We start from the raw sequence: 57,671 nt of genomic DNA, 5'->3' as shown, positions 1-57,671 counted from the left end.
CGAACACGCGGTGCTGCTCGGCGGCGGAGAGCCGACCGTACAGGGGGAGGACCTCGGTGGGACGGGCGTCCTTCGCGTACATGCCGCGGATGGCATCCATCGCGTCGCGGATTTCGGCCTCACCGGGAAGGAAGACGAGCACGTCGCCGTCGGCCTCGCGGTCGAGTTCGCGCAGCGCCGCCATCAGCGCGTCGACGTCGTCACCGTCGGTGGGCGTTTCGACTCGGCCCTTCGGGTCTCGCGCGGCGGTCGGGGTGTCCTTCGGGTCTCGCGCGGAGGTCGGGGTGTCGGGGACGTGCGGGCGGTAGCGGATCTCGACCGGGTAGGTGCGCCCGGAGACCTCGACGATCGGGGCGGGTGTACCCGCGGAATCCGCGAAGTGCTTCGCGAAGCTCTCCGGATCGATCGTCGCCGACGTGATGATGAGCTTCAGGTCGGGGCGCTCGGGCAGGACGCGCGCGAGGTAGCCGAGCAGGAAGTCGATGTTCAGCGAGCGCTCGTGGGCCTCATCGATGATGATCGTGTCGTAGCGACGCAGCAGGCGGTCGCGGTGGATCTCATTGAGGAGGATGCCGTCGGTGACGAGCGCGATCTGGGTGTCCTCCGACACCTGATCGGTGAAACGCACCTTGTAGCCGACGGCGCCGCCGAGCGGCACGTGCAGCTCCTCGGCGATGCGCTCGGCGATCGTGCGTGCCGCGATGCGGCGCGGCTGGGTGTGCGCGATCTTCGTGCGCCCGAGCTCCAAGCAGATCTTCGGCAGCTGCGTCGTCTTGCCCGATCCGGTCGCACCAGCCACGATCACGACCTGATGGCCCGCGATGGCGCGCACGATCTCCTCGCGTGCCGCGCTGACAGGCAGCTCCGGCGGATAGGAGATCACGGGGACGACGGGAGGCATAGCCCTCCATCGTATTGCGTGCGCGTCAGCGCGCGGCGGCGCCCGCGGCGTCGACGGCGGTCTCGGGCGCCGAGCGGAACCCCGACACCTCGACGATGGCATCGAAGTAGGCGAGGAGGGCGTTCGGGATGTCTCCGAGCGGGGTGGAGAGCACGACAAGGCTCAGCTTCTTGGAATCCGGCACGGGGTACCAGTAGTGCGCGACCAGTCGCCGTCTCGTGAACGTCGCACCGTCCTCGACCTCGACGGACTCGTCCACGCGATGCGTGCGGACCACCTCGCCATCCGTGAACGGACGACGAACGGCGGTGCCGGCCATCTCGGGCGCGATGGTCGGCAGAGCCTCTTCGAGCACCGACAGCACGCGCTGCGGGTTCGTCCCGATGGACGGGCTCATGTGGAACCGATCGTCATCGAACAGCGTCAGCATCGCCGACATCGGCTCGTTCGGAGACAGTTCGGTCTGGAGCAGGAGGAGCCGACCCTGGGCGTCACGGGCGGCGCGCGCCGCATCGACGAGGTCGTCGCGCATCCGGCGACGCGGTGTCGCGTTCTGGTCGGCGGTGCCGAGCGTGCCGCGTGCGATATCGGTGGCCGAGGCCCGCGCGTTCTCGTCGCTGTCCAGCGCCACCGGCCACCAGGTGCCGATGAGGCGGAACACGAGCTCCGGGGCGGCGTCCGGGCTCACAGCTTCTCGAGGTCTACGCGGGCGAGGGTGACGCCGCCGTCGTACAGCGCCGTCACGTCGCTCGGGAGCCCCGCGACCGCCGTGGAGAGGTCGACGATCTTCTCCTCGTCGGCGGCATCGCGCGCGATCACGGTCACGGTCTCGATGCTCGCCGACGTGGTGTCGCGGATCGCGACGAAGATCGCCACGAGGCGGTCGGTCGTGACCGGCTCATCGGCGGCGACCAGCACGCTCACCGACAGGGTCTTCGCCATGCCGGAGGTGCTCACGGTACCCAGCGGGTCCTCCACCCCCGGGTCGGCCGCCGAGATGGCGGAGTAGACGCTCTGCAGATCCACGTCGGTTCCTTCCTGTGATGCGCTGGACGCGGCGGGCCCGCCGCCTCCGGTGCACGCGGTGAGTGCGGTCACGGCCAACACCGCAGCGGCGGCCGCGATGACGAGTCGAGACGATCCGAGCATCATTTCTCCTGCCAGGAGTAGTAGGTCGTGTCATAACCGTACGTGTCGTCGTCGCCGATGAAGTACGCGTTGAGGTCGTCCTGCGTGGCGGGCGGCACCCGATCGATCTGGCTCTGCAGCGTCGAGTTGTAGGCGGCGGCGTTGTGGATGCCGCCGACTCCCTGAAACGCCAGGGGAGACGGGCTGTTGATGGTGGTCCAGTTCGGCCGCTGCTGCGCATATCCGCCGCGGCCGAGGGAGATCACCGAGTCGAGTCGCGGCACCAGGTCGCCGTCGTGCTGCACCGAGACGACGGTCGTCGAGGACGGGATGGGCATGCTGTCGATCGGCGCGCCGGCGACCACGACCGCATCCCAGTTGTAGTCGGAGTTGTAGGCCGCGAGGTGGCCCGCCATGATCCCGCCTTGGCTGAAGCCGACGAGCATCACCGGATCGTCCGGTCCGACCCCGGCCTGCTGCATCGCCTGCAGGACCGCGCGCTCGTACTGCGAGCGCAGGGAGGGGGTGAGCATGAGGGCCAGGTTGCTGTCGAGGTCGTTGACCGCGCCCTGGTCGCCGTTTAACCGGGACAGCCACTCCTGCGTGCTGGGCAGCGCGACTCGCCACCGTACGACGCCGTCGGCGTCGACGACCTTCGTGACCTTGATGACGGTCTCGTCGGCGCTGTCTTCGGTGTGGTGACCGAGGGAGTCGACGTAGCCCGCATCCTTGATGGCGTGCGCGAGGTCGGTCGGCTCGCCCTGCGAGCCTCGCTTCTCCCGGCGGGTGCGGTCGTACTCGCTCACCTGGGGGGTGGGCTTGAGCACGTCCGACAGGATGCTCGCGAGCAGGAACCCCGCCAGGAGGCCGACCACCAGCGCAGCGATCAGCGGGCCGATCACGGGGATGAGCGACAGCAGCGCGTACACGAGGGCGAGGATCAGGACCGTGCCCACCAGGGCGAGCACGGTCGAGACGAGCCGCTGGAGCTCGTCCCACAGATCCTGAAGGAAGTCGCCGACCCACGTCGCCAGGTCGGCGAAGAACGAGCCGAGGCCCTCGAAGAAGCTGCCGACGCGATCGAGCCAGCTCTCGTTGGTGGCGTCGATCGCACTGTCGATGAGCGACATTGCACGCTGGGCCGCGGCCTCCATGTCGCGGCGCGCCTGCTCGTGAGCCTCGCGTGCCGCCGACGCGGCGTCGTCGTAGCGGCGGGCGGCAGCACGCGCCTCGGCGAGCTGACGCTCGGCCGCTTCGATGTTTCCGGCGGGGGCCGTCGACTGCTCGAGGATGCGGAGCTGACGGTCGTACGCGGACACCTGCGTGTCGGCGCTGCCGGCGTGTCGCTCGGCGTAGGCCTCGCTCGCGTCGGCGTCGTCGGCCTTGCGGTGGGCCTCACGCAGGGCGGCCGCGTACTCCACGAGCGCGTTCGCCGTGCCCGCGTAGCGTCCATACGCGGCGCTGAGATCGCCGGCCACCTGTCCGCTGCGCTCGCGGATCGCATCGAGCGAGCGGGCCGTGCTGGCGTACGCGAGCGCACGCAGGTCGTCGGCGGCGCGTTCGATACGGCTCGCCGACGAGACGTACGTCGATGCCCGCTCGGCGAGGGCCTCGGGCTTTCCGGGGAGCGCCATCAGTTGTCTCCCGTCGCCGGCGGGGTCGGGGCGGGCCCGGGCGATGGACTGGGACTGGGACTCGGGGTCGGAGCGGATGCCGGCGGCACCGTGCTCTTGTCGACCTCGGAGTCAAGGTCGTTCGCGGCGGCGTGATCGCCCTTCGCCGACTGCTCGAGAGAGGCCGCGAGCTCGGTGTCGAGGTCCTCGAAGGTATCGACGACGGCGCGCAGGTAGTCGGCGATGAAGGTGAGGTTCTCCTCGAGTTTGCCCCGGGCGATGTCCCACTTGCCGCCGAAGTCGCGCACCTTTCCTGCCAGTGCGTCGTGGCCGGTGTATCCCGCCGTCTCGTCGGCGATGCGCTCGGATGCCGAGAAGTCTCCCGCGATCCGCTCGGCGCTCGACGCGCTCGCCAGCACCTCACCGACATCGATCTTCAGGTCGCTCATGTGTCCGCCTCCCTGCCCGACAACCTAAGCGAACCCTCCGACGGCGCGCGATGGGCAGAACAACCCATGCCGGTGGATGCCGCGGCATCCACCCGCACCGTCGCCGGCCCCGCCTACGCTGGAGACATGACGATCCCCCTCCTCACCCTCAACGACGGACACACCATCCCGCAGCTCGGCTTCGGCGTCTTCAAGGTCGATCCCGCGCAGACCGAGCGCATCGTCAGTGACGCCCTCGAAGCCGGCTACCGCCACATCGACACCGCGGCCATCTACGGCAACGAGGAAGGCGTCGGACGTGCCATCGCCGCCAGCGGCATCGCGCGGGACGAGCTGTTCATCACGACGAAGCTCTGGAACGACCGCCAGGCCGGAGACGAGCCCTTCGCGGCGATCGACGAGAGTCTCGCGAAGCTGGGCCTGGACGCCGTCGACCTGTACCTCGTGCACTGGCCCGCGCCGGCCAACGGCAACTACGTGAATGCGTGGGAGAAGATGGTGCAGATCCGCGAGGCCGGCAAAGCCCGCAGCATCGGTGTCTCCAACCACCTGCCGTCGCACCTGTCCGAGATCATCGCCGCAACCGGCGTCACGCCGGCCGTCGATCAGATCGAACTGCACCCGGCCTACCAGCAGCCGGACGTCACCTCATTCGCGAAGGAGCACGGCATCCTGATCGAGGCGTGGGGTCCGCTCGGACAGGGCAAGTACCCGCTCTTCGACGAGGCGCCCGTCGCCGCGGCGGCCGCGACCCACGGCAAGACTCCCGCGCAGGTGGTCCTCCGCTGGCACATCCAGCAGGGCCACATCATCTTCCCGAAGTCGAACAACCCCGAGCGCATCCGAGAGAACCTCGACCTGTTCGACTTCGAGCTGAGCGCCGACGAGCAGTCGGCGATCACCGCGCTCGAGCGCGGGGGTCGTGTCTCCGCGCACCCCGACGAGGTCAACTGACCCACGGGCACCCGTGCGCCGCGCTCACTCGCTGAGCCGGCGGTAGCGCTCCAGGCGCCGTCGCCCCGCGACGTCTGCGCGCGCGGCGGAGGCTGAGGCGAGCGCGTGCAGCGCGGTTTCGGCCTCGGTCGCGTCGAGGTCGACGCCGATGGCGACGAGTTCGCCGATCTCGGGCGGTGACGGCAGTGCGGACACGTGGATCGACCAGCCGACGACGTCGACGAGATAGCCGTGATCGCGGCCGGCGCCTTGCACGCGCACCCGCCCCTTGAGGCGATACGCCCCGCGGGGCGGGTGCTCGAGCAGATCGACGAGCGCCGAGGGCGACACCGGCGCGCGCAGCGGCACGGAGGCGGAGCGTGCGTGCTCATGCGCGTGGTGGCCGGGGCCGTGGTGGGCCTCGCGAGTGATGCGCGCGAGCGGCAGCTCGTCGATCGGGTCGTCGCGATCGGCCACGTCGAACACGAGGGCCGGGTCGATCGCTCCGGCGCGCGCCGTGGTCAGGTGTGCGCGGGGATTGCGTGAGCGCACACGCCCGGCGATCCGCGCGATCGTCGATGCCCGCTCGGATGCCGGCAGCAGATCGGTCTTGCCGATCACCACGAGCGACGCGGTCGCGTAGCGCGCAGGCACATCGTCGCCGGAGTCGATCGTCGTGAAGTGGTTCGGGGCGTCGATCACGTCCACCACGCCGCCCGGGCGTACGCGGGCGACGCCGCTGAAGCGGATCAGCCGGGCGAGCGCGGCGGGCTCTGCGACGCCGCTGGCCTCCACGACGATGGCGTCCAGGCGCAGCCGCGGATGGGCCAGCCGGCCCAGCGCATCGTCGAGTCCGCCCGCGTCCGGCAGGCAGCAGACGCAGCCACCGGAGATCGCGGCCGCCTCATCGACCTGACCGGTCACGAGGGCGGCATCCACGTTGAGGGCGCCGAAGTCGTTCACGACAACGCCGAGGCGAGCGCCGGGCGTGCGCAGCAGGTGGTTGACGAGGCTCGTCTTCCCCGCGCCGAGGTGGCCTGTCACGGCGACGACGGGAACGCGGCCTGCCGCGGTGCCGGCGGGTTCGCGTGTGTGCGGCATCCGTCCTCCCGCACACACCCTATCGAGAATCGTTCTCGATAGGTGCTAGACCCACCCTTGCATCCAGTTGTGCAGGCGGTAGAAGTCGTAGGGCACCTGCGTCGCAGACCACAGCGGGTACCAGAACGCCGACAGCACGACCGCCGCGACGAGGAAGACGATCACGACCCGCTGCCCGGCCAGCCGACGCTCGTGCAGCGCGTGCGCCGCTCCGGTGATCTCTCGCAGTGCGAACGTGAGCGCCAGCAACAGGAACGGCCAGATCACGATCGTGTAGAACTGGAACACCGTGCGCTCGGGGTACATCAGCCACGGCAGCCAGGTGGCTGCGATGCCGACCAGCACCACCGCGTAGCGCCAATCGCGAGCGACGGCGAAGCGGTAGACCAGGTACAGCGCGGCGATGACCGAGGCGTACCACAGCAGGGGGTTCGGCATGCTGTACAGCACCTGCAGGCAGCCGTTGTCGCCGCTGCAGCCGTTCTTGCCGTCAGGGCTGGAGAACGCGTACATGGACGTCGGACGCCAGAGGAACGGCCACGCCCACGCCGCACTGGAGTAGCTGTGCGGGGAGGACATGCCCGCCATCGAGGCGTAGATGGTCTCGTGGTACTTCCACAGACTCTGCAGGGGAAGCGGCACCCAGGAGAAGAACCCCGTGGCGGGGCTGATCTCGGCGACCTTGCGGTCGTAGCCGCCGTCACTGAACAGCCATCCGGCCCACGACCCGAGGTACACGACGAAAGCGACCGGCACGAGCAGCACGAAGGAGGCGAGCCCCTGCCGCACGGCATCCATCGGCCAGAAGGTGACGCCGAGTCGTCGACGTTCGAGTGCATCGGTGACGACCAGGTAGAGCCCGATGGCCGCGAGGACCCATACCCCCGACCACTTCACCGCCGTCGCCGCACCCGCGGCGGCGCCGGCCGCAATGACCCACGGTCGGTTCCAGAGCACGGCTCCCCAGGCGAGGGGGGCGTCGTCGACCCGGCGGGCGACGATCGCAGCGGCGAGGCGGTCCAGATGGCGTCGACGGTCGAGAAGAGCGAACCAGAAGGCCAGCAGAATGAAGAAGGCCAGGAACACGTCGAGCAGGCCGACGCGGCTCATGACGATGCCGAGGCCGTCGATCGCGAGCAGGAACGAGGCCACGGTCGCGAACACCGTCGAGTTCGTCAGCGTCTTAGCGACGAGGAAGAGCAGCAGCACGAGGGCCGTACCGAACAGTGCCGCCATCGCGCGCCACCCGAAGGAGCTGTCGGGTCCGAACAGCCACATGCCGAATCCGATGAGGTACTTCCCGAGCGGGGGATGGACGACGAAGCTCGGATCGGTCGTGAAGATGTTCGGCTCACCCGCCGCGAATCGCGCATCGGCGCCGTCGGGCCAGCTCGCCGCATAACCGAGATTCCACTGACTCCAGGCGTCCTTCACGTAGTAGGTCTCGTCGAAGACCAGCACGTGCGGATGCCCGAGATTCCAGAAGCGCAGGATGCCGGCGAGCAGCGTCACCAGCAGGGGAGCGAGCCATCCGTACAGCCGCTGGAGTCGCGGCTCGGCCGCGACGCGTTCGCGCCAACGGTCGTAGACCGACCGGCGCACGGGCGACAGCAGCGGCGGGATCGGCTCGGCGGTGGTCGACACGGCCACCAGCCTAAGCTGAAGCGGTGATCATCCTCGGCGCGACTCCGATCGGAAATCTGGGCGACGCCTCGGCGCGGTTGGTCGCTGCGCTCGAGCAGGCCACCGTCATCGCCGCCGAGGACACCCGCACGACCCAGCGACTGCTCCAGGCGCTCGGCATCGCCAACCGGCCTCGTCTGGTCGCGCTGCACGACCACAACGAGAAGCAGCGTGTGGCCGAGCTCGTCGCCCGCGCGCGGGAGGAGGACCTCCTCGTGCTGAGCGATGCGGGCATGCCCACGGTCAGCGACCCCGGGTACGGTCTCGTCGCCGAGGCCGTCGCGCAGGGCGTCGCCGTCACCGCTCTGCCGGGACCCAGCGCCGTGGTCACCGCACTGGCCGTCGCCGGGTTGCCGACCGATCGCTTCACCTTCGAAGGGTTCCTGCCGCGCAAGGCCGGAGATCGTGCGCGCGCTCTCGCGCTCGTGGCGAGCGAGCCGCGCACGATGGTCTTCTTCGAAGCGCCCTCGCGTCTGGCCGAGACCCTCCACGCCATGGCCGCCGCCTTCGGCGCCGACCGGCCCGCGGCCGTCTGCCGGGAACTCACGAAGCTGCACGAGGAGGTCGTCCGCGACGGCCTGGCGGCTCTCGCCGAGTGGGCGCAGGCCGGGGTCCGCGGGGAGATCGTCGTCGTGGTTGGCGGCGCGCCGGCCCGAGAGGTGTCGGCCGAGGATGCCGTCGCGCAGGTGCAGGCCCTCGTGGCCGACGGCATCCGCCTGAAGGATGCGAGCGCCGAGGTTGCGGCAGCGACCGGCCTGTCCAGCCGCGATCTCTATCAGGCGGTGCTCGCCTCGCGGTGATGCCCGCTCAGACGGCGGGACCGCCCAACTGCGCGAAGGCCTCCGGCGTTGCGACGGACCGCTCCGCACGCGCGGGCGGAGCGGTGACGCCCGGCAGCGTCCAGACGGCGAAGCTCGCTCCTCTGCCGTGCAGGCGCACCGCGCCGTCGTCGGCGAGAAGTTCGACCGTTCCTGCCGCATAGCGCGAGGTTGCCGCCGTCGCCGCGCCGACCAGGGCCATGTCAAGACGGATCTCGACGTCGGTACGAGCGGCGAGGACCAGCACCGCCTCGTCCGCGTTCTCGCGGATGAACACGATCGCGTCGTCGTCGGCGTGCAACCATCGCAGGCCGCCGGTCGAGAGCGCCGCGTGCGCGCGGCGAAGGCCGATGAGCTCACGGTAGAGGCCGATGCGGGCGGCGATCTCGGGTTCGCCGACGCGGTCCCAGGGGAGAGGGGTGCGGCTCATCTCACCGTCCACGGCCTCGAGTCCGAACTCGTCGCCGGCGTAGACGACGGGGATGCCGGGCAGCGTCATCGACAGACCGACGGCGAGCGGGATCATCTCCTCCGCGGCGTAGGTGGCGAACCGGGCGGTGTCGTGGGTGTCGAGGGCCGACATCGTCCCGCGCTGCACACGCCACGGAATCTGACTGGTGAAGAGCCGGAGCTGGCGCACGAACTGCTGCGCGGTGTACCGCGGCATCCCGGTGGGCAGTCCGAAGAACCACATCTCATCGCTGACGCGGCCGTCGAAGCCGCGGTGAGGGATGCGTCGGGGCTCCGCGAGCCACGACCACACGCCGCGCGTGAACGCCGGGTAGGTCATGCCGCCGTGCCAGGCATCTCCCTGCAGGTCGCTGGCGGCATCGTTCGTCGACTCGGCGAGCAGGAGCGTGTCGGACGAGACCTCGATCATCGTCCGGCGCACCGTTTGGCGCACGACGGCATTGAGGTCTTCGGCACCGAGACGGCCGGTCATATTGGCGACGTCGATGCGCCACCCGTCGATCCCGTACGGCTCCGCGAGCCAGCGCGCGACGACGGAGTCGGGTCCCTCGATGAACCGACGCCGCAGTTCGGCGCTGTTCCAGTCGAACTTCGGCAGCGTCGCCGCATCCAGCCACGTCTCGTAGGTGGTGTGGGCCGCATCGTGGAAGTAGTAGAAGTCGGCTTCCGCCGCGTCGGGCCGGCCGTACGCGTTGCGGAACCACTCATGGGCGACGCCGGAATGGTTGGTGGTGAGATCGCCGATCACGCGGATGCCGCGCGCGTGCGCTGCCTCGATGAGACGTCGGTAGGCCTCGTCGCCGCCGAGGAGTGCATCGACGTGATCGAAGCTGGCGGCGTCGTATCGGTGATTCGACTCCGCGGGGAAGATCGGCGTGTGGTACAGCGCGTTCACACCCAGATCGACGAGGTGGTCCAGCCGGTCCACGACGCCGTCGAGGTCTCCGCCGTAGAGCTGCCGGCTGCGACCCGGGTGGGAGGGATCCAGCGGGTCATCCCAGGCTGCGGGGATCGCCCACTGCGGAAGCGGGCGGTCGGCTGCGGCATCCGATCGCGCGAAACGATCGGGGAAGATCTGGTACAGCACGGTGTCGGCCATCCACGGCGGCGGCGGGTTGCCGGCGACGAGGGCGAAATCCTGCGCGTCGAGGACGTCGACGTCGCTGAGCCCGCCCTGGTTGAGGATCTGCACCGTCGCGTCGCTGCGGACGAGATGGAAGCGGTAGCCGTGGCGCGGATTGGCGACGACGATCCGCGCCGACCACCATTGCCACCCGTCCCGTTCGCCGTCGCACTCGGCCTCCACCCACGCCGGCTCGTGGTCGGGGTTGCTGCGCACCACGACCCGGTCGACTCCGCCGTAGGCGCGGGGCACGCGGAGGCGGACGGTCACCTCGTCGCCGAGAGCCGGATCGGGGTGCGAGACGTACAACGGCGAGCCGTCGTGGTGCGGGCAGGTGGGATCGATCATGGGAACCTCCGTGGAACGCCGACAACACGTCGGCACTGGTGCGACGTGGTTGCACGGACATCCGTGGCAGAGCCCTCTGATTGTGTGGTGTGCGGCGCGGGCCGCATCGTGCGCTACTTGACCGAGCCGGCCGTGAGGCCGCCGACGATGAAGCGCTGGAGGCCCAGGAACAGTGCCATCGGCAGGATCGCCGCGAGCACGGCGCCGGCAGCGAACACGCTCCAGTTGCGCGCCGTCTCCTGCGAGACGAACTGGTACAGCCCCACCGCCAGCGTCTGCTTGTCGGGATCGACGAGGACGACGGACGCGATGAGGAAGTCGTTCATGGTGCCGATGAACGACAACAGGCCGATCACAGCCAGCACGGGGGCGACCAGGCGCAGGATGATGGTGAAGAAGATGCGAGCGTGCCCGGCGCCGTCGATCTTCGCCGCCTCGTCGATCGAGGCCGGCACGGTGTTGAAGAAGCCGTACATGAGGAACGTGTTCACGCCCAGCGCGCCGCCGAGATAGACCATGATCAACCCGATCTGGGAGTTCAGACCCAGTGCCGGGAAGATGTCGCCGATCGCCGACATCAGCAGGAAGATGGCCACCACGGCGAGCAGCTGAGGGAACATCTGCACGAGCAGCAGCGTCAGCAGTCCGAAACGGCGGCCGGTGAAGCGCATGCGCGAGAAGGCGTAGGCGGCGAGCGCGCAGAGCACGACGGTGAAGAACGACGTCGTCAGCCCGATGAACACCGAATTGACGAACCAGTTGCCGTACGGGCGCAGCGGGTCTTGGAACAGGGCGATGTAACTGCCGATGTCGACCGTGGCGAACAGGCTGTTGGCCGTCAGCAGCGTCCCGCCCGGGTTGAGCGAGGCCGAGAGCACGTAGACGAGCGGGAACGCCGAGAAGACGAGCATCGCGAGGCCGACGAGGTGGCGCCAGCCGGTCTCGCGGAACCACCGGCCGAACCGGCGACGCGTCTCGTGGGCGACGGTCGGGCTCGGCGGGGTCGCTGCCGCGCCGGTGACGGGGAGGGTCTCAGCAGTGGTCATGTCAGTTCAGCTCCTCGAGCACCTTGGTCTGGCGGAAGCTGAGGTAGGAGATGACCGCCACCAGCACGAAGATGATGATCGAGAACGCGCTGGCCAGGCCGTAGTCGCGTTCGGCTCCCACGAAGGCCACCTTGTAGACCATCGAGATCAGAATGTCGCTCGCGCCGACGTTGATCGACGCGTCGGCGAAGCGCGGGCCGCCGCCGGTGAGCATGTAGATCAGATTGAAGTTGTTGAAGTTGAACGCGAACGAGGAGATCAGCAGCGGCGCCACCGACACCAGCAGCAACGGGAACTTGATGTGGCGGAAGATCTGCCATACACCGGCGCCGTCGACACGCCCCGCTTCCTGGATGTCGTCGGGGATCGCCTGGATGGCACCCGTCGTGACGAGGAACATGTAGGGGAAGCCGAGCCAGAGGTTCACGACGAGAATCGACACCTTCGCCAGCAGGGGATCCTGCAGCCAGGGGATCGACGCCCCTCCGAGGATGGACTGGTTGATGAAGCCGAAGTCCTGGTTGAACATTCCCTGCCAGACCAGCGCCGACAGGAACGCAGGGAAGGCGTAGGGCAGGATCATGATGACCCGGTAGTACTTCTTGCTCTTCATCCGCGGATCGTTGAAGACGATCGCGAGGAACAGGCCGAGGGCGAAGGTCGTCGCCACCGACAGGATGGCGAACACGAACGTCCAGACGAGCACGGCGAGGAAGGGCCCACGGATCGACTCGGTGGAAAACGCCCGGACGAAGTTGTCGACGCCGACCCAGACCTGCCATCCCGTGGCGAGGGTCTGCCCGTCGGCGGAGGCGAAGGAGCCGTTGCCGTTGTCCGTGTAGACGACGCCCGTCTGCGTGTTCGTCATGGTGCCTGCGGCGGCATCCCACACGAGCGTGGAGACGTACTGGTAGGCCGTCGAGCCGTCGCGGGTTTGGAGCGTGCCGTCGTTGGGATCGGTGGAGAAGGGCACCGCCATCGACGAGATCGTCGCCTGGTTGGCCACGAGCTGAGCGAAGTTCAACGTGGTGTACCCGGGAAGCGTCGCCGCGCGGCCGCCCGTGAACTCGGCATCCGACGCCGCCTCGAGCGGCTGGTCGGCGCTGCCGATCTCGGCGGTGCCGTCGGGAGTGGTCACGAGGAAGAAGAGGGCGCCGTCCTTCTCGAGGACCGACATGGGATAGGCGGCCGAGTCCTCGACGCGCTGCTGGTTCTGGATGAGCAGCGCGTTGACGGCGTCGTCCTTCGTCGACACGTGTCCCGAGCCGTAGTTCGTGAACGCGATGTAGATGCAGTACAGCACCACGAAGATCTGGAAGACGAAGAGGAAGACCAGGCCCGGCGTCAGGTACTTGGCAGGCAGAAGGCCCGGCTTCAGGTAGACGACGTTGATCGCGAGGATGCCGAGGGCAACGACCGCTGCGATGACGACGCTGTCCTTGGTCAGCAGGACGAGGATCGCATAGACGGCCATCGCGTCGATGACGCCCAGGCACACGATCTTGACCAGCCAGACCTTCCACCCGGCGCCTGCGGCTTCCGCCCAGGCCTCGGCGCGTCGGCGGCGCCGTGCCGCGGCGCGGTCTTCGGGCGCGCGCGTAGGCGGCGCGGCGATCGTGGGGCCAGTCATCTTCGACTCCTGTCGGAACGTGGGGGGATCGGGGTGCGGAGGGGTGAGCGTGAGCCCACCCCTCCGCACGGGGTCAACCGAGCTTGGCGGCGATCGAGTCGGCCATCTGGGTCCACTGCGCGGCAGGGTCGCCGCCGCCCTTGATCAGGGCGGCCTCCGTCTTGCCCCAGTCGTCCCACACCGAGCCCATCTGCGGGATCGACGGCATCGGCACCGCGTTCGCGCCGACCTTGGCGAAGCCGGCGACGATCGGGTCGGACTTGGCGGCGTCGAACGCGGCGGTCAGTGCCGGGGGACGCCCACCGGCCTTGAAGAGAGCCGTCTGCACGTCGGCGGTGGCGATGTAGTTCACGAGGAACTCGTTCGCGATCAGCGCGTTGGCGCTCTTGGCGCTCACGAAGAACGTCTGCACGCCGGCGAAGGGCTGTGCGTCACCGCCGCCCGCCGTCGGAATCGCGTCGACCGCGACGTCGATGCCGGCCTTCTGGGCGTCGGCGACGTTCCACGGGCCGGTGAGGAAGTACGGCGACTTGCCGGCGTTGAAGGCTTCCTTGGCCAGGTCGCCGGAGAGGTTGAGGTTCAGCACCTTGGTGCCGGTGTCTCCCTGCGCGGTGAGCCACGCGGCGAACTTCTGTCCGCCCTCGTCGCCGATCGACAGCTTGCTCGCGTCGTACGAGCCATCGGCATTGCGCCCGAAGACCGAGGTACCGAAGGAGGTCTGGAACGGGTACAGGTGGTACGGGTCGGACGCCTGCGGGTCCAGGCCCACGACGAACGGGTACTCCGTGCCGGCGGCGCGGCCCTTCGCGATCATGTCGTCGTAGGTGGCCGGGGTGGAGTCGGCCAGCGCGGTGTTGCGCAGCACGGCGATGTTCTCGATGGCGTACGGAAGGCCGTAGGTCTTGCCGTCGTAGGTGACCGCCTCGATGGCGACCTTCTCGAAGTCGGCCGCCTTGTCGCCCAGTTCGACCGGCGCCACGATTCCGTCCTTGACGAACGCGCCGATCCAGTCGTGCCCGCCGATCGTGATGTCGGGTCCCTTGCCCGTAGGCACCTGTGCGGTGAACTCGTCGCGGATCTTGCCGTAGTCCTTGACGACGAGGTTGACCTTGACGCCCTTCTCCTGCTCGAACTTCTTCGCCACATCCTCGAGCGCTCGAGCACGGTCGGCGTCGACCCACACGGTCAGCTCGCCGCTGGTGGCGGCCTGTGCGTCGCCGCTGGTCGTCGGTTGTGCGGTCGTGCTGCCGGAGCAGCCGGCGAGCGCCAGGATGCCGGACGCCACGAGCAGTCCGAGGGCGACGGCGCCCTTCTTCTTCACCTTCATCGGTGTGCCTCTCTCTGGGATCACAGGGGGAGAGGGGCCGTAGCTCGGCTGCTCCGCCGCCCTGTCGTGATGTCGCACCGGGTGCGAACCCCTCCATTGTGCGGTCGAAAAGTGCGCGATCACGGGTTCGTTATGGAACTGTGACCGGTTACAGTCCCCGGACTGTGATCGGTTACAGTGAAGGGTGCGGTTGTGGCCGTGTTCGTTGTAGACACCGGTAGAGTCGGCTCTCGTGACACCCAGCGATGTGCCGAAGAAGCCGACCATCCGCGACGTCGCCGCCGCGGCCGGCGTCTCGTACGGAACGGTCTCGCGCGTGCTCAACGGAGGGCACTGGGTGTCGCCGGAAGCCCGCGCCGCCGTCGATGCCGCGATCGTCTCGACGGGCTACACGACCAATCAGGCTGCGCGCAGCCTCGCGACCGGAAAAACCGGCTCGCTCGCCTTCCTTCTCACCGAGTCCCAGCACGTCCTGCTGTCGGATCCGAACATGGCGCTGCTGCTGCGAGGGGCGACCGATGCGGTCTCCGAGCGTGGGATGACCCTCGTGCTCCTGATCGCCGACACCGAGCGCGAACAGGCCAACGCGGCCCGATATGTGCGCGCCGGCCACGTCGACGGCGTCCTGCTCGTCTCCTCTCACGAATCCGATGATCTGCTCGGCTCGTTGGTGAACGCGGGCGTGCCGACCGTGTGCTCCGGCATCCCGCTGTGGCAAGGGCGCACCGTTGCGCACGTCGCCATCGACGAGGTGGGCTCGGCACGCACGATGACGCGGCACCTCATGGATGGCGGGCACCGCCGCATCGCGCTGATCACCGGACCGCTCGACACCCCCAGCGGCCGTTTCCGCCTCGACGGCTTTCGCGACGAACTCGGCGACCGCTTCGACGAGGTCCTCGTCGAAGCGGTGCCGTTCACCCGTGAGGCGGGCGCGGAGGCGATGGCTCGACTTCTCGCGCGCGCGCCCGACGTCGATGCGGTGTTCGCGGCAAGCGACCTGCTCGCCGTCGGTGCCGCTCAGACGCTCGCTGCGCAGGGGCGACGCATTCCTCAGGACGTCGCGCTCGCCGGTTTCGACGACTCGGGGCTCGCCGAGGCGCACACGCCGCCGCTGACCACCATCCGCCAGCCCTGGGCCCAGATCAGCGCCACGATGGTCGAGATGGTGCTGGAGGCGATCGCCGGCGGCCATCCGGATGCCGTCGTGCTGCCCACCACGCTCGTCGTTCGCGAAAGCGCCTGAGAACCTCGCCGACGCACCGACGGCTCGTCGTCACACGCGGGAGCCGGCGGCCCGGCCCGAACTAGACTCGTCGGGTGACATCTGGTCAGTCCTTCTACATCACGACGCCGATCTACTACCCGAGCGATCTGCCGCACATCGGGCACGGGTACACGACGGTCGCCGTCGACACGCTCGCGCGCTGGCACCGCCAGGCGGGCGATGACACGTGGATGCTCACGGGTACCGACGAGCACGGACAGAAGATGCTCCGCGCCGCGGCCGCGAACGGAGTGACTCCGCAGGAGTGGGTCGACAAGCTCGTCACCGAGTCGTGGTTCCCGTTGCTGAAGACCCTCGACGTCGCCAACGATGACTTCATCCGCACGACGCAGCCGCGCCACGAGGAGCGCGTGCAGCAGTTCGTGAAGGCGCTCTACGACCGCGGCTACATCTACGCCGGCGAGTACGAGGCGCTGTACTGCGTGGGCTGTGAGGAGTTCAAGCCGGAGGCGGAGATCGTCGACGGCACCGGTGCGTTCGAGGGGCTCAAGGTCTGCGCGATCCACTCGAAGCCGTTGGAGCTGCTGCAGGAGAAGAACTACTTCTTCAAGCTCAGCGAGTTCCAGGACCGCCTGCTCGAGCTCTACAAGACCGAGCCCGACTTCGTCCGGCCCGAGTCGGCGCGCAACGAGGTCGTCTCGTTCGTGCGTTCGGGGCTGAAGGATCTGTCGATCTCGCGCTCGGCGTTCGACTGGGGCATCACCGTGCCGTGGGACCCGTCACACGTGATCTACGTATGGGTGGATGCGCTGCTGAACTATGCGACCGCGGTGGGCTACGGCACCGATCCCGTGCAGTTCGAGCGACGGTGGCCGGCCTTCCACGTCGTGGGCAAGGACATCCTCCGCTTCCACGCGGTGATCTGGCCCGCGATGCTGATGGCTGCCGGTCTCGACGTGCCCCGCGGTGTCTTCGCGCACGGCTGGCTGTTGGTCGGCGGTGAGAAGATGTCGAAGTCGAAGCTCACCGGCATCGCCCCGACCGAGATCACCGATGTGTTCGGTTCGGACGCCTACCGCTTCTACTTCCTGTCGGCGATCGCGTTCGGCCAGGACGGCTCGTTCTCGTGGGAGGACCTCTCGGCGCGCTACCAGGCGGAGCTCGCGAACGGATTCGGCAACCTCGCGTCGCGGACGACGGCGATGATCGAGCGCTACTTCGAGGGGATCGTGCCCCCGGCATCCACGTACACCGAGGGTGACCTCGAGATCCAGCGGATCGTCGCGGATGCCGCGGTGAACGCCGATGCGGCGATGGAGCGCTTCCGTCCGGACGAGGCCATCGCGGCGATCTGGACCATCGTCGACGCGCTCAACGGCTACATCACCGAGAACGCCCCGTGGGCGCTGGCGAAGGATGATGCACAGCGTGCCCGTCTTGCGACGGTGCTCTACACTGCGGCGGAGGGTCTGCGTGCGCTCGCGGTGCTGCTGAGCCCCGTGATGCCGATCGCCACCGAGAGGCTGTGGGTCGCGCTCGGGCACGTGGGGCGTCTGCAGGATCAGTCGCTGCGCGAGGCCGGGAGCTGGGGAGTCCTTGTGCCCGGCACCAGCGTCAACGGCCTCGAGCCGCTGTTCCCCCGGATCGAGCAGCCCTGACCCGTCCCACCCGTCCCCTCCATCGTGTCCCACTTGCGGGGCGGCATGTCCCCAAAGGTGCTTTGCGCAAGTGCTCTATTCGACAGAGAGTGGGACACGGAGGCGCGGGGGGAACAGCGCGCCGGATCGAAGAGGAGAGGGGATGCCGGTGAGCGACGCCGTTGATCCGTCGACGTACGTCCGCGTGCGCGAGAAGAGCTCACGCGACGTGTCATATCCGCCGGCGCCCGAGCCGCTGCCGGTCGCCGTCTACGACAATCACACGCATCTCGAGATCGAGGACGGCGAGGGTCTCCCGCTCGACGAGCAGATGCGTCGGGCCGCAGAGGTGAACGTCATCGGTGCCGTCCAGGCGGGCGGCGACATCGCGTCGAGCCGGTGGTCGGCGTGGGCCGCGGCATCCCACCCGCGCGTCCTCGCGGCGGTGGCGATACATCCCAACGAAGCACCCGCGTATGCCGAGCAGGGCATGCTCGGCGAGGCCATCGCCGTGATCGACGAACTCGCCGCGCAGCCGCGCGTGCGGGCGATCGGTGAGACGGGGTTGGACTTCTTCCGCACCGACGAGACGGGCCGTCCAGCGCAGTTCGAGAGCTTCGAGGCGCACATCGCGTTGGCGAAGAAGCACGGCATCGCGATGCAGATCCACGACCGCGACGCCCACGACGCCGTTCTGGAAACCCTCGATCGGGTCGGGGCTCCCGAGCGCACGGTGTTCCACTGCTTCTCCGGCGACGCCGACATGGCGCGCATCGCCGCCGACCGCGGCTATTGGCTGAGCTTCGCGGGCAACATCACGTTCAAGAACGCGCAGAACCTGCGCGACGCGCTCGCGGTGACGCCGCGCGAGCGCATCCTCGTCGAGACGGATGCCCCGTTCCTGACGCCCACTCCGTTCCGCGGCCGGCCGAATGCGCCGTACCTCGTCCCCGTGACGGTGCGCTTCATGGCCGAGGAGCTGGGGCTCGATCTCGACGAGTTCTGCGCGCAGGTGGCATCCAACACCCTCGCCGTCTACGGCGCCTTCGAGGACTGACGGTGTCGGGCGAAGAGCTCTGGGATCTCACCGACGAGAGCGGCGCGCCGCTCGGGATCACTCATCGTCGTGCCGACCCGGTGCCCGCGGGAGCCTTCCACGTCGTGGCATCCGTGTGCGTCGAGCTCAGCGACGGGTCGGTGCTCATGACGCGCCGTGCGGAGACGAAGGACTGGCCGCTCGCGTGGGAGCTTCCGGCCGGCAGCGCCCTCGCAGGTGAGACGAGCGTCGAAGCCGCGTCGCGTGAGCTCGCCGAGGAGACCGGTCTGCGGGTCGCGCCCGAGGATCTCGTTCTCGTCGGGAGGGTCGTCGAGGAATCCGCCCTCTTCGATCTCTACGCCGCCCGGATCGCCGACGACGACGATCTCGACCTCGATCCGCTCGAGGTGTGCGAGAGCGAATGGGTGAGTGTCGAGGAGCTCTTCCGCCGTGCGGCGCGCCGCGAGATGGCAGGCCCCTGGGCGGACCGCCTCGACGAGCTCGGTCGCGACCTCGTGCAGCGCATCGAGGAGCGGCGGATCCACCGCACCCGCTGAGGCGTCGGATGCTGACGCGTCGGATGCTGACGCGTCGGATGCTGAGGAGATGACGGATCTCGAGGATTCCTGGGCCGGAACTCGTCCTCAGGAAGGTGCGTTCTCCTCAGGAAGCTGCGCGTCGTCGAGCACGGGCCGTGCCGCGGCGATCGATGAGATCGAGCGCCAGACGAGGAGGAGCGTCAACGCCGATCCGCCGAACGCGAACCACCAGGGCGCCGTGAGGCCCCAGGTCTGAGCGATCACGCCGCCGAGCGCCTGACCGATGACGAGCCCCGCGAAGACGCCGACCATGTTCACCGACGCGATGCGGCCCTGCAGCGTCAACGGCACGAGGCGCTGGCGGACGGTGGTCGAGATCGTCGCCCAGACGAACGCGTACACGCCGAAGCCGAACATGATCACGAACGCGATCGCGGGCACCGTCGTCACCGCGAAGGCGAGGTGCATGATCACTTCGAGCGTCAGACACACCCGCATGAGCGTCGCGAACGAGACGCGCCTCTCGAGCGCGCCGAAGATCCCGACACCGACGAGCCCACCCAGAGCCGATGCCGTCGTCAGCGCTCCGTAGCCGACCGGACCCATGCCGAGATGGTCGGTGGCGTACAGCACGAGAATGCCCCAGGGCGCCGCCCACGTGATGTTGAAGACCAGGATGATCATGACCAGCGTGCGCACGGGCGGGTTCGCCCGCAGCCACCGCAGACCCTCGCGGATCGGCTGCGCCGGCCGCTCGGCATCCGCCGCGTCGCGATCCGGGATCGGCGTGCGGGCGATGCGTGCGATGAGCACGATGGCCAGTGTCACGCAGATGATCTGGGTGACGAACGGCCAGAACGATCCCACCGCGAACAGGAACGCGCCCAGCGGCGGACCGGCGAGTTGGTTCGCCACCAGATAGCCGGCCTGAAGTCTGGCATTGCCGAGACCGAGATCCGCGGGACGCACGAGCATGGGCAGCAGCGTGCTGCCGGCCGTGTCGGCGAACACCTCCGCCGTTCCGTACAGGAACGCGGCCACCAGCACGATCCACACGCTCACGGCGCCGGTCACGAGGAACACGATCAGGCCGGTGACGACGAGGGCGCGCAGGGCGTTCGCGACGATGACGAGCCGGCGGCGGTCGTGATGGTCGGCCACAGACCCCGCGAACAGGCCGAAGAGCAGCCATGGCAGGTACTGCATCATGGCACCGCCGGCTACGAGGATCGGCGAACTCGTGAGCGAGGCGATGAGCAACGGGGATGCCGACAGGGCGATCCCGTCGCCGAGGTTGCTCGTCCAGGACGAGCTCAGCAACCAGCGGAAGTCACGCCCGAGGCGGCGGGGAGCGATGATCTCGCCGACGGAACGGGGACGGTCGGCGACGGGCACCACGCCATCGTAGGCGGCGCGGGGCGAGCAGGGGGGCGGGGCGGGGTGGGCTCAGCGGGTGGTCGAGCCGCGTACCAGCTCGTAGGGCAGCTCGATCGCGCGCGGCGCCTCGCCGGCATCGAGCGCGGCGAACATCACCTCGGGGGCTTTCTCCGGGTGCAGGCACAGGTGGGTGATTCCCAGGCGGGCGTTCATCTCGCAGTCGATCGTGCACAGCACCAGCAGTTGCAGATCGCGCGGCATGACGGTATCGATCTGCTCGAGATGCAGATAGATCTCGGGCCCTTCCTCGCAGTAGGCGAAGACGGCGTCGACGTCGGTGTCCAGCAGCTCGTGCAGGGCGGGCACGAGCCGTCGGCGCCCGGCATCCAGCCGCGCCACGAGCGGCGTGCGGCCGTTCACGGCGATCCAGGCGAGGTAGGCGCTCTCGCCGAGCTGGTCGCGCGGCACCTCGCTCTCGTCGACGAGGAAGCCGATGCGCTGCGCTCCGGCCTCCGCGAGGTGCGCGAGTCCGGCCCGGACCGCCGCGGCGTAACCGGTGCGGATCGTCAGCACGCCGCCGGGGACGGTGAGGTCGTTCGCCGCGACGGGGATGCCGGCGGCCACCGCGTCGCGCAGGATCGTGCGATCGTCGGCCGGATCCGGAAAGTAGAGCGCGTCGATCTGGGCGCCCGCCAGCAGGTCGGGACGGCTGTCGGGCAGCACGGTCACGGTGAATCCGCGCTCGGCTCCGGCCTGCACCAGCGCGTCGAGCTGGCGTGCCCGCTGCAGCGCCCGCCGACCGTCCTGCAGCGAGTTGGCCGCCATCACGAAGCCGATCGACATCGTGCGGCCGCTGCGCAGTGCGCTCGCATGCTTGTTCGGGGCGTAGCCGAGCTCAGCAGCGACCGCCTTGATGCGCTCGCGCGTCTCCGCGCTGAGGTTGCCGCGACCGTTCAGGGCTTGGCTGATCGCCGCCGTCGACACTCCCGCCCGCGCGGCGACGTCGCGGAGCGTGACGCGCGTCATCCGCGGTCGCCGTCCTCGTCGCCGTCGGCGGGCGGAAAGACGATGTCCACCGCACTCGTCCACTGCGAACCCGAACCTGCGGCGGCGAGGGTGTGGCCCTGCGAGATCAGACCGTGCAGCAGCGCACCGGAGAAGTGGCGGAGAGCGGCTTCGGTCTCGGCTCCCGCGCCGCGGGAACGTGCGCGTTCGATCTCGCGGTCGAGCACGGCGTGCACATGCGCGCGCATCTGGACGACCGCGGGGGCCACCTCGTGCACGCGGCGCGCCATCGCATGACGCTGCGCGGCGGTCTGCACGATGAGGCGGGCCTCGCCGATGGTCGCGAACTCGTCGATCGGCGCGTGGACGCGGATGGTGTCGAGGTCGAGCAGTTCGATGTCGGGGAACGAGCGCAGCCCCGGATCCACGTTGCGCGGCATCCCGAGGTCGATGATCAGCTGCGGCGTCGACACCGCAGCACGGGCCGCACCGTGGCTCTCGAGATCGAGGGCGAAGGTGTCGGTGGTCGTCGTGCAGGTGACGATGACGTCCGCGCGGGCGGCCTCGGCGGCGAACGCGTCGGCCGAAACGGTCGTCAGGTGCTCGCGCTTCGCGAAGCGGTCGCGCCCCGATCGCGAGTGCACGCGGATGTCGACGGCGCCGACGTCGCGCAGCGCCGCCAGGGATGCCGCGGCGTAGCGCCCGGTGCCGACGAGGAGGACCCGCGCCTCCTCCCACGACCCGAGGCGCGAGCCGGCGAGCTCGACCGCAAGGCGGACCAGGGAGCGCCCCGACTCGCCGAGCTTTGTCGAGTTCTTGACCGCGCGGGACGTCTCCGTGGCGCGCTGGAACAGGTGCTCGAGGGGAGCGGTGGTCACGCCTTCCCGGCGTGCGGCATCGAGCGCGCGCCGCACCTGCCCGGCGATCTCGTCCTCGCCGACGGCGACGGAATCGAGCCCCGACGCGACCGAGAACAGATGGCGCGCCACGTGGTTGCCGTGCGCGAACTCGACGGTCTCGCGGACGTCGCGGAAGGGCAGCGCCGACAGCTCTGCGAGGCGCTCCATCGCGGCATCCATCGCCGGCAGGGGCGAGGCGTCGTCGGGATTGTCGGCCAGATCGAAATAGGCCTCGAAGCGATTGCAGGTGGCCAGGACCACGGCTCCGCGAATGCTCTCGTGCGCCGCCGTCAGGTCGGTTGCGACGGTGTCCCCGACCACCGATAGCCGCTCCAGCGCTTCGAGAGGCGTGGTGCGCTGATGGGCGGAGAGGCAGACGAGCACGCGGGTCCAGTCGTGAGTCGAACGGAAGGGAACGAGGTTAGTATAACGATTAACGCCCACTCGAGTCCGTCCCACGGGAGCATCATCATCGCCTCTGCCACCGCCGCCGCTCATCCCCTGACCGCGCACGGCACCTCCGCCTCACGGCTGGTCCGCGCCCTCCGCGGCGATCGTCCGGAGATCACCCCCGTCTGGTTCATGCGGCAGGCCGGGCGCTCGCTTCCCGAGTACCGGGCGCTGCGTGCCACCGGGACGATGCTCGACGCCTGTCTGAGCCCGGAGCTGGCCAGCGAGATCACGATGCAGCCGGTGCGCCGGCACGGAGTGGATGCCGCGGTGTTCTTCAGCGACATCATCGTTCCGCTCCACCTCGTCGGGGTGGAGGTCGAGATCGCCGCCGGCCGCGGCCCGGTCTTCCGCAACCCCGTGCGCACCGCCGGCGAGATCGCCGCGCTCGTGCGGATCGATCCGGCACTCGTGGAGGAGCGCGGCGAGGCGGTCGTCGAGGCCGTCCAGCGCACGGTCGCCATGCTGGCGGAGGAGGGCGAGCAGCGCGGCGAGCCGCTGCCGCTCATCGGTTTCGCCGGCGCCCCGTTCACCCTCGCCGCCTATCTCGTGGAAGGCGGCCCGTCGAAAGACCACCTCGGCGCCCGCAGCCTCATCCACTCCGACCCCGCGGCCTGGGCCGACCTCACGGCCTGGCTCGCGGAGGTGACCGGGCGCTTCCTCGCCCTGCAGGTGCGTGCCGGCGCGAGCGCCGCGCAGCTGTTCGACTCGTGGGCCGGAGCGCTCGCTCCCGCCGACTACCGGCGCGCCGTGCTGCCGGCATCCGCGGCCGCCCTGGAGCCCGTTCGCGCGCTGCGCGGCGAAGGTCTCGATGTGCCCCTGATCCACTTCGTCGTCGGCACCGGCGAGATCCTCGCCGACATGGCGTCGATCGGCGTCGATGCGATCGGCGTCGACTATCGCGTCGACCTCGATGACGCCGTGACCCGCATCGGCCGCGATCTCACGGTGCAGGGCAACCTCGATCCCGCGCTGCTGTTCGCCCCCGAGGATGTGCGTCGCCGGGCGGCCCACGCCGCCCTCGCCTCGGGGCTGGCGGCGCGAGCACATGTCTTCAACCTCGGCCACGGTGTGCCGATGAACACCGACCCCACCGTGCTCACCGACCTGGTGCGCACCGTTCACGACTGGCGCGCACCCGCGGAGTCCGCGCGGTGACCACCTCTCGTACGAGCGCGCCGGCAGCCGCGACCGGCGCCGATGTCGTCGTCGTCGGCGCCGGTATGGGCGGGCTCGTCGTGGCACACGAGCTGGCGCGTGCCGGACGTGACGTGGTCGTGGTCGACGCGGCGGAAGAGGTGGGCGGGCTGCTGCGCCGCGGCACGCTCGCGGGGGTCGACATCGATCTCGGCGCGGAGTCGTTCGCGACGCGTACCGATGCGGTGGCCGCTCTCGTCGCGGATGCCGGGCTCCCGCTCGAGCTGGTCGCGCCGCGCCCCCAGGGAGCCTGGCTCGCCGTCGCGACGGATGACGGCGTGCGCCGCGCTCGCCTGCCGCGGCGGACCGTTCTCGGCATCCCCGCCGATCCCGATGCCGACGACGTCGTCGCGATCATCGGCGCCGACGGCGCCGCCCGCGCGCGCGATGAGCGACGGGTGCCCACCATCGCCGACGCCGAGCCGTCGCTGTACGACCTGGTCGCCGAACGTCTCGGTGTCCGCGTCGCCGATCGGCTTGTCGACACGCTCTGCCGGAGCGTCTACTCGCGACCCGCCGCCGAGGCCCGCTTGTCGCAGCTGCACCCCGGTCTGTGGCGCGAGTTCGTTTCCCGCGGCTCGCTTCTCGAGGCCGCGGACGCGATCGCGACCGGGCAGCGCGCCGGCGCCGCCGTCGGCGGCATCGCAGGGGGCATGTGGCGCCTTCCGACGGCGCTCGCTGAGGCCGCGGAGGCCCACGGTGCGAAGATCCGCACCGGGGTCGCGGTGCGTGCTGTGCGCTCGGATGTCGAGACGGTCACCGTCGAGACGACGAGCGGATCTCTGTCCGCTCGCTCAACGACCGGGAGCGCCCCCCGGTCGTTGAGCGAGGAGCGCAGCGACGAGTCGAAACGCGCATCCGCGCCGACGGCGGCGGCGGTCCGCCTCGTCGCGGCGGCCATCGCCCCCCCCGCCCTCGCCGCCGAACCCGTCGGCTCGGGCGTGATCGTCGACGCCGCGCTGCCGACGGCGGCCAAGGCCCTCACGCACATCACCGCCAAGTGGGACTGGGCGCGCGCCGCGACGCCAGACGGCATCCACCTCGTGCGGCTCTCCGCTCGCGACGCCGCCGCCGGTACGCTGGCCACGGCCGACGAGGTCGCCCGCGAGGTGTCGATCCTCACCGGCGTCGACGTGGCCGCGGCCGATGTCGTCGACCTGGTCGTGCAGGAGTGGACGGATGCCGTCGTCGGCGCCGCCGCGCCCGACGACCTGCCCGCGGGCATCCACCTGGCCGGGGCCGCCGCCGCCGGTACCGGCCTCGCCTCCGTCATCCCGCACGCCCGCGACCTCGCCGCCCGTCTCGACCGCGCGCTCGCGGCATCCCTCCCGTCGTCCTCCCTCCACACCCACCCGGTTTCCTAGGAGCACCGCATGACCGAACAGATCCCGCTCGGATACACCCTCTTCGCCGTCCTGGCCGGCCCCCGTCCGCGGGTGGCGCCCGACGCCGCGGCGATCGCCGAGCTGTCCGCCGCCGTCGACGCGGTCACGGCCGGCGGCGTCAGCGTGCGCGGCCTGTACGACGTCACCGGCATGCGGGGCGAAGCCGATCTCATGATCTGGCTGCACACGACGCCGGGCGCGGTCGATGACCCTGCCGTGCTCCAGAAGGCGCTGCGGGCCCTGCGCCGCACCGGCGTGCTGCAGGCGTACACGGCCGTCTGGACCGCGATGGGGGTGCACCGTGAGGCCGAGTTCAACAAGCGTCACGTGCCCGGGTACCTGCGCGGGGAGAGCGCGCGCGGCTGGCTGTGCCTGTACCCGTTCGTGCGCAGCTACGAGTGGTACCTGCTGCCCGAGGAGGAGCGCGCCGGCATGCTCGCCGAGCACGGCCGCAAGGGCGCCCGCTTCACGGAGGTCGTCGCCAACACCGTCTCGACCTTCGGACTCAGCGACTACGAGTGGCTGCTGCCGCTGGAGAGCGACGACCCGATCCACCTCGTCGACATGATGCGCGATCTGCGCGCCACGGACGCCCGGCGCCACGTGCGCGAGGAGGTCCCGTTCTACACGGGACGGCGCCTCGAGCTCGACGAGCTGGCGGAGGTGCTGAGCTGATGGCCGAGAACATCGCTCCCCGCTCCGCCGAGTTCCGTCCCAAGCCGCCCCGTGCGAGCGCCGCTCCCGTCTGCGGCGACGGATGCCGCGTGCCGGCCGCCACGGCGGCGACGTGCGCCGGCGATCCGCACGTCACCGTCCCCGTCGCCTACGACGGCGTGCTGCTGCTCGGCTTCGGCGGCCCCGAGGGTCAGGACGACGTGATCCCGTTCCTGCGCAACGTCACGGCGGGCCGCGGCATCCCCGACGAGCGCCTCGAAGAGGTGGCGCACCACTACCGTCACTTCGGCGGGATCTCGCCCATCAACGAGCACAACCGGGAGCTGAAGGCGGCACTGGATGCCGAGCTCGCCGTCCGAGGGATCGACCTGCCGGTGTACTGGGGAAACCGCAACTGGATGCCCTACGTCGCCGACGCACTGCAGGACGCCCACGACGCCGGGCACACGCGCCTGCTCGCGATCGCGACGAGCGCCTACAGCTCGTACTCGTCGTGCCGTCAGTATCGCGAGGACCTCGCCGACGCCGTGGAGGCCACCGGGCTCAGCGGCGCCGTCGAGATCGACAAGGTGCGTCAGTTCTTCGACCACCCGGGCTTCGTCACGCCCTTCGCCGAGGGCGTCGCCGACGGCCTCGCGCGCCTGCACGAAGGCGGGTTGGTCGACGACGAGATCGAGATCCTGTTCTCGACCCACTCGATACCCAACAGTGACGCCGACCGTTCCGGTCCGCCCGAGCGCGGCTTCGGCGCCGGAGGCGCGTACGTGGCACAGCACACGGCCGTCGCCGAGACGATCATGTCGCGACTGGGCTCCTCGTGCGCCTGGCAGCTCGTCTTCCAGAGCCGCTCCGGCCCGCCGCAGGTGCCGTGGCTCGAGCCCGACATCAACGACGCGATGGCCGAGCTGCCCGCCCGTGGTCGCAAGGCCGTGCTCATCGTGCCGCTCGGCTTCGTCAGCGACCACATGGAGGTGCTCTGGGACCTCGACACGGAGGCGATGGAGACGGCCGACGAGCTCGGTCTCACGGCGATCCGCACCCCGACTCCGGCGACGCACCCGGCGTACGTCGCGGGACTGGTCGACCTCATGGTCGAGCGGCTGAACGGCACCGCCGCGGCCGACCGCGCGCACGAGACGGACCTCGGACCCTGGTACGACGTGTGCCGTCCCGGATGCTGCGAGAACAAGCGACTCGGCTTCCAGCCGGCACTCGCGGGGATCGCGCCGTGACGGTGACCGACGCCGCCGCACCCGCGCCGCTGCGACTCGGAACCCGAGCGAGTCTGCTGGCCACCACGCAGTCCGGCCACGTCGCCGACGCCCTGCGGGCGGCGACCGGCCGCGAGGTGGAGCTCGTGCCGATCACGACCGCGGGCGACGTGCTCACCGGGCCCCTCGCGCAGCTCGGCGGGACCGGCGTGTTCGTCGCGGCGCTGCGTGAAGCGCTGCTGCGTGACGAGTGCGATCTCGTCGTGCACTCGATGAAGGACCTTCCCACGGCCGACGTCGCGGGCCTCGCGATCGGAGCCGTCCCGCCGCGGGCTCCCGTGGCTGACGTGCTGTGCGCGCGCGATGGCCTCACGCTCGAGGCGCTGCCGCACGGCGCCGTCGTCGGCAGCGGGTCGCCGCGCCGGGTCGCCCAGCTCCTGCGTCGCCGCCCCGACCTGCAGGTGCGCGGCATCCGCGGCAACGTCGACACGCGACTGCGCAAGGTCGACGAGGGGGAGTACGACGCGATCGTGCTCGCCGAGGCGGGTCTGACCCGCATCGGCCGCACCGACCGGATCACCGACCGCTTCGACGCCGACAGCTGGCCCACCTCTGCCGGCCAGGGAGCTCTCGCGGTCGAGGTGCGCGCGGATTCCCCGGTCGCCGCCGAGATCGCCGCCATTACCGATGCGGATGCCGAGATCACCGCACTCTGGGAGCGCGCCGTACTGCGGCTGCTGGAGGCCGGGTGCGCCGCGCCGGTCGGCATCTCCGCCCGGCGCGCGCCGGACGCCGTCACGCTGATCGCGGAGGTCTACGCCCTCGACGGTGCGCGCACCGTCCGCGTCGCGCACTCCGCGGACCCTGCCGACCTCACGACGGCGGACGGACGCGACGCGGCCGCGGCCGTCGTCGTCGCCGCCTTGATGGAGGCCGGGGCCGCCGACCTCGCCGACCTCGGTCCACGCCCCGAGGGAGAGCCCCGGTGACGGCCCTCGCCGGCGCCCGCGTCCTCGTACCGCGCGGCGGCGCATGGGGCGAGCGCGTGGCCGGCGAGCTCTCGCGTCGTGGCGCCCACCCCGTGATCGCGCCGCTCATCCGCACCGCCCCGCCGCGCGACACCACCGCGCGCGACGCCGCCTTCCGGCGGCTTGCCGACGGCGATTACGAGTGGCTGTTCGTGACGAGCGCCGCCAGTGTCGAGCAGATCGCCGTGTTCCTGTCGGCGAGTGAACGCACGGTGCCGACGTCGCTGCGAATCGCGGCGGTCGGTCAGGCCACGGCGCGCGCCGTCACCGAGCTGGGGGCGAACGTCGACTTCATCCCGCTGGGGCGCTCGTCGGCCCACGCGATGATCGCGCAGTGGTGCGCGGCGCACACGGCGACCTCGACCGGGCGCTGCCTCGTGGTGCGCTCCGACCTCGCCGGAGCTGTCGTCAGCGACGAGCTGGAGCTGCGCGGCTTCGCCGTCGACGTGTGCATCGGCTACCGCACGGTCGGCATCGATCTCGCCCCCGACGTGGCGGCCGATCTCGCCGCCGGCCGCTTCGCGATCGTGCTGCTGACCTCGCTGAGCGTCGGACGCGAGCTGCGCCGACAGGTCGGAGCGCTGCCGGCATCCACCCTCGTCGCCTCGATCGGTCCGGGCACCACCCGCGACGCGGAGCGCCTCGGCTTCGTCGTCGGTCACACCGCGCGTACACAGAGCATCGACGCACTCATCGCCGAGCTCGACACCCTTCCCCGACTCCAGGAGGTCACCCGATGACCGCGTTCCCCGTCCGCCGCCTGCGCCGCCTGCGCCGGAGCCCGGCCCTGCGACGCCTCGTCGCCGAGACCGACCTGAGCCCGCGCCGGCTCGTCCTGCCGGTGTTCGTGAAGGAGGACATCGCCGAGGCGCAGCCGATTGCGAGCATGCCCAGGGTTCACCAATACCCCCTCGCCCAGCTCGCGGCCGTGGTCGATGTGGCCGCGGAGGCCGGCATCGGCGGCATCATGCTGTTCGGTGTTCCCGCCGTGCGCGACGCCGTCGGCAGCGGCGCGACCGATCCCGACGGCATCCTCAATCGCGCGATCGCCGTGGCGGCCGCGGCGGCGAAGGGGCGACTGACGGTGCAGGCGGACCTCTGCCTCGACGAGTTCACCGACCACGGCCACTGCGGCGTGCTCGCCGCCGACGGATCGGTCGACAACGACGCGACCCTCGAGGTGTACGCGCGGATGGCGCTCGCCCAGGCCGAGGCCGGCGCCGACATCCTCGGCCTGTCGGGCATGATGGACGGCCAGGTCGCCGCGTGCCGTGCGGCGCTGGATGCCGCGGGGCGCAGCGACGTCGTGATCCTCGCCTACTCCGCCAAGTACGCCTCGGCGTTCTACGGTCCGTTCCGCGACGCCGTCGAGTCGACCCTCACCGGCGACCGTCGCACCTACCAGCTCGACGCCGCCAACGGCCGCGAGGGCGTGCAGGAGGCCCTCGCCGACATCGACGAGGGCGCCGACATCGTCATGGTCAAGCCCGCGGGCCCGTATCTCGATGTGCTCGCCGAGGTCGCCGCCGTGTCGTCCGTGCCGGTCTGGGCCTACCAGGTGTCGGGGGAGTACGCGATGATCGAGCACGCCGCCGCCGCCGGTGTCATCGACCGTGAGCGTGCGATCGGGGAGAGCATCCTCGGCATCCGCCGCGCCGGCGCCGAGGCGATTCTGACGTATTGGGCGATCGAGGTCGCCGGCTGGCTCCGAGAGGGACGCGCACTCGCATGACCGACACCAACGACGCCCTGTTCAGCCGTGCCCGCGCGGTCATCCCCGGTGGCGTGGATTCGCCCGTGCGCGCGTACGGCTCCGTCGGCGGCACGCCGCGCTTCCTCGTCGAGGCCGCGGGCGCGTATGTGACGGATGCCGAGGGCCGCCGCTACGTCGACCTCGTCGCCAGCTGGGGCCCGGCGCTGCTCGGCCACGCCCATCCGGAGGTCGTCGCCGCCGTCCAGGCCGCCGCCGCGCGCGGACTGTCGTTCGGAGCGCCGACCCCGGCCGAGGCGGAGCTCGTGGAGGAGATCGTGCGACGGGTGCCGGCCGTGCAGAAGGCGCGGCTGGTGTCCACGGGCACCGAGGCGACCATGACCGCCATCCGCCTGGCGCGCGGCGCCACCGGCCGCGACCTCCTCGTCAAGTTCGCGGGCCACTACCACGGTCACTCCGACGGTCTGCTGGCCGCCGCCGGGTCGGGGCTGGCGACCTTCGCATTGCCGGGCTCTGCCGGCGTGCCGGAGGCCGTCGCGGCGCAGACGTTGGTCGTCCCGTACAACGACCGTGCCGCGCTGGAGGAGGTCTTCGCCGCCCACTCCGGCCGCATCGCCGCCGTGATCACCGAGGCGGCGGCGGCGAACATGGGCGTTGTCGCCCCGGCATCCGGGTTCTCCACGTTCGTCGCCGAGCTCTGCCGCCGCGAGGGCGCCCTGCTGATCAGCGACGAGGTGCTCACCGGGTTCCGCGCCGCCCCGGGCGGCTACGCCCAGGTGCTCGCGGATGCGGGTGAGACGGTCGTCCCCGACCTCGTCACCTTCGGCAAGGTCATCGGCGGCGGGCTGCCGGTCGCCGCGGTGGGCGGCCGCGCCGACGTCATGGACATGCTCGCCCCGCTGGGGCCGGTGTACCAGGCCGGCACGCTGAGCGGAAACCCCGTCGCGGTCGCCGCGGGGCTCGCGACGCTTCGTCTGGCCGATGCCTCCGCGTACGCCCGGCTGGCAGCGGCGGCCGACGCGGTCGCCGACGCGGCGACGGCGGCGCTGACTGCGGCCGGGGTGCCCCACGTGCTGCAGCGGGCGGGAACCCTGTTCAGCGTCTTCTTCGGCGCCGAGGTGGTCGGCGGTGTGTCGGACTACGCGACGGCGCAGCGTCAGGACACGGCCGCCTACGGCCGCTTCTTCCACGCGATGCTGGACGCCGGCGTCTCGCTGCCGCCGTCGGCGTTCGAGGCGTGGTTCCTCACCGCCGCGCACGACGATGCCGCGGTGGCGCAGATCGTCGACGCCCTGCCCGCGGCCGCCCGCGCCGCGGCATCCGCCTGATCGCGCGCTTCGGTTGGCGCGTGCGCCGAGAACGCCGCGCGCGTTCCCGGTGCGCGCGCCAGGTGAATGCCGGCGTCGTGCGCGCAGCGATGTCGGTGGCCCGGGCTAGCGTCGGGGCATGAACACCGACGAGCTGTTTCTGCGTTCCGACGCGGCCCTGCGCGACGTGATCGACCGGATCGGTCCGGCCGATCTCACCCGGTCGGCACCCGCCGAGTGGACCTCCACGGCGAACCCCACGTTCCGTGACATCCTGCAGGCGCACACGTACGACGAGGCGTGGGTTCCCGACGTCCTGCGCGGACGTGCGGCGGCCGACGGCGACGACCTGCGCGGCGTCGATCTGCTGGGCGACGATCCGATCGGCGCCTACGACGCGCGCAACGATGCCGCGACCGCCGCCGTGCGCGCCGGCGGCTACGCCGACACGTTCCGGTTCAGCTACGGCGACTATTCGGCCGCCGAAGGGTTCGCGCACCTGGCCACGTATCGGGCATTCCAGGCGTGGCAGATCGCGAAGCATCTCGGCATCCCGTTCCACCTGTCACCCGAGCTGATCGCCGATCTCGAGGAACACGTCGTGGCGTTCGCGGACGAGTGGCGCCAGTGGGGCGTGTTCCCTCCCGCTATCGAGGCACCGGCCGATGCCGACGACGAGACGCGTCTGCTCTGCGCCGTCGGCTACTGGATCCCGTAGGGGGCGATCGCGGCGTCCCTCGAGCCGGCGGCCCCGCCGGATAGGCTGGAGCGCATGCCCGTGACCCTGCTCGGAGCCGCCGAGATCCGCGCGCTCGCCGCCGACCTCGACGTGACACCGACGAAGAAGCTCGGTCAGAACTTCGTCGTCGATGCCAACACCGTGCGAAAGATCGTGCACGTCGCGGAGGTGACGGCCGCCGACCGGGTCGTCGAGGTGGGCCCCGGGCTGGGCTCTCTCACACTCGCGATTCTGGAGACCGGCGCTGCGGTCACCGCCGTGGAGATCGATCATCGCCTCGCCGAGCGTCTGCCGGCCACGGCCGCGTCGCACGGCGTCGCCGCCGGTGCGCTGACGGTCGTGGATGCCGACGCCCTTCGCGTCACCGCGCTTCCGGGTGATCCGAACGTGCTCGTCGCCAACCTGCCGTACAACGTCAGCGTGCCGGTGCTGCTGCACTTCATGGAGACCTTTCCGGGCCTTGAGCGCGGTGTCGTGATGGTGCAGGCGGAGGTGGGGGAGCGGCTCGCCGCTCCGCCGGGATCCAAGGTCTACGGAGCGCCCAGCGTCAAGGCCGCCTGGTACGGCCCGTGGCGGCTGGCCGGCACCGTCTCTCGGCAGGTCTTCTGGCCGGTGCCCAACGTCGACAGCGTGCTCGTCGGGTTCCGTCGCGACCTCGAGCCGCGCGGCGACGAGGCGCTTCGTCGCGCGACGTTCCAGGTGGTGGATGCCGCATTCCAGCAGCGCCGCAAGATGCTGCGGCAGGCGCTGGCACCGGTGCTCGGCGGATCGTCGAGCACCGCGTCGGCGGTGTTGGAGGCTGCAGGCGTCGACCCGACGGCGCGTGGCGAGCAGCTCACGATCGCGGACTTCGTCGCGATCGCCCGCACGCTTCGGTAAGCGCCGGTGCGCGCGCCGCGCCTCGCCGTGACCCGCTGACCGTCGGTCGGCGACATGTCGCGTCCTGTTCACCGCGCGGTCACGAAACATGCTTGTAACATTGCGCCCATGCGTATGGCCGAGCATCCTGCTCCCGAACGGGTCCTGCTCCATCTCAGCGACACCCATCTGCGCGCCGCCGGCTCGCGCATCTGGGACCGCGTCTCGGGGGAAGAACACCTCGCTCGTGCGTTGTCCGGAATCGAAGCGTCGGGCGTGCGTCCCGACGCGATCGTGGTGACGGGTGACCTCGTCGACCTCGGCGAACGTGCCGCCTATGCCACGCTGCGCGCGATGGTGGAACCCGTGGCCGCACGCCTCGAGGCGCCGGTGGTGTGGGTGATGGGAAACCACGACGATCGCGCCGCGTTCCGCAGCGAGCTCTGGGACGACGAGGATGCGGACCTTCGCCCCGTCGATCGCGTCGACGAGTTCGACGGCCTGCGCATCGTCACGCTGGACACCTCCGTGCCGGGGCATCACTACGGCGAGATCAGCGACGCGCAGCTGGCCTGGCTCGCCACCGTGCTCGTCACGCCCGCGCCGCTGGGCACGATCCTCGCCATGCATCACCCGCCCGTGCCGAGCGTGCTCGCGCTCGCGGCGAGCGTGGAGCTGCGCGATCAGGCGCGGCTCGCCCGTGTGGTGCGCGGCACCGACGTCCGCGCGATCATCGCCGGGCATCTTCACTACTCGACGTTCGCGACGTTTGCCGGCATCCCCGTCTCGGTCGCCTCATCGACCTGCTACGCGCAGGATCTCACCGTGCCGGTCGGCGGCACCCGTCCGCAGGACGGCGCGCAGTCCTACAACCTCGTCCACGTGTACGACGACACCGTCGTCCACTCCGTGGTCCCGGTCGACGTATCGCGCGTCATGGAGTACACCGACCCCGAGGCGGCTCAGCGACTCCTCGCGGACGCGGGGATCACCGGCGTCGGCGTGCAGCGGCCGTCGGCGCCGCCGACACGCCCGGTGTCCGTGCTGCACTGACCGGCGTCTCCCACGGGGCACGCACCGGGAACATCCGCTCGAGCGTCTCGCGGAGCATCCGCACGCGCAGCTCCTCCGGCACCTCCGTCTCGCCGCCGTCGTTCAGGCAGAACATGTCGGCGTCGCGGCGTTGCTCCAAACGGCGCATCTTCTTCAGTGACGAGGCCATCGTGGTCTGCACGTACTGCACGCGCGGCTCGTTCGTCGCGATCGCGCGTCCGGTCATCAGTGCGTAGTAGTGATAGAGGCTGTTGGTCACCGAGACGTCGGTCGCGCTGCGGAAGCGGGATGCCGCCGTGCGCGCGATGTCGTCGGCGAACTCGCGCTCCACCTCCGCGGCCACGCTTCGCCGCATCGGGGCCGCGCAGTGCTCGAGGTCGCGCAGGATCACCCGCCCGAAGCGCTCCCGCAGGAGCTCTCGATTGACGCGCAGCGCGTTGTCGTGGCCGGATCGTTCCGTGCGTGTGGGGCCGGCCCCGATGCGGACGTCGCACTCGACGAACTTGGTGAGACCGCCCGCGGTGAAGAACATCTCCGCCGTCACGGGGCGGCCGAAGAACATGTCGTCGTTCGAGTAGAGGAAGTGCTCGGCCAGCCCGTCGATGCGGTGCAGTTGCGCCTCGACGGCGTGGGAGTTGTGCGTGGGGAGTACGGACGGGTCGGCGAAGAACTCCTCGCTGCGCACGACCGTCACCCGCGGGTGCTCCGCCAGCCAGGCGGGATGCGGCGAGTCGGTGGCGATGAAGATGCGTCGCACCCAGGGTGCGTACATGTGGACGCTGCGCAGCGCATACCGCAGCTCGTCGACGTGACGGTAGCGGGCGGGCCCGTCGTCGCCCTTGCCGACGACGTACTCCTCTTGCTGCGCGGCGCGCTGTCGCTGGAACTCGCTGGCCGATCCGTCGACCCAGGAGAAGACCATGTCGATGTCGACGCTGACCTGGTGGGGGCGTGCGTCGAACATGCCCACCACGGTGCGCCACGACCTGCCGTAGCGCCAGACCGTCGTGGGAACGAGGTCGGATGCCGGGAAGACCCGCCGCGTGAGCGCGTTCGGTCGTGGCGTGTGGACCAGCTCGCTGGCCGTCCGCCACGTCTCCAGACGCACCCCCTGCGCGCTGCCGTAGCGCAGTGATCCGCTCTGCGTGATCCGCGGGCGAAACAGCCGCAGAGCCCACACGGCGTCGGCGTCGGGGAGGGGTAGATCGACGGCGAGGCGGGCGGGACCGCCCGGCGTCTTCGCGTACAGCGGCTCTTGCGCTCCGGCGGCGGCGAGGGCGCGCAGGGCCGCGCGTCCCTCCGCGGCATCGACCACGATCACCACGGCGCCGTGGTCGTCTTGGGCGAGCAGCGGATCGATGCCGGCGGCGACCAGGGCGTCGGCGACCAGTCCGATGTCCGCGATGCGCGCCATCTCGGGCGTGAGGTCGTCGTGGACGACGTGGAGGATGCCGTCCACCCAGCGCAGGTCGTCGCGGGCGAGCAGGCTCGACCAGGGATGCGGGTGCGGCGAGAGTGCCTCCAGTGCTGCCATTACGCGGACCGCCCTTCATCGTCGGAGAGCCTCAGCGTACGTTGCCGGCGTTTCCCGCGCGTTTCGGGAGCGACAGGCCCGGTGAGCGGTCGCGGTCGATAGCCTGGACGGGTGACCGACACCTCCGAGCGTTTCCCCGCCTCGCGCGGCGGCGACCTGCACCGTCCGTACGCCGCGGCATCCGACCGCTACTCCGCCTCCACGTTTCGTCAGGTGGGCTCGAGCGGGCTGTATCTGCCGGCGATCTCGCTGGGGCTGTGGTGGAACTTCGGCGACAACGTGCCCTTCGACAACCAGCGCGCGCTGCTGCGCCACGCCTTCGACCGCGGCATCACCCATTTCGATCTCGCGAACAACTACGGTCCGCCCTACGGCAGCGCCGAGACGAACTTCGGGCGCATGATGCGAGAGGACTTCCGGCCCTACCGGGACGAGCTGATCATCTCGTCGAAGGCCGGGTACGACATGTGGGACGGGCCCTACGGCCAGTGGGGTTCGCGCAAGTACCTGCTCGCCAGCGCCGAGCAGTCGCTGACGCGCATGTCGCTCGACTACGTCGACATCTTCTACTCACACCGCTTCGATCCGGTCACCCCGATCGAGGAGACGGTCGCGGCGCTGGACACTCTCGTGCGTCAGGGCAAGGCGCTCTACGTCGGCATCTCGTCGTACGAGCCCGAGCAGACGGCGAAGGCGGCTGCGGTGGCGCGTGAGCTCGGCACACCGCTGATCATCCATCAGCCGTCCTACTCGATCCTCGGGCGATGGATCGAAGACGGCTTGACCGGCGTGCTCCGGGAGGAGGGGATGGGGGCGATCGCCTTCGTGCCGCTCGCGCAGGGCCTGCTCACCGATCGCTATCTCGGCGACGGCACCTCGACCCGGTCGCAGGAGCGCTCGTCGCTGCCCGGGCGCCGTCTGACCGATACGGCGCTGGAGGGCCTGCGCGCGCTGAACGTGATCGCCCGTGAGCGCGGACAGAGCCTCGCGCAGCTCGCGCTGCAGTGGGTGCTGCGCGACGGCGTGGTGGCTTCGGCGCTCATCGGCGCTTCGCGCCCGCAGCAGCTCGACGAGAACCTCGCGGCCGTGCACGGTCCCGCCTTCGACGCGGAAGAGCTCGAGCGCATCGACGTCATCTCCGCCGGTATCGGCGAGGTGTGGGCGGACGCTTCGTGACGACCGCTGCGGCGGCCGGTCGCCGGGTGCACGTGCGTGCGCCCGGCAAGATCAACATCGCCTTCGACGTCGGTGACGTCCAGCCCGACGGCTACCACGACGTGGCCTCGGTGTATCAGGCGGTGTCCGCGTACGAAGACGTGTGGGCGCGGGTCGCGGACGACTTCACGCTCACGGTGACCGGCGATCTGGACGTGTCTGGTGTGCCGCTCGACGAGTCCAATCTCGCCGTGCGCGCCGCGCGGCGCGTCGCGGAGCGGCTGGGGTGGCGCGGCGGCATCCACCTCGACATCCACAAGGGCGTACCCGTCGCCGGCGGCATGGGCGGCGGCTCGGCGGATGCCGCGGCGGCTCTCGTGGCCGTCAACGAGCTGCTCGGCGGAGCTCTCACGACTCTCGAACTGCAAGAACTCGCGGCGCCCCTGGGCGCGGACGTGCCGTTCGCGGTGCTCGGGGGGACGGCCATCGGCACGGGGCGCGGCGACGAGCTCGCTCCGGCGCTGGCACGGGGCCGCTTCGACTGGGTGCTCGTGACGAGTGAGGACGGACTGTCGACCCCCGCCGTGTACCGGGAACTGGACCGGTTGAGAGAGCTGCCCGACATCGCGCCCGCCCACGGTGTACCCGCCGCCGACCCTGTCGTGATGCAGGCGCTGCGTGCGGGCGATCCCGCCGCACTCGCCGTGGCCGTGCGCAACGACCTGCAGGACGCCGCCCTCTCGCTGCGGCCGTCGCTGGCCGAGACGCTGCGCGCAGGTCATCGCGCGGGCGCGCTGGCCGGGCTCGTCTCGGGGTCCGGACCGACCGTCGCCTTCCTCGCCGCCGATGAGCGCGGGGCGTCGGCGCTGGCGTCCGAACTCGCCGCTTCGGCGGCGCCGGGATCGCGTGTGCTGCACGTGCACGGACCCGTCCCCGGCGCGCGCGTGATCACCTCCTGACCATTGCGCGTCTGCCGCATCGGGCAGACACCGACCGAAGAGCGTCCTCACGAACGGAGACCGCATGTCCGATCGCCACCCTCACCACGATGCGTCGCTGGATCGCACCATGACAGACGATCTCGCCGGCCGCGGGCTCGTCGTGCGTCGGGTCGACGATGCGCTGCGCACCGAGACCGACCCCTGGTTGGAGGCCGTCTCCCGCGGCTTCCTGGGCGGTGAGCGCAACGACGTGCAGCGTGATGCGTTCTTCGCGCACACGGCGTACCGGCGCAAGATCGGCGTGTTCGATGAGACCGCGCCCCAGCCGGACGTGCCGGTGGCGACCTTCGCCTCGTGGGCGGCGGAGCTGACCCTTCCCGGAGGGACCGTTGCGGCCTGTGCGATCAGCTCGGTGACCGTCGACCCCACCCATCGCCGCCGCGGCATCCTGCGCTCGGTGATGACGGGGGAGCTGCGTACCGCCGTGGAGCGCGGGCTTCCCGTCGCGATCCTCACCGTGAGCGAGTCGACGATCTACGGCCGCTTCGGCTTCGCGCCGGCCGCGCTCGCCGCGCAGTGGACGATCGACGCCCGTCGGGCGCGGTGGGTGGGCCCCGACGCGCCGGGACGCATCGACTTCGTCACTCGCGCGCAGGGGCGTGAGATCGCTGCGGCGCTGCACGAGCGCGTGCGCGCGCAGACGCCGGGTGAGATCGACATGCCCGGTGGGCACTGGGACCGCTTCTTCGGCACCCGAGCCGACGTCGAGAAAGCCGAGGAGCTGCGGGTGGTCCAGTACCGCTCCGCAACGGGAGACGTCGACGGCGTCGCCCTGTACAAGGTCACGGAGAACGAGCACGACTTCGCGGCGTCCACTGTCGATGTCCTGCTGCTGGTCGCGGCGACCGACGAGGCGTACGCGGGGCTGTGGCGCTTCCTGCTGACGATGGACCTCATCGCCACGGTGCGCGCCGGCGAACTGTCGGTCGACGAGCCGCTGTGGTGGATGATCGCCGACCAGCGGGCCGCGACCGTCACCGTGCGCGACCACCACTACACGCGGATCCTCGATGTACCGGCCGCCCTGTCGGCGCGCACCTACGACGTCGCCGACACGGTCGTGCTCGACGTCGCCGATCCGCTGGGCATCGCCTCCGGGGTGTTCCTGCTGACGACGGATGCCGACGGCACCGCCGCGGTGGAGCTGGTCGACGAGCCGCCGGTCGGCGTGCCGACGGTCACGCTCGGGGTGGCCGCGCTGTCCGCGCTGCTGCTGGGCGGCGTGTCGCCCGTGACGCTGGCGCGCGCGGGCCGTCTGGTCGCCGACGACGCCCCCGCGCTCGCACGGCTGTTCGCCTCCACGGTGCCGCCGCGCCTGAGCTTCTGGTACTGAGCGCCGGGACCTCTCGCGTAGCCTGGAGCGGATATGGCGCATCTGCTCGGGGCTGAGGGCCTCCACCTGGAATTCCCCACGAAGGTCGTCTTCGACGGCGTCTCTCTCGGCGTCGACGAGGGGGATCGCATCGGCATCGTCGGCCGCAACGGCGACGGCAAGTCATCCCTCATGGCCATGCTGGCCGGCCGCCTCGCGCCGGATGCCGGGCGCGTGACGGTGCGCGGCGGCGTGCGCGTGGGCGTGCTCGACCAGGGCGACACGCTCGATGACACGTTGACCATCGCGCAGAGCGTCGTCGGCGACCGTGCCGAGCACGACTGGGCCGGGGATGCCGGGGTGCGCGACGTGATCGCGGGCCTCGTGGGTGATCTCGACTGGGACGGCCCGGTCGCCGGACTCTCCGGAGGGCAGCGGCGACGGGTCGCGCTCGCGCACCTGCTCGTCGGAGACTGGGACGTGCTGGCGCTCGACGAGCCCACGAACCACCTCGATGTCGAAGCGGTGGCCTGGCTCGCCGCGCACCTCACGCGGCGCTGGTCGGCATCCCAGGGTGCGCTCCTGGTCGTCACCCACGATCGATGGTTCCTGGACGAGGTCTGCACCAAGACGTGGGAGGTGCACGACCGCATCGCCGAGCCGTTCGAGGGCGGCTACGCGGCCTACGTGCTGCAGCGCGTCGAGCGCGACCGCCAGTCGGCCGTGATCGAGCAGCGTCGACAGAACCTCGCTCGCAAAGAGCTCGCGTGGCTGCGCCGCGGCGCGCCGGCGCGCACCAGCAAGCCGCGGTTCCGCATCGAGGCGGCCAATGAACTCATCGCTGACGTCCCCGAGATCCGCGACAAGGTGCAGTTGCAGTCGCTCGCCGTGTCCCGGTTGGGCAAGGACGTCGTCGACCTGCTCGACGCCGGCGTGACTTACGGCGATCGACTGGTGCTGCAGGACGTCGAGTGGCGCATCGCGCCGGGGGAGCGCACCGGCATCCTCGGCGTCAACGGCGCCGGCAAGTCCACGCTCCTCGGTCTCATCGCCGGCACGGTCGAGCCCACCCACGGTCGGGTCAAGCGCGGAAAGACCGTGAAGGTCGCGACGCTCACGCAGCGGATGGACGAGCTCGACCAATACCTGGACGATCCGGTGCGCGTGGTCATCTCGGGGCTGCGCACGAGCTACACCATCGGAACGGGCTCCAAGGCATCCGAGCTCACGCCGGGCCAGCTGCTGGAGCGCATGGGCTTCAGCTCGGCGCAGCTGTCGACGCCCGTGAAGGATCTGTCCGGTGGCCAGCAGCGTCGCCTGCTGCTGCTGCTGATCCTGCTCGATCAGCCCAACGTGCTGATCCTCGACGAGCCGACCAACGACCTCGACACCGACATGCTCGCTGCCATCGAGGACCTCCTCGACTCGTGGGCCGGAACGCTGCTGGTCGTCTCCCACGATCGCTACTTCCTCGAGCGTGTCACGGACCAGCAGTACGCGGTCATGGGCGGACGGCTACGGCACTTGCCGGGAGGCATCGACGAATACCTGAGGCTCCGCGCCGTTCAGCGCGACCAGCCGGCTGCGCCCGTCGTGGCCGGCTCGGAGGGCGACACTGCTCCGGCGCTGGCCGGCGCCGACCTCCGCGCCGCGCAGAAGGAGCTCGCCGCGGCGGAGCGGCGCATCCAGAAACTGACGGCCCAGGTGGATGCCGCCCGCACCGCCCTTGCCGACCACGACCAGTCCGACTATGCGGGGCTGGGCGAGAAGATGCGCGCGATCGGCGAGCTCGAGGCAGAGATCGCTGCGCTGGAGGAGCGCTGGTTCGAGCTCTCCGAGCTCATCGGCTGAGCCGGCTGTCAGGAGTCGAAGCCCAGCGACAGCTTTCGCAGCAGGCCCGCGAGTCGCTCGCGATCGGAGCGTGACAGCACGCTGAGCAGCAGGGCTTCGGCGTCGACGAGGCGTGTGATCGCGGCATCCACGCGGGTCTTGCCCTCGTCGGTGATCGTCACCAGAACGCTGCGTCCGTCACCGGGATCGGCCTCGCGGCGCACCAGGCGGCGTCCGACGAGGCGATCGATGCGGTTCGTCATCGTGCCGCTGGAGACCAGCGTCTGCTGCAGCAGCTGCTTGGGACTGAGCTGGTAGGGCTCGCCGGCCCGTCGCAGTGCCGACAGCACGTCCCACTCCCAGGGTTCGAGGTCGCTGCGACGAAACGCCTCGCGTCGCGCCCGGTCGAGATGACGCGACAGGCGATCCACCCGCGAGAGCACCTCCAGCGGCGAGAAGTCGAGATCCGGTCGCTGGGCGCCCCACGCGCCGACGATGCGGTCGACTTCGTCGTGCTCGGTGGACATGCCTCCATTATCGTCACGGCGGCGCTATCGTGTGAATACGCGTTCGAGAAGGAGAACAGATGCGCATCGTGATCGTCGGGGGAGTGGCCGGAGGCATGAGCTGTGCCGCGCGTGCGCGCAGGCTCGATGAGGCGGCCGAGATCATCGTCCTCGAGCGGGGCGCGCACGTCTCGTTCGCGAACTGCGGCCTGCCCTACTACGTCGGCGGAGAGATCGCCGATGAGTCCGCTCTGCTCGTGCAGACCCCGGCCTCGCTGAAAGCGTCTCTCGCGCTCGACGTGCGCCCCGGTCACGAGGTGACGGCGGTGGATGCCGCGGCCAAGACCGTGACCGTGATGAGCGCAGACGGTGTCGACACCCTGCACTACGACGCCCTCGTGCTGGCTCCGGGCGCCGCCGCGGCGACGCCGCCCATCACCGGACTGGACTCGCCGCGGGTGCGGACGCTGCGCAGCGTCGAAGACGCGGTCGCGTTGCGTGATCGCGTCCAGGCCGGTGCGCGCCGTGCCGTCGTGCTCGGAGCGGGCTTCATCGGCATCGAGGCCGCCGAAGCGCTCGCCCAGCGTGGGCTGCACACCACCGTCGTCGAGTTCGCGCCGCACGTGCTGCCCCCGCTCGAGGACGAGCTGGCCGCCCTCGTGACCGCGGAACTGCGGACGCTCGGCATCGAGGTGCGCGCCGGCACCGCGGCCACCGCGGTCGAATCCGGTGAGGACGGCGACGTCGTCGTCCTCGACGACGGCACCCGCCTGGACGCCGACATCGTCGTGCTCTCGGTGGGTGTTCGTCCCGACACGGCGGTCTTCGAGGCCGCGGGCGTCGCATGCGTGCGTGGGGCGATGATCATCGACGAGCACGGACGTACCTCGCTGCCCGACGTCTACGCGGTCGGTGATGCGACGGCATCCGTCGACGCCGTCACCGGGGCCGTGCGTCCCGTCGCGCTCGCCGGACCCGCCAACCGCGCCGGACGGCTCGTCGCCGACGCGATTCTCCGTCCGGAGCACGCTCGTCCGCTTCCGCGCCCCGTCGGGACGGCGATCGTCCGTGTCGGTGCGCAGACGGTGGCGATGACCGGCGCGAACCGCGCCGCGCTCGCCGCCGCCGGGATCGACGCGGACACGCTGCACCTTCATCCGGGCCAGCACGCCGGCTACTTTCCCGGCGCTTCGCAGATCCATCTGGTCGTCCACATCCGTCGGAGTGACGGGTTGCTGCTGGGAGCGCAGGCCGTCGGCGCCGACGGGGTCGACAAGAGGATCGACGTGCTCGCGACGGCCATCCGTGCGGGCTGGGCGGTGGATGAGCTGATCGACCTCGACCTGGCCTACGCACCGCCGTACGGCTCTGCGAAGGACCCCGTCAACATGGTGGGGATGGTCGGCGAGAACGTCCGGGGCGGGGCCCTCCGCCTCTGGTACGCGCAGGACGTCGACGCGGTCGCCGAGACCGCGCTGATCCTCGACGTGCGTACACCCGCAGAACTGTCCACCGGGCACCTTCCCGGCGTGCTCGCCATCCCGCACACCGCGCTGCGCGGCCGGCTCGACGAGGTGCGAGAGGCTGCCGCCGGGCGACCCGTGCGCGTCATGTGCCAGTCGGGCGTGCGCTCCGCGATCGCGCACCGCGTGCTCGCGCAGGCCGGGTTCGACTCGGCGTCCCTGTCCGGCGGCATGCTGACGCTGCGCGCCGTTCTCGGTGAGCGGGCGGATGCCGTGCTCGTCTCCGACCGCACACGCGTCTGAGGCGCGCGGACTCTTCCCCTCCCTGGCACGACCGACGAACAACGAACAGGAGAACTCCCATGTGCTCAGCAGTGACCTGCCGAACCTGCGGCAAGACGACGTGGGCCGGCTGCGGCCAGCACGTCGACCAGGTGATGAAGAACGTGCCGGCATCCCAGCGCTGCCCCGGCCACGAGCAGGCAGCCGGCGGCGGCTTCCTCGCCCGCGTGTTCGGGCGGTGACGACGAACGTGTCCGCATCCGACGCGGCGACGGCGCACGACGGCGCCGCGCAGCGCAAGATCGCCAACCGTCTGCGCCGTGCGCGGGGCCAGCTCGATGCGGTCATCGCCGCCGTTGAGGAGGGAAAGCCCTGTCGCGACGTCGTGACGCAGTTGGCTGCCGTCTCCAGCGCGCTGGACCGCGCCGGCTTCGCCATCGTGTCCACGGCGCTGCGGGAGTGTCTTTCCGATCCGGAGGGTGCAGCCGCGGAAGACGGCGTCACCGCCGACGAGCTGGAGAAGCTCTTCCTCATGCTCGCCTGAGCACGGCGATGCGGTCATCCGGGGTCGGGACTGGCAGACTGGAGCGGCACACCCGCCGTCTCGTGGGGTGCGGTCCGCCGTAGTGTAACGGCAGCACGACAGCCTTTGGAGCTGTGAGGTTCAGGTTCGAATCCTGGCGGCGGAGCATGACAGAGAACAGGTTGGATGCGTCCCTCGCCGTCGTGATCCTCGCCGCGGGGCAGGGTACGCGCATGCGCTCGTCGCTGCCGAAGGTGCTGCACCGCATCGGGGGCCGCCCCCTCGTCGGGCACGTTCTCGACACGGCGCGCGACCTGTCGCCCGCCCACGTTCTCGTCGTCGTCCGGCACGAAAGGGATCTCGTCGCCGATGCGGTGACCGGTATCTCGCCCGAGGTCGTCGTGGTCGACCAGGACGAGATCCCGGGCACGGGTCGCGCCGTCGAAGTCGCCCTGGACGCCGTCCCCGATTTCGACGGCGACGTGCTGGTGCTTTCCGGTGACGTCCCCCTGCTCGATGCCGAGACGCTGAGCGCCCTCATCCGAGACCACCGCTCGTCCCGGGCTGCGATCACACTGCTGTCGGCCGTGCTCGACGACGCGACCGGCTACGGCCGTGTCGTGCGCGCCACCAACGGCGGCGTGGAGCGCATCGTCGAGCAGAAGGACGCCACGGCCGCGGAAGCGGCGATCACCGAGATCAACGCGGGCGTCTACGTCTTCCAGGCGGAGATGTTGCGTTCGCAGCTGGCGCGTGTGGGCACCCAGAACGCGCAGGGCGAGAAGTATCTGACCGACGTCGTGGGCCTGGCCCGCACCGCGGGGCTCGCCGTCACGGCATCCGTCGTCTCCGACGTCTCGCTGACGCTCGGCGTCAACGATCGCGCGCAGCTCGCCGAGGCCGGGCGCCTGCTCAACGCGCGCACCGTGCGCCGGTGGCAACTCGACGGCGTCACGATTCAGGATCCGGCGACGACCTGGATCGATGTCACCGCGACCCTCGCGCCCGACGTGACGGTGTTGCCCAACACTCACATCCTGCGCGCCACCGCCGTGGCTGCCGGCGCCACGATCGGACCCGACACGACGCTGGAGGACTGCGAGGTGGGCGAGAACGCCGTCGTCCGCCGCACTGATGCGACTCTCGCCGTCATCGGGGCGGGCGCCTCGGTCGGACCGTTCGCCTATCTGCGGCCGGGTACCGTGCTGGCCGACGGAGGCAAGATCGGAACGTTCGTGGAGACGAAGAACTCCACCATCGGCGCAGGCAGCAAGGTTCCCCACCTGTCCTACATCGGCGACACGACGATCGGACGCGGCGTCAACCTCGGCGCCGGCGCGATCACCGCGAACTACGACGACATCGCCAAGCATCGCACCGAGATCGGTGACGAGGTGCACTCCGGCTCGCACAACGTCTTCGTCGCGCCCGTTAGGATCGGAGATGGCGCCAAGACCGGTGCCGGTGCGGTGATCCGGAAGGACGTCCCGCCCGGAGCTCTCGCCTTGAGCGTTGCCCCCCAGCGCAACGTCGAGGGGTGGGTCGAGAACCACCGACCGGGAACGGCCGCGGCCGCGGCCGCGGCACGTTCCCGCACTGCACAGGAAGCGGACCATGGCGCGCAAGAAGCACACGGTTGACCTGGACGTCGAGCGCGGGATCGCCCCCGGACTCGTCGCCAAGACCAAGAAGCGTCTGGTCGTCGCCAGCGGCAGCTCGCATCCGACCCTGTCGCATGACGTCGCCCAGGCGCTCGGCACCGAGCTGGTACCGACCGAGCATCGTACGTTCGCCTCCGGCGAGATCCTGACCCGCTTCGAGGTGTCGATCCGCGGCTGCGATGCCTTCATCATCCAGTCCTTCGGCCCCCCGGTGAACGAGTGGCTCATGGAGCTGCTGATCATGCTGGATGCCGCCAAGCGCGCCTCCGCGAAGCGGATCACCGTCGTCGCGCCGTATTACCCGTACTCGCGTCAGGACAAGAAGGGTCGCGGTCGCGAGCCGATCAGCGCGCGTCTCGTCGCCGATCTGCTGAAGACGGCGGGTGCCGACCGCGTGATGAGCGTGGACCTGCACGCCGCTCAGATCCAGGGGTTCTTCGATGGACCGGTCGATCACCTGTTCGCCAAGCCCGTGCTGCTCGAGTACTTCCAGAACAGCCTTTCGACCGACGACCGTGCCAAGCTCACCGTCGTCTCGCCCGACACCGGGCGCGTGCGCGTGGCCGACCAGTGGTCCGACTCGCTCGGAGCGCCTCTCGCGATCATCCACAAACGCCGCGACCCGAACGTCGCCAACCAGGTGACCGTCAACGAGATCGTGGGACACGTCGAGGGTCGCGTCTGCCTGCTCGTCGACGACATGATCGACACCGGCGGCACCATCGTCAAGGCGGCGCAGGCGCTGAAGACCAACGGGGCCGAACGGGTCATCGTGGCGGCCACGCACGCGGTGTTCAGCGCTCCGGCGACCGAGCGCCTGCAGGATGCCGCGATCGACGAAGTCGTCGTGACCGACACGATTCCCCTTGCGGACGAGAAGCGCTTCCCGGGGCTGACGATTCTGCCCATCGCTCCGCTGCTCGCGCGCGCGATCAAAGAGGTCTTCGAGGACGGGTCGGTCACAAGCATGTTCGACGGCGCCGCCTGAGACAGGGAAACGCCGAGGACGGGCCGGAGATATTACCGGTCATCCGGCCTGCGGGTGGATCCGCATCGTGCCTAGGATCGCGGTATGACCCCTCCGATGCTCGAGGCGGACCTGACTGTCGCCGCACCTCATGCTCGACCGATCGATGACCTGCGCAGCGCGCTGCGGGTCGACGGCGATGGCTTGAGCGCGGCCGACGTCGCGGAACGGCTCGAGATCGCCGGTCCCAACCTGCTGCCGGAGCCGAAACGCACGCCGGGGTGGCTGCGGTTCCTCTCCCACTTCAACGACACTCTGATCTACATCCTGCTGGCCGCCGCCGCCATCAAGGCCGTGATGGGCGACTGGCTCGATTTCTGGGTCATCATGGCCGTCGCCATCATCAACGCGGTGATCGGGTATGTCCAGGAAGGGCAGGCGGAAAAGGCTCTCGCGGGCATCCGCGGCATGCTCTCCCCCGAAGCCACCGTGCTCCGCGACGGTCGCTGGGCCACGGTGCCTGCCGCCGACCTTGTACCGGGTGACATCGTCCGGCTCATGCCCGGCGACAAGGTCCCCGCCGACGTCCGCCTCGTCGAGGCGACGCAGTTGCGCATCGACGAAGCCGCGCTGACGGGGGAGTCGGTGCCGTCGTCCAAGGATCCGGCGCCCGTTGCCCACGGAGCCGGCGTGGGAGACCGTGCGTCGATGGCATTCTCCGGCACGATCGTCACCGGCGGTCAGGGCGCGGGCATCGTCACCGGAACGGGCGCGGCGACCGAGATCGGGAAGATCCAGGCCCTCGTCGGGGAGGCGGGCTCGCTCGATACACCGCTCACGATCCAGCTGGCATCTTTCGGCAAGAAGCTCACCCTCGTCATCCTCGGGATGGCGCTGGCCATGATGGTCATCGGCCGATACCTGCACGACATGCCCCTGCCCGACCTCGTCTCGGCGACGATCGGTTTCGCCGTGGCGGCGATCCCGGAGGGGCTTCCCGCGCTGGTGACGATCACTCTGGCGATCGGCGTGCAGCAGATGGCCCGACGTCACGCGATCACCCGTAAGCTGCCCGCCGTCGAGGCGCTCGGCTCGGTCACCACCGTCTGCTCCGACAAGACGGGCACGCTGACCAAGAACGAGATGACGGTGCGCACGATGCTCACCCCGGTCGGACGCTATGAGGTTTCCGGCCTCGGCTACGACCCGACGGGCGAGATCACGCCGGCCGGCGGCTCAGACCTGGCGGCGCTGCTGGCCGTGGCCGACCTCTGCAACGACGCCTCGCTCGAGCGCGTGTCGGCGGGGGCCGATGTCGACAGCGCCCGGACGCTCGGCTGGGCGCTCGTCGGCGAGCCGACCGAGGGGGCGTTGAAGGTCGTCGCCATGAAGGGGGGATCGGATGCCGGGGGAGCGCGTCGCATCGGTGTCGTGCCGTTCGATTCCGCCCACAAGTTCATGGCGACCCTGAACGAGAGCCCCGACGGCTCCCGGGCAATCCTTGTGAAGGGCGCCCCCGACCGTCTGCTCGATCGCGCGCTCACCCAGCGCGGTGCCGACGGGTCCGAGCCGCTGGACCGCGCGTTCTGGGAGAACGCGGTGGACGAACTCAGCGGACAGGGGCTGCGAGTGCTGGCCGCGGCGCGCAAGCCGACGCGCGCCGACACCGTGAGCGCTGATGAGCTCATCGACCTCGAACTCCTCGGGCTGTGGGGCATCGTGGATCCGCCGCGCCCGGAGGCCATCGAAGCGATCGCGGACTGCCACGCCGCCGGCATCCGCGTGAAGATGATCACGGGCGACCACGCCGGCACCGCCATGGCGATCAGTCGCGAGATGGGTCTGGTCAGCAGCGACGACGCTCCCGTGCTCACCGGTGCCGAGCTCGAAGCGCTGAGCCAGGAGCAGCTGAAGGGCGTCGTGCAGGGGGTCGACGTCTTCGCGCGAACGAGCCCCGAGCACAAGATCCGGATCGTACGTGCACTGCAGTCCCACGGCGAGGTCGTCGCGATGACCGGCGACGGCGTCAACGACGCACCGGCGCTGACCCGGGCCGATATCGGCATCGCAATGGGCATCAAGGGAACCGAGGCCACGAAGGAGGCCGCCGAGATCGTCCTCACCGACGACAACTTCGCCACGATCCGCAGCGCGATCGCCGAGGGACGGCGGATCTACGACAATCTCCGCAAGTCGGTCGTCTTCCTGCTGCCGACCAACGGTGCGCAGTCGCTCGTGATCCTGGTGGCGGTCGTCTTCGGCCTCACCCTGCCGCTCACACCCGTGCAGGTGCTGTGGGTCAACATGGTCACGGCCATCACCCTCTCGCTTGCGCTGGCCTACGAGCCCGCCGAACGGGGCATCATGAACCGACCACCGCGGCCGACCGGCGGATCCATCGTCTCGATGCGTGAGCTCGGCTTCATCCTGGCGGTCTCGGTGCTCATCGGCGGCGCGACCCTCGGTGTGTTCGCCCTCGCGCTCGCCCGCGGGGTCGATCTCGATGTCGCGCGCACCGAGGCTGTCGCCATGCTCGCTTTCGGTCAGCTCGCCTTCCTGCTCAACTGTCGCTTCCTCGGCCGCTCGAGCCTGACGCTCGACGTGCTGCGCGGAAACCGTGTGATCTGGTGGTCGGCGGCGGCCCTGCTCGTGCTCCAGGCGCTCTACACCTACGTCCCCTTCCTCAACGACCTGTTCGGCTCCGAGCCCCTGGATGCTGTGGGCTGGCTGATGCCGATCGCCGCCTCTGTGGGCGTCTTCTTCGCGGTCGAGGGCCTGAAAGCGCTTCGCCGCGAGCGCGAAGCGCGCGTGTGAGGCCGGCCCGACGGGCGATTCGTGCCCGCGCGGTGAGGACGGTTCTCAATGCGAATGCATAGGTGATACGCGGGGGTGGCGCAGAAGGGCCCCAGTAGCGTGGAGGGGCGCCACCGCGATGCGCCCCCCCGCATCTGAAGCGGCAGGGCACGACAGAAGGAGGACCATCATGATCCGCACCACCGCCGTACCCCGTTCCGTCCGCACCGGCGCTGCTGCCGCCTCGGTGTTCGGAATGATCGCCCTCGCGGGCTGCTCGGCCACCACGACGAGCACCGCGTCGCCGTCGGCCGCCCCCGCCGACGAGTCCACCCCCTCGACGGCGTCCTCGGCTCCTGCCACCGGCAGCACCGGGGCCGCCGCCTCCGGCAGCGTGTACAAGGACGGCACCTACTCGGCCGACGGTTCGTACGCGACCCCCGAGTCGGTCGAGACCATCTCGGTGACGGTCACGCTCGCCGGCGACGTCATCACCGACGTGCAGGTCAGCGGAAATCCGACCAAGAGCGAGTCGAAGCAGTATCAGAGCCAGTTCATCGGCGGAATCAGCTCCGAGGTCGTCGGCAAGAAGATCGAGGACATCTCGGTGTCGCGCGTCGCCGGTTCGTCGCTGACCAGCGGTGGATTCAACAAGGCGATCGAAGAGATCAAGACCGAAGCGAAGGCGTGACCGCGCCCGACGCGCCCGACTCGTCCACGCCCCCCGCTTTCCGCTGGGAGTTCGAGGCGATCGGCACGCGCTGGCGCATCGACACGGCCGTGGAGTTGTCCGCCACGGTGCGCTCCGAGGTCGGTGTTCTGATCGACGCGTTCGACCGCGCGTGGTCGCGATTTCGGCCCGATGCCGAGATCGCCGCGCTCGCGACGGCGGCAGGATCCATCCCGGCGCCCGTCGACGCGGCGCCGATGCTGGATCTGTTCCTCGCGCTGAGCGAGGCCACGGCCGAAGCCGTCAACCCGCTCATCGGCGACGCGCTCGCGCGCCGTGGCTACGACGCCCAGTACGGGCTCGTGGACCACGGCGCGCAAGCCGCTCCGGCGGGATGGTCGCAGCTGCTGACATGGGGCGGCGATCGGCTCACCCTGCGCACGCCGGCGACGATCGATGTCGGAGCGCTCGGCAAAGGGCGCCTCGTCGACCGCGTGCTGCGTCGCGTCGCGGCGCACGTGGAGGGTGCGGTGACGGTCGACGCCGGCGGCGACATCGCTCTGCGCGGCAGCGAGACGATCGCACTCGAGCACCCCTTCGACCCGACGCGCGCGATCGGGGTGTGGCGGGTGACGGATGCCGCGCTCTGCGCGTCCGCGATCCAGCGCCGCGCCTGGCCGGCCGCGGACGGCGGGGGACTGCATCACGTGCTGGACGCGCGCACCGGAGAGCCGGTGCGCACGATCGCCGCGACGTGGGTGGTCGCTGCCGACGCCATGACCGCCGATGCCGCCGCCACCGCGCTCTTCTTCGACGGCGGACCCGCGTTCGCCGACGCTCACGCCGCGGCGTGGGTGCGTATGATCACCGACGGCCGCGTGGAGTGGTCGCCTGACAGTAAGGCAGAGTTGTTCCTGTGATGAGCTCACTCACCGCGGCATGGAGTCGCACCCTGGCGGTGCTCGGTCGCGTATCGATGTACCGCCTGGTCGTTCTCGCGCTCGTCGTCCTGGCCGCGATCGCTCTCGTGCTGTCCTTCGCGGGAGCGGTCGGACCCTCGCCGTGGGAGCTGCTGGTTACCCTCCTCGTGCTCGCGTTGGTCTGTGCCGCGACCGATGCGATCGCGCACCGCGTGCTCGGCAAGGACTGGCGGTGGGAGTCGTCGCTCGTCACCGTGCTGATCCTGCTGTTCGTCCTGCGCCCCACGGTGGAGCCGGCGGCGCTCGTGGGCATCGCCGTCGCGGGACTGGTGGCCTCGGCATCCAAGTACCTGCTGGTCTGGCAGGGACGCCACATCTTCAATCCCGCTGCGGTCGGCGCGACGGTGCTCACGGTGTTGAGCGTGTGGCTGCCGGACCTGGGCTCGTCCGCATGGTGGGTGGGTTCCCCCTTCCTCGCCGGACCCGTCATCCTGCTCGGCCTCGTCGTGCTCGTTCGCACCGAGAAGGTGCGCATCATCGCGCTCTTCCTCGTCGTCGCGGTGGCGGTCGCCTTCGTGCGCACCACGCTGCAGTACCAGCAGGCGGGGCTCGCACTCGATGCGGGGACGGTGTTCTGGAACATCCTCTGGTCGTCGCCGTTCCTGTTCCTCGGCGCTTTCATGCTCTCCGAGCCGCTGACGCTGCCCCCGCGCCGGTGGCAGCAGTTCGTGGTCGCGGCGGTGGTCGGCGTCCTCGCCGGCTGGCCCGTCGACGTCGGCGACGTCAGTCTCGGTCAGGAGCGCGCGCTGCTGGTCGGCAACCTCATCGCCTTCGTCTTCGCCCTACGTACGGCGGTGCGCCTCACCTTCCAGGAACGTGTCGCCCTCACGCCCACCGTGCGCGAGCTGTCGTTCCGGGCGGAACGGCGCTTCCGTTTCGTCGCGGGGCAGTATCTCGAGCTCGAGGTGCCGCACCCCCGCCCCGATGCGCGTGGCACGCGCCGGGAGTTCAGCATCGTCTCGGCCCCGGAGGAGCTGCCGGAGGTGCGCATCGCGCTGCGCGAAGGATCGCAGTCCAGCTACAAGAAGGCGCTCGCGCTCGTCGAGCCGGGCCAGCAGCTCGCGGTGACCGGCGTGTGGGGCGACTTCGTCCTGCCGGCGCGCGCGTCGGCGCCGGTGCTCATGGTCGCCGCCGGCATCGGCGTCACGCCCTTCGTCTCGCAGCTGCGCCACCTGCGCCTGTCGGGGGAGCAGCGTGACGTGGTGTTCGTCTACGTCGCCGCGGATGCCGAAGAGCTCGCGTTTCGCGACGAGCTCGAACACGCCCGCATTCCGGTGATCGTCTTCACTCGCACCGAGCCCGACACGCTTCCCGGGCACTGGACGTGGGCGCAGGGCGTCCGTCTGGATGCCGCGGGACTGCTGCAGATGGTGCCCGATCTCGCGTCGCGGCATGCCTACGTGTCGGGTCCGCCGCGTCTCATCGCGGACCTCGCCCCCGCCCTCGAGAAGGCTCGGACACTCACGACGGACGCCTTCTCGGGTTACTGATCGGCACCGCACCCGTGGTGCGGGGGCCGCGTGCGCCCGGTCGTCGGGGCGGTCTCGGCCCCGGTCGCGCGCAGCCCGGGTCAGGCCGGCGCGTCGGCCGCGTGCGGGGCCGCCGGGCGCGCCGGCAGTCGTACCTCGAACTCGGTGTGTCCCGGTTCGCTGTTGACGGAGATCGTGCCGTGGTGCGCGGTGACGATCGCCTTCGCGATCGACAGGCCCAGGCCGGTTCCTCCGGTCTGGCGTGCGCGGGAGGTGTCGCCGCGCGCAAACCTCTCGAACAGCTCGCCGGCGACCACCGGATCGATGCCGGGACCGTTGTCGGTGACGCGCACGACGGCGTCGCCCCCCTCGACGGCGACGCTCGCGGTGACCGTCGTTCCTGCCGGCGTGTGCACGCGGGCGTTGGTGAGCAGGTTCGCCACGACCTGATGCAGACGCATCGTATCTCCGGCGACGACGACCGGTTCTTCGGCGGCATCCAGCTGCCATTCGTGTCCTGAGCCGGCGACCTGTGCGTCGGCGACACTGTCGACGACCACTCGCGTGAGGTCGACGGCGCCGTACACGAGTTCCTTGCCCTCGTCGAGTCGAGCCAGCAGCAGCAGGTCTTCGACGAGCGCCGTCATCCGCAGGGAGGCGGACTGGATGCGCTCCAGGCTCTGCTCCGACTGCTCGGCGCTGATCGCGACCTGGGCCGGTGTGGCCGCGTCGCCGGCGGCGTTCACGGTTCGCAGCGACCGCAGGGAAAGCTCGGAGTAGCCGCGGATCGCCGCCAGGGGAGTGCGCAGCTCGTGGCTGGCGTCGGCCACGAACGAGCGCATGCGTTCCTCGTTGCGTTGCCGGGCGGCCAGTGACACGTCGATGTGGTCGAGCAGAGTGTTCAGTGCCGCACCGACACGCCCGATCTCATCGCTCGCATCGGCTTCGGATGCCGGGACGCGCTCGGAGATGGTGACGTCGCCCGAGTCCAGCGGCTGCGCAGCGACGCGTGTCGCCGTGGCGGCGACGGCCCGAAGCGGCCGAAGGGAGTAGCGGATCACCACGGCGATGACGGCCGCCAGCAGCAGCAGCCCTCCGGTGGTGACGAGGGCGACGGTCGTCAGGATCTGCGCAATGGTCGTGTTCACGGTCGACACCGGCAGCCCGACCGCGATCGCGTAGGGACCGGCGCCGGTGGTGAACAGCCGGTAGGTGCCGATGTCGTCCACCGTCCCCGTCGCGGAGGGACCGGAGCCGAATGCGTTGGCGATCTCGAGTACCTGTGCGTCCGTCAGCGGCTTCACGCTGTTGCCGTCGAGGTACGCCCCGTCGAAGCCGCTCGCGGACCTCACGATCAGCAGCACTCCGGGAGTTCGCACGCGCGCCTCCTGCAGCACGGTGTACGCGGACTGCACGGTGCCGAAGTCCACCTTCTGCGAGAGCAGTTGCGCGCTGACACTGGCTGCCGCATCGCGCACTTGTGTGTCGAGCTGGCCGGACAGGATGTTGCCGAGAAGCGCGCTGGTGGCGACGCCGATCATCGCCAGAATCAGCGTGACCATGCCGACGACGGCCGCGATCAGTCGCGTCTGCAGGCTCCATTGCGGTCGCCGTCGGACCTTTTTCGGCGCAGGCGCTGCGCTCACTGCGGAGCTTTGATCATGTAGCCCACGCCGCGCACCGTGTGGATGAGCGGGTCACGGCCCGCGTCGATCTTCTTCCGCAGGTAGGAGATGTACAGCTCGACCACCGAGGAGCGCCCGCCGAAGTCGTAGTTCCAGACGCGGTCCAGGATCTGGGCCTTCGACACGACGCGACGCTGGTTGCGCATGAGGAAGCGCAACAGCTCGAACTCCGTCGCCGTCAGCTCGATCTCGGTGTCGCCGCGCATGACCTCATGGGAGTCCTCGTTCAGCGTCAGCTCACCGACGCGCAGGACGGGGTCGGCGCCGCCCGCTGTCGCGGTGCCGGCGCGGCGCATCAGACCGCGCAGACGCGCGACGACCTCTTCCAGGCTGAACGGTTTGGTGACGTAGTCGTCGCCGCCGGCGGTGAGGCCCGCGACGCGGTCGGCGACGGCATCCTTCGCCGTGAGGAAGAGCACCGGCACATCGTTGCCGGCGTGACGCAGTCGCTGCAGCACCGACATGCCGTCGAGGTCGGGCATCATGATGTCGAGCACCATGGCGTCGGGATCGAACTCGCGCGCCTGCGCGAGCGCGTCGAATCCCGACCCCGCCGTGCGGACCTCCCAGCCCTCCATGCGCAGCGCCATCGAGAGCAGGTCCGTGAGCATCTGCTCGTCGTCGACGACGAGGACGCGAAGGGCCGACCCGTCTGGGCGGTGCAGGACAGGGGAGGCGGCGAGAGCGGTCATGGCTCCATTGTGCTGCCGGTGCTGTGAAGAACCTATGCGCCGCGCTATGAGCCCGCTGTGGATTGCGGCAGGCTCTGCCGAGTGGCTCATAGCCACGTCCTCAGTCGCCCTTCGATCGATGTATTGGACGTATCTGCGCCGTGAGCTGTCCGGCCGCAAGAAGCAGACCACGATCGTGGCGATCGGCCTGGCCGTCGCGGTCGCGCTGGTCATCATGGTCAACGCGCTGTCCGCGGGCGTGCGCGACGCAGCGCCAGTCCGGCACCGCTGAGGGCGGCGCGCAGACCGCGCCGCAAGCGGGCGAGGGCAGCCGCGGTCAGGGCGGCGAGGGCGGTGGCGGGGGATTCCAGGGGACTCCTTCGGCGTGGATTCCTTCAGCGTGCTCGGCGTCGACCCCGGCGCCACCGCCGCGGGGCCGTTGACGGCTGCCACCGTCAGCGGTGGACGCGCGCTCACCTCTTCTGACGCGGGTACGGATGTCGCCGTGGTCGACGCGACTTACGCGGCCAGTGCCTCTCTCGCCGTGGGCGGCACCATCGATGTGGCGGGGACGCCGTTCCAGATCGTCGGGATCGTCGCGTCCGCGTCCTCGTCGGCCGACACCGCCGCCAACGTCTACATTCCGCTCGATGTCGCACAGAAGCTCTCCGGCGCGGGCGACGTCGTCTCCACGGTGTACGTGCAGGCCGGCTCGAGCGATCGCATCGCCGCGATCCAGTCCGCGCTCACGGCCGCCCTCCCCACGGCGACCGTCAGCTCGCAGTCGGACCTTGCCTCGACCGTCTCGGGCTCGCTCGCCAGCGCGAGCTCGCTGATCACGAACCTGGGCACGTGGCTGTCGATCATCGTCCTCGTGGTGGCCGTCGCTCTCGCGGTCCTGTTCACGATCTCGGGTATCTCCCGACGCACCCGTGAGCTGGGCACGCTGAAGGCCATCGGGTGGTCCAACGCGCGTGTGGTCGGCCAGGTGGCGGGGGAGTCCGTGGTCCAGGCCCTCATCGGCGGTGTCATCGGCGTGGCGCTCGGCCTCATCCGCGCGCTGATCATCAACATCATCGCCCCCACGGTGTCGGCCTCGGCGGGCGCGACCGCCGGCCGAGGTCCGGGCGGGGGTGGTCGCGGCGGGGGAAGCGGGTTCGGCGGTCAGCTGGCGCAGACGACAACCGAGATCGCGCTGCACGCGCCGCTGTCGCTCTGGATCGTCGGGCTCGCTCTCGTGCTCGCCGTCCTCGGCGGTCTGATCGCCGGCGTGTTCGGTGGCTGGCGTGCCGCCCGTCTCAGTGCCGCGGAAGCACTACGGGCGGTCTCGTGAGCGCCCCGGCCCCCCCACCGACATCCACGATCTCGAAGGAACGACCGACATGACCGTGATCGATGACACCATCGCTACCCCTGCGCCGACCGCGGCGGGAGCGGCCTATCGCTTGACGTCCGTGACGAAGACCTACCGTCAGAAGGGCAGGGAGGTGAAAGCCTTGACGGGGGTCGACCTGCAGATCGAGGCAGGAGAGTTCGCGACGATCCAGGGTCCCACGGGTGGGGGCAAGTCGACCCTGCTTCAGATGCTCGGCGCGCTCGACGTCCCGACCAGCGGAACGGTGCTGCTCGGCGACACCGACCTCGCGGCGGCATCCGCGACGAACCTGCAGAAGGTGCGCGCGCACGAGATCGGCTTCGTGTTCCAGGCCTTCAATCTCATTCCCACGCTCACCGCGGCGGAGAACGTCGCCATGGGCCTGGAGCCGCTGCACCTGGACCGCGCCGAACGTGACGCCCGTGTCGCCGAGGCACTCGCGCACGTCGGCCTCTCCGACCGCGGCGGTCATCGTCCGGGCGAGCTCTCCGGCGGGCAGCGGCAGCGCGTGGCGATCGCACGCGCCATCGCGAAGCGCCCGCGGGCGCTGCTCGCCGACGTGCCGACGGGAGATCTCGACGAGTCGATGCGCGACGAGATCCTCGTGGTCCTCGAACGCCTCAACGCCGAGGGTCTGACGCTCGTCGTCGTCACCCATGACTCGGCGGTCGCGCGTCGCGCCCGTCGTCGGTTGCGGCTCGACAAGGGCAGCGTCACCGACATCACGGCGTGAGAGCGGGGGAGCAGACGGGCCGCCGCGCGGGCTTAGGGTTGCTCTCATGGCTCAACCCCAGTGTGTCGTCTACGACGGCGGCGTCGCCCACCCCACCGACGCCGCACCGGCCGACGCTCTCGCGGAGGCGCGCCGCCGAGGCGGGATGCTGTGGATCGGCCTGACCGCCCCGAGCGATGACGAGGTGAGCGCGCTCGCCGACGTGCTGCAGCTGGAGCGGCTCGGCGTCGCGACGGCGCTGCGCACTCATCAGCGGTCGAAGCTCGAGCGCTTCGGCGATCACCTGTTCGTCGTCGTCCAGCCCTCCCGGTACGACGAGCCGACCGAGACGGTGCAGTGCCGCTCAGTCGACCTCTTCGTCGGCCCCGACTTCTTCGTCGTCATCTCCGGCGACGGCGCGGTCGACATCGATCGGCTCCGGGCGCTGCTCGACCAGCATCCCGACATCGCGGCTCGAGGGCCCCTGGGCGTGCTCTGGGGAACGTTCGAGTACGTCACGCTCGGGTACCGGTCCGTCATGGACGAGATCGAGCACGACATCGACGAGATCGAGGAGCAGCTCTTCGCCGAAGACGAGGGCGTCTCCCGTCGCATCTTCGCGCTGCAGCGCGAAGTCATCGACCTGCGCCATGCGACGGCTCCGCTGCCGGCGATGATGGACCGCCTGGAGCACTACGTGAGTACACGGATGCCGAGTGGCGAGGCCCCCGGATACCGGGAGATCGCCGATCGTGCCCGCTACACCGATGCGCGAGTGGCGGCGTTTCGCGAAACCCTCGACAATGCGCTGACGATCCACGCGACGATCGTCGACCAGCGACGCAACGACCAGATGAGCGAGATGACGCGCACGAGCATCGAGCAGAACGATCAGGTCAAGAAGATCTCGTCCTGGGCCGCCATCGGCTTCGCGCCGACGCTCGTTGCCGGCATCTACGGCATGAACTTCCACGACATGCCCGAACTGTCATGGCCGTGGGGGTACCCCTTCGCCATCGCGCTTATGGCGGCTGTCAGCACGGGGCTGTATCTGGTCTTCAAGAAGAAGGACTGGATCTAGGCCGTGTTGATCAAGTCGGTCTTGATCCAGATCAGGGTGGCGGCGAGGCAGATCGCGGCACGGTAGTTGCGGGCGGTCTTGTCCGAGCGCATCGC

General features: G+C 70.3%; 52 protein-coding genes and 1 tRNA gene (1 of these 53 running past the window's edge). 35 read left to right on the top strand and 18 right to left on the bottom strand.

Translation table 11 applies throughout. The features are described 5' to 3' along the window. From hrpA to ABS64_RS10540, 5 genes are all read right to left on the bottom strand, one after another. Positions 1-901, bottom strand: the beginning of a protein-coding gene (gene hrpA / locus ABS64_RS10560) for an ATP-dependent RNA helicase HrpA (protein ID WP_292683443.1). 3,092 nt of this gene lie to the left of the window's left edge; the window shows 901 of its 3,993 coding nt (coding positions 1-901); it begins with the start codon at positions 899-901; its stop codon lies beyond the left edge, outside the window. Positions 902-926: 25 nt separating this feature from the next. Beyond that, positions 927-1,589 (bottom strand): hypothetical protein, encoded by a 663-nt coding sequence (locus ABS64_RS10555; RefSeq protein ID WP_016464613.1) that lies wholly within the window; start codon positions 1,587-1,589, stop codon positions 927-929. Beyond that, positions 1,586-1,927 (bottom strand): hypothetical protein, encoded by a 342-nt coding sequence (locus tag ABS64_RS10550; protein WP_231477220.1) that lies wholly within the window; start codon positions 1,925-1,927, stop codon positions 1,586-1,588. The genes ABS64_RS10555 and ABS64_RS10550 overlap by 4 nt, the downstream gene beginning before the upstream one ends. 122 nt (positions 1,928-2,049) lie before the next feature. Beyond that, positions 2,050-3,663 carry an EI24 domain-containing protein gene (locus tag ABS64_RS10545; protein ID WP_292683441.1) on the bottom strand — a complete coding sequence of 538 codons (1,614 nt, stop codon included), beginning with the start codon at positions 3,661-3,663 and terminating at the stop codon, positions 2,050-2,052. Next, positions 3,663-4,091: a hypothetical protein gene (locus ABS64_RS10540; RefSeq protein WP_036289248.1), complete on the bottom strand. Its 429-nt coding sequence runs from the start codon at positions 4,089-4,091 to the stop codon at positions 3,663-3,665. The genes ABS64_RS10545 and ABS64_RS10540 overlap by 1 nt, the downstream gene beginning before the upstream one ends. Before the next feature lie 126 nt (positions 4,092-4,217). Between ABS64_RS10540 and ABS64_RS10535 the strand changes: the two genes are divergently transcribed. After that, positions 4,218-5,045, top strand: coding sequence for an aldo/keto reductase (locus ABS64_RS10535; RefSeq protein WP_197017291.1), 828 nt, complete (start codon positions 4,218-4,220; stop codon positions 5,043-5,045). Positions 5,046-5,069: 24 nt separating this feature from the next. On the opposite strand, the gene ABS64_RS10530 is transcribed toward ABS64_RS10535, so the two are convergent. Together ABS64_RS10530 and ABS64_RS10525 are read right to left on the bottom strand one after the other, a co-directional pair. Then, positions 5,070-6,125 (bottom strand): GTP-binding protein, encoded by a 1,056-nt coding sequence (locus tag ABS64_RS10530; RefSeq protein WP_288121697.1) that lies wholly within the window; start codon positions 6,123-6,125, stop codon positions 5,070-5,072. A 45-nt stretch (positions 6,126-6,170) separates the two neighbouring features. After that, entirely contained in the window at positions 6,171-7,769 is a 1,599-nt protein-coding gene (locus tag ABS64_RS10525; protein WP_292683437.1) for a phospholipid carrier-dependent glycosyltransferase, read from the bottom strand. A 23-nt stretch (positions 7,770-7,792) separates the two neighbouring features. Here ABS64_RS10525 and rsmI point away from each other — a divergent pair, with 23 nt between their 5' ends. Continuing rightward, positions 7,793-8,608 (top strand): 16S rRNA (cytidine(1402)-2'-O)-methyltransferase, encoded by an 816-nt coding sequence (gene rsmI / locus ABS64_RS10520; protein WP_292683435.1) that lies wholly within the window; start codon positions 7,793-7,795, stop codon positions 8,606-8,608. 7 nt (positions 8,609-8,615) lie between these two features. Here the strand turns inward: rsmI and ABS64_RS10515 are convergent, their stop codons facing one another. The 4 genes from ABS64_RS10515 to ABS64_RS10500 all read right to left on the bottom strand — a co-directional run bounded on the left by ABS64_RS10515 (position 8,616) and on the right by ABS64_RS10500 (position 14,571). Then, positions 8,616-10,568, bottom strand: a complete 1,953-nt coding sequence (locus tag ABS64_RS10515) for a glycoside hydrolase family 13 protein (protein ID WP_292683433.1) — start codon at positions 10,566-10,568, stop codon at positions 8,616-8,618. Positions 10,569-10,681: 113 nt separating this feature from the next. Continuing rightward, entirely contained in the window at positions 10,682-11,614 is a 933-nt protein-coding gene (locus ABS64_RS10510; RefSeq protein ID WP_292683431.1) for a sugar ABC transporter permease, read from the bottom strand. Between the two features lies 1 nt (position 11,615). Beyond that, positions 11,616-13,244: an ABC transporter permease subunit gene (locus ABS64_RS10505; RefSeq protein ID WP_292683429.1), complete on the bottom strand. Its 1,629-nt coding sequence runs from the start codon at positions 13,242-13,244 to the stop codon at positions 11,616-11,618. A gap of 73 nt (positions 13,245-13,317) precedes the next feature. Next, positions 13,318-14,571: a maltose ABC transporter substrate-binding protein gene (locus tag ABS64_RS10500; RefSeq protein ID WP_135949707.1), complete on the bottom strand. Its 1,254-nt coding sequence runs from the start codon at positions 14,569-14,571 to the stop codon at positions 13,318-13,320. 232 nt (positions 14,572-14,803) lie between these two features. Between ABS64_RS10500 and ABS64_RS10495 the strand changes: the two genes are divergently transcribed. The 4 genes from ABS64_RS10495 (at position 14,804) to ABS64_RS10480 (ending at position 19,029) form a co-directional block, all read left to right on the top strand. Beyond that, positions 14,804-15,817 (top strand): LacI family DNA-binding transcriptional regulator, encoded by a 1,014-nt coding sequence (locus ABS64_RS10495; RefSeq protein ID WP_292683426.1) that lies wholly within the window; start codon positions 14,804-14,806, stop codon positions 15,815-15,817. Positions 15,818-15,891: 74 nt separating this feature from the next. Then, positions 15,892-17,457 carry a methionine--tRNA ligase gene (gene metG / locus ABS64_RS10490; RefSeq protein WP_292683425.1) on the top strand — a complete coding sequence of 522 codons (1,566 nt, stop codon included), beginning with the start codon at positions 15,892-15,894 and terminating at the stop codon, positions 17,455-17,457. Between the two features lie 142 nt (positions 17,458-17,599). Then, a complete protein-coding gene (locus ABS64_RS10485; protein WP_292683423.1) occupies positions 17,600-18,493 on the top strand; it encodes a TatD family hydrolase in 894 nt (297 codons plus the stop codon). 2 nt (positions 18,494-18,495) lie between these two features. Further along, positions 18,496-19,029: an NUDIX hydrolase gene (locus tag ABS64_RS10480; RefSeq protein ID WP_051498709.1), complete on the top strand. Its 534-nt coding sequence runs from the start codon at positions 18,496-18,498 to the stop codon at positions 19,027-19,029. 87 nt (positions 19,030-19,116) lie between these two features. On the opposite strand, the gene ABS64_RS10475 is transcribed toward ABS64_RS10480, so the two are convergent. Genes ABS64_RS10475 through ABS64_RS10465 form a run of 3 tightly spaced genes read right to left on the bottom strand, consistent with a single transcriptional unit; the run spans position 19,117 to position 22,790 of the window. After that, a complete protein-coding gene (locus ABS64_RS10475; RefSeq protein ID WP_292683421.1) occupies positions 19,117-20,406 on the bottom strand; it encodes an MFS transporter in 1,290 nt (429 codons plus the stop codon). Positions 20,407-20,457: 51 nt separating this feature from the next. Beyond that, a complete protein-coding gene (locus ABS64_RS10470) occupies positions 20,458-21,414 on the bottom strand; it encodes a LacI family DNA-binding transcriptional regulator (RefSeq protein ID WP_292683420.1) in 957 nt (318 codons plus the stop codon). Then, positions 21,411-22,790 carry a glutamyl-tRNA reductase gene (locus ABS64_RS10465; RefSeq protein WP_292683418.1) on the bottom strand — a complete coding sequence of 460 codons (1,380 nt, stop codon included), beginning with the start codon at positions 22,788-22,790 and terminating at the stop codon, positions 21,411-21,413. The genes ABS64_RS10470 and ABS64_RS10465 overlap by 4 nt, the downstream gene beginning before the upstream one ends. Positions 22,791-22,823: 33 nt before the next feature. Between ABS64_RS10465 and hemE the strand changes: the two genes are divergently transcribed. The 11 genes from hemE to ABS64_RS10410 all read left to right on the top strand — a co-directional run bounded on the left by hemE (position 22,824) and on the right by ABS64_RS10410 (position 33,906). Continuing rightward, on the top strand, positions 22,824-23,900 hold the full coding sequence (hemE, locus tag ABS64_RS10460) for a uroporphyrinogen decarboxylase (RefSeq protein WP_292683481.1): 1,077 nt from the start codon (positions 22,824-22,826) through the stop codon (positions 23,898-23,900). Further along, a complete protein-coding gene (locus ABS64_RS10455) occupies positions 23,897-25,303 on the top strand; it encodes an FAD-dependent oxidoreductase (RefSeq protein ID WP_292683416.1) in 1,407 nt (468 codons plus the stop codon). Before hemE ends, ABS64_RS10455 begins: the two co-directional genes overlap by 4 nt. 9 nt (positions 25,304-25,312) lie before the next feature. Beyond that, positions 25,313-25,999 carry a hydrogen peroxide-dependent heme synthase gene (hemQ, locus tag ABS64_RS10450; RefSeq protein WP_288121690.1) on the top strand — a complete coding sequence of 229 codons (687 nt, stop codon included), beginning with the start codon at positions 25,313-25,315 and terminating at the stop codon, positions 25,997-25,999. Beyond that, positions 25,999-27,231, top strand: coding sequence for a ferrochelatase (locus ABS64_RS10445; RefSeq protein WP_288121689.1), 1,233 nt, complete (start codon positions 25,999-26,001; stop codon positions 27,229-27,231). Before hemQ ends, ABS64_RS10445 begins: the two co-directional genes overlap by 1 nt. Further along, positions 27,228-28,199, top strand: coding sequence for a hydroxymethylbilane synthase (gene hemC, locus ABS64_RS10440; RefSeq protein ID WP_292683414.1), 972 nt, complete (start codon positions 27,228-27,230; stop codon positions 28,197-28,199). Before ABS64_RS10445 ends, hemC begins: the two co-directional genes overlap by 4 nt. After that, positions 28,196-28,978, top strand: coding sequence for a uroporphyrinogen-III synthase (locus tag ABS64_RS10435; RefSeq protein ID WP_036284713.1), 783 nt, complete (start codon positions 28,196-28,198; stop codon positions 28,976-28,978). The genes hemC and ABS64_RS10435 overlap by 4 nt, the downstream gene beginning before the upstream one ends. Continuing rightward, the gene (gene hemB / locus ABS64_RS10430; RefSeq protein ID WP_036284716.1) at positions 28,975-29,970 is read left to right on the top strand and encodes a porphobilinogen synthase; all 996 of its coding nucleotides are present in this window, start codon (positions 28,975-28,977) and stop codon (positions 29,968-29,970) included. Before ABS64_RS10435 ends, hemB begins: the two co-directional genes overlap by 4 nt. Then, on the top strand, positions 29,967-31,277 hold the full coding sequence (hemL, locus tag ABS64_RS10425) for a glutamate-1-semialdehyde 2,1-aminomutase (protein ID WP_036284719.1): 1,311 nt from the start codon (positions 29,967-29,969) through the stop codon (positions 31,275-31,277). Before hemB ends, hemL begins: the two co-directional genes overlap by 4 nt. A 118-nt stretch (positions 31,278-31,395) precedes the next feature. After that, complete coding sequence (locus ABS64_RS10420; protein ID WP_036284722.1) at positions 31,396-31,974, top strand: hypothetical protein; 579 nt, start codon at positions 31,396-31,398, stop codon at positions 31,972-31,974. A gap of 54 nt (positions 31,975-32,028) precedes the next feature. Continuing rightward, positions 32,029-32,874: a 16S rRNA (adenine(1518)-N(6)/adenine(1519)-N(6))-dimethyltransferase RsmA gene (gene rsmA, locus ABS64_RS10415; protein ID WP_036284724.1), complete on the top strand. Its 846-nt coding sequence runs from the start codon at positions 32,029-32,031 to the stop codon at positions 32,872-32,874. A 108-nt stretch (positions 32,875-32,982) separates the two neighbouring features. Then, positions 32,983-33,906 carry a phosphodiesterase gene (locus ABS64_RS10410; RefSeq protein ID WP_036284726.1) on the top strand — a complete coding sequence of 308 codons (924 nt, stop codon included), beginning with the start codon at positions 32,983-32,985 and terminating at the stop codon, positions 33,904-33,906. Here ABS64_RS10410 and ABS64_RS10405 read toward each other — a convergent pair. Then, positions 33,842-35,440 carry a stealth conserved region 3 domain-containing protein gene (locus ABS64_RS10405; RefSeq protein ID WP_036284729.1) on the bottom strand — a complete coding sequence of 533 codons (1,599 nt, stop codon included), beginning with the start codon at positions 35,438-35,440 and terminating at the stop codon, positions 33,842-33,844. The genes ABS64_RS10410 and ABS64_RS10405 overlap by 65 nt on opposite strands. Positions 35,441-35,551: 111 nt before the next feature. Here ABS64_RS10405 and ABS64_RS10400 point away from each other — a divergent pair, with 111 nt between their 5' ends. From ABS64_RS10400 to ABS64_RS10385, 4 genes are all read left to right on the top strand, one after another. After that, a complete protein-coding gene (locus ABS64_RS10400) occupies positions 35,552-36,616 on the top strand; it encodes an aldo/keto reductase (protein ID WP_036284731.1) in 1,065 nt (354 codons plus the stop codon). After that, positions 36,613-37,554: a 4-(cytidine 5'-diphospho)-2-C-methyl-D-erythritol kinase gene (locus tag ABS64_RS10395; RefSeq protein ID WP_061683030.1), complete on the top strand. Its 942-nt coding sequence runs from the start codon at positions 36,613-36,615 to the stop codon at positions 37,552-37,554. The genes ABS64_RS10400 and ABS64_RS10395 overlap by 4 nt, the downstream gene beginning before the upstream one ends. Positions 37,555-37,663: 109 nt before the next feature. Then, positions 37,664-38,929 (top strand): GNAT family N-acetyltransferase, encoded by a 1,266-nt coding sequence (locus tag ABS64_RS10390; protein ID WP_231477031.1) that lies wholly within the window; start codon positions 37,664-37,666, stop codon positions 38,927-38,929. A gap of 33 nt (positions 38,930-38,962) precedes the next feature. Next, entirely contained in the window at positions 38,963-40,759 is a 1,797-nt protein-coding gene (locus ABS64_RS10385; protein ID WP_292683413.1) for an ABC-F family ATP-binding cassette domain-containing protein, read from the top strand. An 8-nt stretch (positions 40,760-40,767) separates the two neighbouring features. On the opposite strand, the gene ABS64_RS10380 is transcribed toward ABS64_RS10385, so the two are convergent. Continuing rightward, positions 40,768-41,265, bottom strand: a complete 498-nt coding sequence (locus ABS64_RS10380) for a MarR family winged helix-turn-helix transcriptional regulator (protein WP_016464639.1) — start codon at positions 41,263-41,265, stop codon at positions 40,768-40,770. A 59-nt stretch (positions 41,266-41,324) separates the two neighbouring features. On the opposite strand from ABS64_RS10380, the gene ABS64_RS10375 reads away from it, so the two are divergent. The 10 genes from ABS64_RS10375 to ABS64_RS10330 all read left to right on the top strand — a co-directional run bounded on the left by ABS64_RS10375 (position 41,325) and on the right by ABS64_RS10330 (position 52,073). After that, positions 41,325-43,010, top strand: coding sequence for an FAD-dependent oxidoreductase (locus ABS64_RS10375; protein WP_036284743.1), 1,686 nt, complete (start codon positions 41,325-41,327; stop codon positions 43,008-43,010). 59 nt (positions 43,011-43,069) lie between these two features. Beyond that, entirely contained in the window at positions 43,070-43,231 is a 162-nt protein-coding gene (locus tag ABS64_RS10370) for a hypothetical protein (protein WP_005052456.1), read from the top strand. Next, positions 43,228-43,533 (top strand): metal-sensitive transcriptional regulator, encoded by a 306-nt coding sequence (locus ABS64_RS10365; RefSeq protein ID WP_016464641.1) that lies wholly within the window; start codon positions 43,228-43,230, stop codon positions 43,531-43,533. Before ABS64_RS10370 ends, ABS64_RS10365 begins: the two co-directional genes overlap by 4 nt. 73 nt (positions 43,534-43,606) lie before the next feature. After that, positions 43,607-43,678 (top strand) — tRNA-Gln (locus tag ABS64_RS10360). Between the two features lies 1 nt (position 43,679). Beyond that, positions 43,680-45,152, top strand: a complete 1,473-nt coding sequence (gene glmU, locus ABS64_RS10355) for a bifunctional UDP-N-acetylglucosamine diphosphorylase/glucosamine-1-phosphate N-acetyltransferase GlmU (protein WP_016464642.1) — start codon at positions 43,680-43,682, stop codon at positions 45,150-45,152. Next, complete coding sequence (locus tag ABS64_RS10350; RefSeq protein ID WP_036284745.1) at positions 45,127-46,161, top strand: ribose-phosphate diphosphokinase; 1,035 nt, start codon at positions 45,127-45,129, stop codon at positions 46,159-46,161. The genes glmU and ABS64_RS10350 overlap by 26 nt, the downstream gene beginning before the upstream one ends. Positions 46,162-46,245: 84 nt before the next feature. Beyond that, on the top strand, positions 46,246-48,954 hold the full coding sequence (locus tag ABS64_RS10345) for an HAD-IC family P-type ATPase (protein WP_036284749.1): 2,709 nt from the start codon (positions 46,246-46,248) through the stop codon (positions 48,952-48,954). A 169-nt stretch (positions 48,955-49,123) separates the two neighbouring features. Beyond that, positions 49,124-49,624 carry a hypothetical protein gene (locus ABS64_RS10340; RefSeq protein WP_036284750.1) on the top strand — a complete coding sequence of 167 codons (501 nt, stop codon included), beginning with the start codon at positions 49,124-49,126 and terminating at the stop codon, positions 49,622-49,624. Then, entirely contained in the window at positions 49,621-50,523 is a 903-nt protein-coding gene (locus ABS64_RS10335; protein WP_288121742.1) for an FAD:protein FMN transferase, read from the top strand. Before ABS64_RS10340 ends, ABS64_RS10335 begins: the two co-directional genes overlap by 4 nt. Then, positions 50,523-52,073 carry an FAD-dependent oxidoreductase gene (locus tag ABS64_RS10330; protein WP_036284754.1) on the top strand — a complete coding sequence of 517 codons (1,551 nt, stop codon included), beginning with the start codon at positions 50,523-50,525 and terminating at the stop codon, positions 52,071-52,073. The genes ABS64_RS10335 and ABS64_RS10330 overlap by 1 nt, the downstream gene beginning before the upstream one ends. A gap of 80 nt (positions 52,074-52,153) precedes the next feature. Here the strand turns inward: ABS64_RS10330 and ABS64_RS10325 are convergent, their stop codons facing one another. Next, positions 52,154-53,698, bottom strand: coding sequence for an ATP-binding protein (locus ABS64_RS10325; RefSeq protein ID WP_036284756.1), 1,545 nt, complete (start codon positions 53,696-53,698; stop codon positions 52,154-52,156). Beyond that, a complete protein-coding gene (locus ABS64_RS10320; RefSeq protein WP_016464648.1) occupies positions 53,695-54,429 on the bottom strand; it encodes a response regulator transcription factor in 735 nt (244 codons plus the stop codon). Before ABS64_RS10320 ends, ABS64_RS10325 begins: the two co-directional genes overlap by 4 nt. Positions 54,430-54,547: 118 nt before the next feature. On the opposite strand from ABS64_RS10320, the gene ABS64_RS14705 reads away from it, so the two are divergent. The 4 genes from ABS64_RS14705 (at position 54,548) to ABS64_RS10305 (ending at position 57,576) form a co-directional block, all read left to right on the top strand. Next, positions 54,548-54,700 carry a hypothetical protein gene (locus ABS64_RS14705; protein ID WP_363331282.1) on the top strand — a complete coding sequence of 51 codons (153 nt, stop codon included), beginning with the start codon at positions 54,548-54,550 and terminating at the stop codon, positions 54,698-54,700. Between the two features lie 93 nt (positions 54,701-54,793). After that, positions 54,794-55,741 carry an ABC transporter permease gene (locus ABS64_RS10315; protein ID WP_331709143.1) on the top strand — a complete coding sequence of 316 codons (948 nt, stop codon included), beginning with the start codon at positions 54,794-54,796 and terminating at the stop codon, positions 55,739-55,741. 49 nt (positions 55,742-55,790) lie between these two features. Further along, positions 55,791-56,516 carry an ABC transporter ATP-binding protein gene (locus ABS64_RS10310; protein WP_061683029.1) on the top strand — a complete coding sequence of 242 codons (726 nt, stop codon included), beginning with the start codon at positions 55,791-55,793 and terminating at the stop codon, positions 56,514-56,516. A 46-nt stretch (positions 56,517-56,562) separates the two neighbouring features. Beyond that, entirely contained in the window at positions 56,563-57,576 is a 1,014-nt protein-coding gene (locus ABS64_RS10305; protein ID WP_061682945.1) for a magnesium and cobalt transport protein CorA, read from the top strand. Positions 57,577-57,671: the final 95 nt, after the last annotated feature.

Origin of the sequence: Microbacterium sp. SCN 69-37 (assembly GCF_001724435.1) — a bacterium.
GTDB classification, from domain to species: Bacteria; Actinomycetota; Actinomycetes; order Actinomycetales; family Microbacteriaceae; genus Microbacterium; species Microbacterium laevaniformans.
This window is presented reverse-complemented; position numbering and strand designations above follow the sequence as displayed.

Coding starts and splice junctions, on each gene's coding strand:
- ABS64_RS10545 (WP_292683441.1), bottom strand. CDS start 3,663: ATGGCGCTCCCCGGAAAGCCCGAGGCCCTCGCCGAGCGGGCATCGACG.
- ABS64_RS10540 (WP_036289248.1), bottom strand. CDS start 4,091: ATGAGCGACCTGAAGATCGATGTCGGTGAGGTGCTGGCGAGCGCGTCG.
- ABS64_RS10535 (WP_197017291.1), top strand. CDS start 4,218: ATGACGATCCCCCTCCTCACCCTCAACGACGGACACACCATCCCGCAG.
- ABS64_RS10530 (WP_288121697.1), bottom strand. CDS start 6,125: ATGCCGCACACACGCGAACCCGCCGGCACCGCGGCAGGCCGCGTTCCC.
- ABS64_RS10515 (WP_292683433.1), bottom strand. CDS start 10,568: ATGATCGATCCCACCTGCCCGCACCACGACGGCTCGCCGTTGTACGTC.
- ABS64_RS10510 (WP_292683431.1), bottom strand. CDS start 11,614: ATGACCACTGCTGAGACCCTCCCCGTCACCGGCGCGGCAGCGACCCCG.
- ABS64_RS10505 (WP_292683429.1), bottom strand. CDS start 13,244: ATGACTGGCCCCACGATCGCCGCGCCGCCTACGCGCGCGCCCGAAGAC.
- ABS64_RS10500 (WP_135949707.1), bottom strand. CDS start 14,571: ATGAAGGTGAAGAAGAAGGGCGCCGTCGCCCTCGGACTGCTCGTGGCG.
- ABS64_RS10485 (WP_292683423.1), top strand. CDS start 17,600: ATGCCGGTGAGCGACGCCGTTGATCCGTCGACGTACGTCCGCGTGCGC.
- ABS64_RS10470 (WP_292683420.1), bottom strand. CDS start 21,414: ATGACGCGCGTCACGCTCCGCGACGTCGCCGCGCGGGCGGGAGTGTCG.
- ABS64_RS10465 (WP_292683418.1), bottom strand. CDS start 22,790: ATGAGCGGCGGCGGTGGCAGAGGCGATGATGATGCTCCCGTGGGACGG.
- hemQ (WP_288121690.1), top strand. CDS start 25,313: ATGACCGAACAGATCCCGCTCGGATACACCCTCTTCGCCGTCCTGGCC.
- ABS64_RS10445 (WP_288121689.1), top strand. CDS start 25,999: ATGGCCGAGAACATCGCTCCCCGCTCCGCCGAGTTCCGTCCCAAGCCG.
- hemB (WP_036284716.1), top strand. CDS start 28,975: ATGACCGCGTTCCCCGTCCGCCGCCTGCGCCGCCTGCGCCGGAGCCCG.
- hemL (WP_036284719.1), top strand. CDS start 29,967: ATGACCGACACCAACGACGCCCTGTTCAGCCGTGCCCGCGCGGTCATC.
- ABS64_RS10420 (WP_036284722.1), top strand. CDS start 31,396: ATGAACACCGACGAGCTGTTTCTGCGTTCCGACGCGGCCCTGCGCGAC.
- rsmA (WP_036284724.1), top strand. CDS start 32,029: ATGCCCGTGACCCTGCTCGGAGCCGCCGAGATCCGCGCGCTCGCCGCC.
- ABS64_RS10410 (WP_036284726.1), top strand. CDS start 32,983: ATGCGTATGGCCGAGCATCCTGCTCCCGAACGGGTCCTGCTCCATCTC.
- ABS64_RS10405 (WP_036284729.1), bottom strand. CDS start 35,440: ATGGCAGCACTGGAGGCACTCTCGCCGCACCCGCATCCCTGGTCGAGC.
- ABS64_RS10390 (WP_231477031.1), top strand. CDS start 37,664: ATGACAGACGATCTCGCCGGCCGCGGGCTCGTCGTGCGTCGGGTCGAC.
- ABS64_RS10385 (WP_292683413.1), top strand. CDS start 38,963: ATGGCGCATCTGCTCGGGGCTGAGGGCCTCCACCTGGAATTCCCCACG.
- ABS64_RS10380 (WP_016464639.1), bottom strand. CDS start 41,265: ATGTCCACCGAGCACGACGAAGTCGACCGCATCGTCGGCGCGTGGGGC.
- ABS64_RS10375 (WP_036284743.1), top strand. CDS start 41,325: ATGCGCATCGTGATCGTCGGGGGAGTGGCCGGAGGCATGAGCTGTGCC.
- ABS64_RS10370 (WP_005052456.1), top strand. CDS start 43,070: ATGTGCTCAGCAGTGACCTGCCGAACCTGCGGCAAGACGACGTGGGCC.
- glmU (WP_016464642.1), top strand. CDS start 43,680: ATGACAGAGAACAGGTTGGATGCGTCCCTCGCCGTCGTGATCCTCGCC.
- ABS64_RS10350 (WP_036284745.1), top strand. CDS start 45,127: ATGGCGCGCAAGAAGCACACGGTTGACCTGGACGTCGAGCGCGGGATC.
- ABS64_RS10345 (WP_036284749.1), top strand. CDS start 46,246: ATGACCCCTCCGATGCTCGAGGCGGACCTGACTGTCGCCGCACCTCAT.
- ABS64_RS10340 (WP_036284750.1), top strand. CDS start 49,124: ATGATCCGCACCACCGCCGTACCCCGTTCCGTCCGCACCGGCGCTGCT.
- ABS64_RS10330 (WP_036284754.1), top strand. CDS start 50,523: ATGAGCTCACTCACCGCGGCATGGAGTCGCACCCTGGCGGTGCTCGGT.
- ABS64_RS10320 (WP_016464648.1), bottom strand. CDS start 54,429: ATGACCGCTCTCGCCGCCTCCCCTGTCCTGCACCGCCCAGACGGGTCG.
- ABS64_RS14705 (WP_363331282.1), top strand. CDS start 54,548: ATGTATTGGACGTATCTGCGCCGTGAGCTGTCCGGCCGCAAGAAGCAG.
- ABS64_RS10310 (WP_061683029.1), top strand. CDS start 55,791: ATGACCGTGATCGATGACACCATCGCTACCCCTGCGCCGACCGCGGCG.
- ABS64_RS10305 (WP_061682945.1), top strand. CDS start 56,563: ATGGCTCAACCCCAGTGTGTCGTCTACGACGGCGGCGTCGCCCACCCC.